The sequence below is a fragment of the Cupriavidus sp. GW822-FHT06G04 genome (assembly GCF_058799075.1).
Genome location: NZ_JBXALD010000002.1, coordinates 582287 through 638668, shown reverse-complemented (window position 1 = coordinate 638668; position 56382 = coordinate 582287). Strand labels below are relative to the sequence as shown.

Genomic DNA, 56382 nt, shown 5'->3' with positions numbered 1-56382 from the left:
TGACGGCATCCTGGCCCAGCATCGCGTCGACCACGAACAGCGTTTCGGCCGGTTTCAGTTCGGCGTGCAGCGCGGCGATCTCCTGCATCATCGCCTCGTCGATACCAAGGCGGCCGGCGGTATCGACGATCAGCACGTCGTGGTAATGCTTGCGCGCCCAGTCCAGCGCCGCGCGGGCGATCTCGACCGGCTTCTGGTCGGGCTGCGACGGGAAGAAGTCCGCGCCGACCTGTTCGGACACGGTCTTGAGCTGGGCGATTGCGGCGGGACGGTACACGTCGCAAGACACCGTCAGCACTTTCTTCTTCTTGTTCTCCTTGAGCCACTTGGCAAGCTTGCCCGACGTGGTGGTCTTGCCGGCGCCCTGCAGGCCGGCCATCAGGATGATGGCGGGCGGCTGCACGTTCAGGTTCAGCTCGTTGAGCTTGGGATCGGTCAGCGCCTCGTCGCCGCCGATCACGGCGGTCAGCTCGCGCTGCACCACGCCGACCAGCGCCTGGCCCGGCGTCAGGCTCGATACCACTTCCTCGCCAAGGGCCTTTTCCTTGACGCGGGAAACGAAGTCGCGCACGACCGGCAGCGCCACGTCGGCTTCGAGCATGGCAAGGCGCACTTCGCGCAGCATCTCGGCAGTGTTGGCCTCGGTCAGTCGGGCCTCGCCGCGCATGGTCTTGACGACCCGCGCCAGGCGTTGAGTGAGGTTATCCAGCATGGCAGGAAGGGGGAGGAAAATCGGCTTGTGTGCGGGACGCAGCGGGCCGTGCAGGAGCGTTGTGGCGGGAATCCATCGCCGAAACCGCCCGTGATGGCACTAAGGTAAACTGCGCAAATGGCCATTGTACTGTATGCCTTGACGGCACTTCTCTACTGCGGCCTGGCCTTTCACGGCTGGGCGACGCGCAACCCGCGGCTGGCGGCTGCCGGCGGGGCTCCGGCTGGCCATCCGGGGCGTCCTGGCGCCAGCGCCACGGCCGTGCTGATGCCGCCTGCCGCGCCGGCCGGCGGCCGCGCCGACGGCCAACCGGCGTGGTGGCATGCACTGGTGATGGCCGCGCTGGTCAGCCACGGCATGCTGCTGCACGAAACCATCTTCCCGGCGGACCGGATGATATTCGGCTTCGCCTTCGCGCTGTCGGCGATGCTCTGGCTGGGCGTCGGCATCTACTGGATCGAGAGCTTTTTCTTTTCGCTGGCCGGTCTGGGACTGATCGTATTTCCTGTAGCGATGCTGACCAGCCTGATTCCGCTGGCCTTTCCGGGCTCGCAGATTCTCGGATACGCTGCGCGGCCGCTGTTCAAGCTGCACTTCGTGATTGCCAACGTGGCCTACGGGCTGTTCACGCTGGCGGCGTTCCACGCGTTCCTGATGCTGCTGGCGGAGCGCCGCCTGCACGGCTTCACCCGCCCCGTGTCGGGCGGCGAACGCGCGCCCGGGCAATGGCTGGGCCGCTGGCTCGATCTGCTGCCGCCGTTGCTGACGCTGGAAAAATTGCTGTTCCGGCTGATCAGCGCCGGCTTCGTGCTGCTGACGCTGACGATCGCCTCGGGCTTCCTGTTTTCGGAACAATTATTCGCGCGCGCTTTCCGCGTTGATCACAAGACCGTGTTCGCCGTCATCTCGTGGCTGATGTTCGGCGGCATCCTGATCGGCCGGCATTTCCGCGGCTGGCGCGGGCGCACGGCGCTGCGCTGGGTGATCGCATCGTTCGGCATATTGTTGCTGGCCTACGTCGGCAGCCGCTTTGTGATCGAAGTGGTGCTGCACCGGATTACCTGACTTCCGGCCGGCGCGCCCCGGCCAACGCCTTTTCGGTACTTTCGATCCCATGGCAAGAATCTTCCTCCTGCTGGCCATCGTGCTGGGCATCATCTGGTGGCTGCGCGATCGCTCCAGCCCGCGCGACGCCGCCAACCCGCCATCGCGCGCAGCCGGCCAGCCGCGCGGCGCCAGCCCCGCCGATACGGATATCGAGCCGATGGTGCAATGCGCGCAATGCGGCGTACATCTACCGCGAACCGACGCCATTGCCTGGCACGGCGCGCACTATTGCCGACGCAGCCACCTGCCTGATTCCCCGGGCGAGGGCAGCGCATGACGCGCCGGGCCTCGGCCTGGTCGACCCTGAGCGGCTGGCGCGCGCTGGGCGATCTGTGGCGCCAGCCCGAGCCGCCCGACTTTCACTGGCGCCTGCTGCGCTATTTCTGCTGGACCCGCCTGGCCGTGGCGCTGCTGCTGCTGGGCTATGCGTGGCTGCCGCTGGAACGCGCCGCCGCGGGCGCGGCCATCGGCGTGGGCGCCAATGCGCGCACGGCAGCCGCCATTCCCGTCGTGCTGCCCTATCTCTGCATCGGCCTGGCGACGTTGCTCGGCACGATGTGGCGCCGCCGTTTCCACCTCCGCGTGCGTGCGCAGGTTCTCGTCGATCTGGCGCTGCTGGCTGCCATCTATATCGTGCTCGGCCGCAATGCCAGCCATGCCGAAGGGCTGGCGATGATCTTCCTGCTGCCGGCACTCGAAGCCGGCGCACTGACCAGCCTGCTGTTCGCGCTGTTCGCCGCGGCCGTGTCGGCGATGCTGGTGATGGTCCATCCCTTCTTGCAGACCATGCTCGCGCGCCAGGCCGATGCCAATCTGCTTGGCTCGGGACTGTTCGGGCTGGTCTTCATGATTGCCGCGCTGGTGATGTACATGCTGGCCAACCGGCAGATCGCCCAGGAACAACTGGCGCTGGCGCGTGAGCAGGAGCTGCGCCTGCAGCAACTGGTCAACCGGCTGATGGTCAACGACATGCAGGACGGCGTGATGCTGGTGCGCGCCAACGGCGTGGTGGTGGCCGCCAATCCCGCGGCCTTTGTGCTGCTGGGCGTGCAGCCGCATGAGCGGATCCAGCAGGGACAGGTGCGCATGGGCGAGCGCGACAACGTGCTGTTCGACCTGCGGCGCATGCCGCGTCTGCAGCCGCTGATGGAAATGCTGCGCGACTGGATCCAGCGCAAGGACGATGTGCCGCGCATCCTGCAACTGCTGCCGATTTCGTCGCGCCCCACGCCGTCGCGCAATCCGCTGTTACACACGCGCCTGCGCCTGCGTTTCGTCCTGCCGGGGCTGGCGGGGCTGCGCTCCACGCTGGCCGGCGCGGGTTCGTCGCCGACCGGCCCGGACACTGTCGGCTGGAACGACATGTCGCCCGAGGGCGCGGCGCGGCTGCGCCTGGCCATCGCGCAGAGCGAGGCGATGGCCTGGAGCCCCGAAGACGAGACGCTGCTGCGCAGCGAGATGCGCGACACGGTGCTGGTCCATATCGAAAGCTGGGAGCGCATCGCCGAGCAGGTTCAGCAGGAAAAGCTCGCTGCAATGGGCCGGTTGGTGGCCAGCGTGGCCCACCAGATCCGCAATCCGCTGGCCGCGATCAGCCAGGCCAACGAGCTGCTGGCCGATTCCGGCGGCGGCGAAGGCAATATCGACGCGCGCCTGCTGCGCATCATCAGCGACAACGTACGCCGGCTTGACCAGGTGATTTCCGATGTCCTGCAGTTGTCGCGCCGTCCCAAGGTGGGTCACAGCGCAATCGACCTCGGCCAGGCGCTGCCTGAGATCGTCGACCGCTGGCGACTGGAAATGCGCGCGCGCGCCGGCGCCCGTGCCGAAGTCAACGCCAATGCGATCCGCGTGGTGGTGGACCTGCAGCGCCCCGTGATCTTCGATACGCCGCAACTGCAGCAGGTGCTGGGCAATCTGCTCGACAACGCGTGGCGCTATTGCAGCCGCCTGCCCGGATCGATCCGCATGCTCGCGCACGCGCTGGACCAGCACCACGCCGAACTGATCGTCTGGAACGACGGCGCGGAAGTCACGCGCGAGCAGCAGCGCAGCCTGTTCGAGCCGTTTTTCACCAGCAATCCGCAAGGCACGGGTCTGGGCCTGTTCATGGCGCGCGAGCTGTGCGGCGCCAACGATGCGCAGGTGCGCTACGGCACGATCGCGCTCGAAGCGTTGCTCGATCGCACCGGCATGCTGGTCGGCGGGGCTCGCGATACACTGCCGACCAAGGCCTTCGTTCTGACCATGCGCATCGAGACGTCCGACGTCGTCGCCGCCTGATCCACGCCGCATTCCCACCGAACCCCCGTCCCCATGCCAGCCAGACCGCCCGCCCCCGATCCGATTCTCGTCATTGACGACGAGGCCGACCTGCGCGAACTGCTGGACATTTCGCTGCGCCGCATGGGGCATGACGTGGTGATGGCGGGCTCGCTGGCCGAGGCGCGCGTGCGCCTGGCCGAGCGCCGCTACAGCCTGGTGCTGACCGATATGCGGCTCGGCGACGGGCTTGGCATCGAGATCGTGCGACAGTTGTCGGCCTCGCCCGAACGCACGCCGGTCGCGGTCATCACGGCCTACGGTAGCGCCGACAACGCCGTCGATGCGCTCAAGGCCGGCGCGTTCGACTACATCGCCAAGCCGGTGTCGCTCGACCAACTGCGCACGCTGATTCTCAATGCGCTCGGCCGCCATCCGCGCGCCGCGGCCGACGACGCGCCGGCTGGCGAAGTGGCTGACGCCGGCGATCGCGCCGCCGGGCTGCTGCCGGGGCTGTCGGCGGCGATCCAGGACGTGCGCCGCTCGCTGTCGCGGCTGGCGCGCAGCATGGCGCCCGTGGTGATCAGCGGCGAATCGGGCAGCGGCAAGGAGCGCGCTGCGCGTGCGATCCACGCCATCAGCGCGCGCTCGGCGCATCCGTTCATCGCCGTGAACTGCGGCGCCATCCCCGAGACGCTGATGGAGGCCGAGTTCTTCGGCCACGTGAAGGGCGCCTTTACCGGCGCCGATGCCGAGCGCGGCGGTTTTTTCCAGGCCGCCCATGGCGGCACGCTGCTGCTCGATGAAGTGGCCGACCTGCCGCTGGCCATGCAGGTCAAGCTGCTGCGCGCGCTGCAGGAGCGTCGCGTGCGCAAGATCGGCGCGAGCCGCGAAGACAGCGTCGATGTGCGCGTGATGTGCGCGAGCCACAAGGACCTGGCCGCGATGGTGGCGGCTGGATCGTTCCGGCAGGACTTGTACTACCGTCTCAACGTGCTGGAACTGCGCATGCCGACGCTGCGCGAACGCGCCGAGGACGTGCCGGTGCTGGCGCGCGCCATCCTCGAACATCTGGCCGTGCGCTATGGCGATGCGCATCCCAAGCGCCTGTCGCGCGCCGCGCTGGCGCGCCTGGCGGCCTATCCGTTCCCGGGCAACGTGCGCGAGCTGGAAAACCTGCTGGAGCGCGCGTACGCATTTGCCGAGACCGAGGAAATCGAAGTGGCCGACCTGGGTCCGCTCGAAGCCGGCATGGAACGCGCTAGCCTGCTGCAGGCGGGTCATGTGGCCGCACCGCCGATGTCATCAGCATCGTCCGCATCGTATGTGGCGCCCGGCGGCGCGGGCCTGCCGTCGGCCGCCGCCTACCAGCCATGGGGCGTCGGTGGCGTATGGCCGGCGGCCTCGCCCGCGGCCGCGCAAGCGGAACCGGAGCCCATGCCTGTCGCCGAGGAGGCCGCGCCGGCGCCCGCCAGCGATGCGCTTGCCACGGCTTTGGCCGATCTCGCTTTTCCGATCGATCTGCCCGCGCGCCTGGAGTCCGTCGAGCGCGAGCTGATCCTGCGCGCGCTGCGCCAGACCGGCTTTAACCGCACGGCGGCCGCGCCGCTCTTGGGCCTGAATTTCCGCCAGTTGCGCTATCGCATCCAGCAACTGGAAATCCGCGACGAACGCGAAGGCCGGGACGGGCGCGACGACAGCGAGTCGATGGCCGAAGGCGAGGGCCGCGATGCCTGAGCGCGCCGCCGTCCACCGCTTCACCCCCGATGCGCAGGGCTGGGTGCCAGCCGCCCGGCGCGTCCCGTCGCCCAATTTCGACGCGCGTCCGGACGGCGCGCCGACCGATGTGGTGGTGATCCACAACATCAGCCTGCCGCCGGGCCAGTTCGGCACCGGCGACATCGAGGCGTTCTTCCAGAACCGGCTCGACGTGTCGCGCCATCCGTTCTTTGAGACGATCCGCGACGTGCGTGTGTCCGCTCATTTCCTGATCACGCGCGAAGGCGAGCTGGTGCAGTTCGTCGCGTGCACGCAGCGCGCCTGGCATGCCGGGCAGTCCGAATACTGTGGCCGCCCGCGCTGCAACGACTTTTCGATCGGCATCGAGATCGAGGGCGCCGACGACCAGCCGTTCACGCTCGCCCAGTACGACACCGCCGCGAGCCTGGTGGCCGCGTTGCGCCTGACCTATCCGATTGCCGGGATCGCTGGACACAGCGACATCGCCCCGGGGCGCAAGACCGATCCCGGTCCGCATTTCGACTGGGGCCGATTTGCAACACTGGCCCAGTTGCCGGCCAACCTTTTGCCCTATCGTCGACAGGGTTAAAAGTGTGCAGGCGGATCGGTCATCGGCCTGCCACAAGGTTGTGCATCGACGTTCACCTGCCTCATTCCGGCGCAATGCCGGGTACAATCGCGCCCCCGCCAGTGTCCGCTCGGCCCCATTTCGGGTCACCTATCAGCGACAAATTCTCATTAATAAATTTTCGTGAATTTGTGCGGCACCGAACGTCTTGCCGCCAGCCCTTGAGGCAGCGCGCTTTGCGGGAATGTGGCGCTGCCGCACGGCGCTTCCGGATGTGGCTGCTGCGCTTGTCAAGACTGGTCTTCCAGACTCTTTTCACTATACTTAGGCCTGTTTTTGATTGAGACCACTATATCTAGTGGTTTAACCGGGGGATCGGCCCCCGATGTGGTGCAGGCGCCGCAGCAGCAGGCGGTGGCGTCGGCACACAGGGTCATGGGGCCGACGCAGCACCAAAAGTCCCTAGCAAAGTGATCGCACGTGCAGTTTAGGTTCTCCGTTGGCACGGCCAGCGTCGAGTGTCTTCTGAAGCGCATTTTGCTAGGGACTTTGTCATCTTCACTACAAGACTTCATACAAGGGTTAAAACAGGAGTTACCTCATGCAAACGGCCCAGAACGAACAACAATCCACCGGTGTGACTGGCGTTGTCGGCGCAGCAGCCGGCACTTCGCAGCAGACCCCCGCCGCTGCAGGCGTTTCGTACCAGGATTACAAGCTGATCCGCCGCAATGGCGCAGTGGTGGCATTCGAGCCGAACAAGATCAGCGTGGCGATGACCAAGGCGTTCCTGGCGATCAATGGCGGCCAGGGCGCCGCATCCGCGCGCGTGCGCGAAATCGTCGAGCAACTGACCCAGAACGTGGTGCGCGCGCTGGTGCGCAGCCGCCCGAATGGCGGCACGTTCCATATCGAGGACGTCCAGGACCATGTGGAACTGGCGCTGATGCGCTCGGGCGAGCATGAGGTGGCCCGCGCCTATGTGCTGTATCGCGAAAAGCGCACGCAGGAACGCGCGCAGGCCAACGCACAGGCCGTGGCGCGTGTGCAGGAAAGCGGCGTGTCGGTCAACGTGACCGACGACGGCGTGACCCGTCCGCTGGACCTGACCGCGCTGCACGCGCTGATCGACAACGCCTGCAGCGGCCTGGGCGACGCCGTGAGCGCCGAACCAATCCTGAAGGAAACGCTGAAGAACCTTTACGACGGCGTGCCGATGACGCAGGTCTACGATTCGGCCATCCTGGCCGCGCGTACGCTGATCGAAAAGGACCCGGCCTACAGCCAGGTCACGGCCCGCATCCTGCTGCACACGATCCGCAAGGAAATCCTGGGCACGGAAGTCACGCAAGCCGAAATGGCGTCGAAGTACGCCGAGTACTTCCCGAAGTTCATCGCGCGCGGCATCGAGGCCGAACTGCTGGACGAAAAGCTCGCCACCTTCGACCTGGCCCGCCTGGGCGCCGCGCTCGATGCGTCGCGCGATTTCCAGTTCAACTACCTGGGCCTGCAGACGCTGTACGACCGTTACTTCCTGCACGTCGATGAAGTGCGCATCGAAATGCCGCAGGCGTTCTTCATGCGCGTGGCCATGGGCCTGGCGCTGGAAGAGAAGGACCGCGAAGCCCGCGCCATCGAGTTCTACCAACTGCTGTCGTCGTTCGACTTCATGTCGTCCACGCCGACGCTGTTCAACTCGGGCACGCGCCGTTCGCAACTGTCGTCGTGCTACCTGACCACCGTGTCGGACGACCTCGAAGGCATCTACGAGGCGCTCAAGGAAAACGCGCTGCTGTCCAAGTTCGCCGGCGGCCTGGGCAACGACTGGACCAACGTGCGCGCGCTCGGTTCGCACATCAAGGGCACCAATGGCAAGTCGCAAGGCGTGGTGCCGTTCCTGAAGGTGGTCAACGACACGGCCGTGGCTGTGAACCAGGGCGGCAAGCGCAAGGGCGCCGTCTGCGCCTACCTGGAAACGTGGCACCTGGATATCGAAGAATTCCTGGAACTGCGCAAGAACACGGGCGACGACCGCCGCCGCACGCACGACATGAACACGGCCAACTGGATTCCGGACCTGTTCATGAAGCGCGTGATGGAAAACGGCGAATGGACGCTGTTCTCGCCGTCCACCTGCCCGGACCTGCACGACAAGGTCGGCAAGGAATTCGAGAAGGCCTACGTGGCCTACGAGACCAAGGCCGCCAATGGCGAGCTGAAGCTGTTCAAGAAAGTGCCGGCGATGCAGCTGTGGCGCAAGATGCTGGGCATGCTGTTCGAAACCGGCCATCCGTGGATCACGTTCAAGGATCCGTGCAACATCCGCAGCCCGCAGCAGCACATCGGCGTGGTGCATAGCTCGAACCTGTGCACGGAAATCACGTTGAACACCAACGACAGCGAAATCGCCGTGTGCAACCTCGGTTCGGTGAACCTGGTGGCGCACCTGAAGCAGCAGGCCGACGGCACGCACGTGCTCGATCACGCCAAGCTGCAGAAGACCATCCGCACCGCGATGCGCATGCTCGATAACGTCATCGACATCAACTACTACGCGGTGGACAAGGCGCGCAATTCCAATCTGCGTCACCGTCCGGTCGGCATGGGCATCATGGGCTTCCAGGACTGCCTGCACGTACTGCGCACGCCGTACGCCAGCGATGCGGCCGTCAAGTTTGCCGATACGTCGATGGAAGCGGTCTGCTACTACGCCTACCAGGCGTCGACCGAACTGGCCGAAGAGCGCGGCCGCTACAGCACGTACGAAGGCTCGCTGTGGGATCGCGGCATCCTGCCGCAGGATTCGCTCAAGCTGCTGGCCGAGGAACGCGGCGGCTACCTCGACGTCGATATGTCTTCGACGATGGACTGGGACAGCCTGCGCGCCCGCATCAAGCAACACGGCATGCGCAACTCGAACTGCATCGCGATCGCTCCGACCGCGACCATTTCGAACATCATCGGCGTGTCCGCGTGCATCGAGCCGACGTTCCAGAACCTGTACGTGAAGTCGAACCTGTCGGGCGAATTCACGGTGGTGAACGACTACCTGGTGCGCGATCTGAAGGCGCGCGGCCTGTGGGACGAAGTGATGGTGGCCGACCTGAAGTATTTCGACGGTTCGCTGGCCCGCATCGACCGCATCCCGCAAGACCTGCGCGAGGTCTACGCCACCGCGTTCGAAGTGGAACCGACCTGGCTGGTGGAAGCGGCAAGCCGCCGCCAGAAGTGGATCGACCAGGCCCAGTCGCTCAATATCTACATGGCTGGTGCATCGGGCAAGAAGCTGGACGACACCTACAAGCTGGCCTGGCTGCGCGGTCTGAAGACCACCTACTACCTGCGCACGATGGCCGCGACGCACGTGGAAAAGTCCACCGTGTCGCGCGGATCGCTGAACGCGGTGTCTTCGGGTTCCGACGGCCAGTCGTCCATCGACGCCGCCGCCGCATCGGCCCCGGCCATGCCGGAAGCCGAAGGCGCGGTGTGCACGATGCGTCCGGGCGATCCCGGCTTCGAAGAGTGCGAAGCCTGCCAGTAAGCGGCCTCCACGAAACATCTGAAACAACCCTCGGTCTGCACCGGCTTGCGCCCAGCGCGCAAGCCGGGCAGGGGAGAGGGCCGGCGCATCGCTGACTGTGTTGCGCGACGCCGGCCACAGCCGCCCCTGAACGAATCATCGGAGAACACAACATGCTGAGCTGGGACGACGACGTTCAAGCCACGCCGCAAGCTGCGCCGCAGCCTGCCCTGCAACCCGCCGTACCGGCCGCCACGGTCGACCAGCAAGGCGTACTGCCGCCGGCCGCCACGGCGCCGGGCATCCTGGGCAACAACCCGAACGCCGCCGCCGCGCAAAGCACGCGCCGCGTGAACGCCGCCGACAAGCGCGTGATCAACGGTGCCACCGACGTGAACCAGCTGGTGCCGTTCAAGTACAAGTGGGCGTGGGAAAAGTATCTGGCCGGCTGCGCCAACCACTGGATGCCGCAGGAAATCAACATGTCGCGCGACATCGCCCTGTGGAAGGACCCGAATGGTCTGACCGAGGACGAACGCCGCATCATCAAGCGCAATCTGGGGTTCTTCGTGACGGCCGATTCGCTGGCCGCCAACAATATCGTGCTGGGCACGTACCGCCAGATCACCGCGCCGGAATGCCGCCAGTACCTGCTGCGCCAGGCTTTCGAAGAGGCCATCCACACGCACGCCTACCAGTACATCGTCGAGTCGCTGGGCCTGAACGAGGCCGAGATCTTCAACGCGTACCACGAGGTGCAGTCGATCCGCGACAAGGATGAATTCCTGATCCCGTTCATCGACACGCTGACCGATCCGTCGTTCAAGACCGGCACGCCCGAAAACGACCAGAAGCTGCTCAAGAGCCTGATCGTGTTCGCCTGCATCATGGAAGGTCTGTTCTTCTACGTGGGCTTCACGCAGATCCTGGCCATGGGCCGCCAGAACAAGATGACCGGCGCCGCCGAGCAGTATCAGTACATCCTGCGCGACGAATCGCTGCACTGCAATTTCGGCATCGACCTGATCAACCAGATCAAGCTCGAAAACCCGCACCTGTGGACGCCGGAATTCAAGGCGGAGATCACCGAGCTGTTCAAGAAGGCCGTGGATCTGGAATATCGCTACGCCGAGGACACCATGCCGCGCGGCGTGCTGGGCCTGAACGCGCCGATGTTCAAGGGCTATCTGCGTTTCATCTGCAACCGCCGCTGCCAGCAGATCGGTCTGGATCAGCTTTTCCCGAACGAGGAAAACCCGTTCCCGTGGATGAGCGAAATGATCGACCTGAAGAAGGAACGCAATTTCTTCGAAACCCGCGTGATCGAATATCAGACCGGCGGCGCGCTGTCGTGGGATTGATGGCGCCTGCCGTGCGCGGCGCGCTTCGTTGCGCCTCGACGGCTTGAAGGGTCGGCTGCTGTCGAGCAGCCAGAACGGGTGAAAGGCGGACATCGGGCAAGGGCCCGGTGTCCGTTTTTCTTTGGGGCGATGCCGATGCGCATGCCGACCCGGCGCGCGCGTCGCGCCGATCCGCCGTGTCAGTCGGCTCCCATCAGTCGGCTGCGATCAATCGGCCGTCGCGCCCGAGCGCTTGACCACTGTCGACCATTTGCGGATTTCGCTGTCGACGAATTTGCCGGTTTCGGCCGGCGTCATCGGCATGGGCTCGGATCCGCGGTCGGTGATGAACTTGTGCAGCTCCGGCGATTGCAGTGCCTTCACGGTTTCTGCGTTGAGCTGGCTGACGATGGCGGGCGGCGTGCCCGCCGGCGCCATCATCACCGCCCAGCCGAGCGCCTCGAAGCCGGGCACGCCTTCCTCGCGCACGGTCGGCACCGCCTGCAACTGCGGCACGCGCCTGGCCGTGGTCACCGCCAGCGGCACGGCCTTGTTGGTCTGGATCAGCGGCATCGCGGCCGTGACCGAATCCACCATCAGCGGAATCTGGTTGCCGAGAAAATCCGCCTGGGCCGGGCCGCTGCCCTTGTACGGGATATGGACGATAAAGGTGCCGGTCTGCGCCTTGAGCATTTCTGCAGACAAGTGCTGCGTGCCGCCAATCCCGGCGCTGGCGTAGCTGTACTTGCCCGGCGCGGCCTTGGCCTTGGCGATCAGGTCCCGCAGCGATCTGAAGCCCGATTGCGGCGTCGCCAGGAACACCAGCGGCACCGAGAACACGCCGGAAACCGGCGCGAAATCCTGCCGCGGATCGTAATTGAGCTTCTTGTAGAGCGTCTGGTTGATGGCCATCGCGCTGCCAGCCATCACGATCGTGTAGCCGTCGGGCGCGGCCTTTGCCGCGACTTCCATGCCGATATTGCCGCCCGCGCCGGCCCGATTCTCCACGATCACCGACTGGCCCAGTTGCTTGCCCAGCTTCTCGGCCAGCGCACGCGCAAAGATGTCGGTGGCTTGCCCCGGCGGAAAGGGCACGATCAGTTTGATCGGCCGTTCCGGCCAGGCGGCATGGGCGGTGCCGGCGGCGGCCAGCAGCAATGCGGCCAGCGGCAGGCCAAGGTGGGGGCGCAACGACTTCAAGGAGGTCTCCTTCAACGGGTTGTGGAATACAGCTGACGCCTTGTCCATGGCGTCTTTCGGCCAGATTCTACGCCTCATGCATTTTCAGAATCGGCTCAAAGACGCGCGCCCGGCGACTGCCTACGATCGACGGCAGACATCACCAAGGAGAGCGTCACGATGCAAGCCGTTGTATTGCACCAGCTTGGCCAGGCTCCGCGCTTTGGGGCATTTCGCGACCCCGATCTGCGCGCCGGCGAGATCCTCGTATGCGCCAGCGCCGCCGTGGTCCGTCCGTCCGACCTTGCCATCGCGCGCGGCTGCCACGCGCACATGCCGCGCGAACTGCCATACATCTGCGGCCGTGACGGCGTGGGGTGGCTGGCGGACGTCCCGCACACCGGCCGGCAGAATGTCCGGCAGGGCGGCCAGCGCGTCTACTTCCGGGCCGCGCGCAGTCCGTTCGGATCGATGGCCGAGTACGTGCCCGCGGAATGGGTAGTGCCCGTGCCGGACGGCGTCGATTCGGCCATGGCGGCGGCGCTGGTCGGCCCGGCGATGACGGCCTGGCTGCCGCTGGCCATGCGCGCCGACCTGTATCCCGGAGAAACCGTGCTGGTGCTGGGTGCCTCGGGGCTGGTCGGGCGGCTGGCCGTTCAGGCGGCGCGGCTGCAAGGCGCGGGACGGGTGATTGCAGCCGGGCATCGCATCGACATGCTGACCGCACTCGGCGCCGATGCGCTGATCGACCTCGCCCAGCCGCCCAGCGTGTTGCAGCACACCTTTGCCACCTACGCCGACGACGGAATCGACGTGGTGGTCGATCTGGTCTGGGGCAAGACGCTGGAGCTATTGCTATCGGCGCTGATCCAGACCGATGGCATTCCGATGTACGGCAACGATCGCGGCGTCCGGATCGTGTCGGTGGTAGACCGCTCGGCTGGCAGCCTGATCATGGCGCCCACGGCATTGCGCGATTCGCGCGTGACACTGATCGGCTGCGGACCGGCCAATCATCCCCCGGCCGAAGACCTGATGCTGCTGGTCGAAGAAATTCTCGGCTGCATGCGCGACGGCGAGCTTGCCGTCGACACCGAGCAAATGGCGATGGCCGACGTGGAGAGTGCGTGGGGACTGGCGCAGGCACCCGAGCGGCGGGTGGTCCTGACGCTGGGGGCGCCGTGATCGCGGACCGCCCACGCCCGCGTGCCTCCGGTGGCGGGGCGTCCGGGGCGGGGCGGCTGGCCGGATCAGGCGGCCTTGCGTACGTCGGCTGGCGCCGATGCCGATTCGGCCTTGCGCTCGCCGCCCAGGGCTTCCGTCAGGTCGCTCAGCAGGCCAGCCAGTTCGCCGGCCATCAGCGCAAAGTCGGCGTCGAAGCGCTCGTCCTCGTCGTGAAGCGTGGCGTCCGCCTGCTCCTTGATCACGTCGAGCGGGTTCACGCGCTTGACCGCCAGGGCGTCGGTGAGCACGAACGAAACGCGGTCGTTCCAAGTCATCGCCAGACGCGTGCAGCGCTTGCCGGCGGCAATGTGGCGGCGCAGGTCTTCGGGATCGAGCGGGTGGCGCACATAGCGCACCGTCGCCTTGCTTTCGCTGCTGGACTGCAGTTCGATTTCCTGGTCGACCGTAAAACCGGCCGGCGCGGTATCGGTGGCAAGCCACTCGGTCATCGCCGCCACGGGCGACAGGTTGACTTGCAGGCCTACGACCGGCAGCGGATCGATGGCCTTGAACAGCATGCCGCGCACTTCGTCGGCCTTTGCCGTGCCTGCCGCGTCGATGGCAAGCCAGCCATTGGTCGGGTCGATCCAGACCCGCGTGTCGCGGCGAATGCTGAAGGCGCGCGGCAGCAGTTCCTCGGTGATCTGCTCCTTGAGTTCCTTCAACTGCTTGCGGCCCGGCTTGAATCCCTGCTGCTCTTCCAGCTCGGCGGCGCGGGCCTTGGTGACCTGGTTGACCACTGTGGCGGGCAGCAGCTTCTTCTCGGTGCGCAGCACCAGCAGCATCTGGCGATTGACGCAATGCACCAGACGATCGTTGTCACGCGGCGATGCCCAGCCCTGCGTTTGCATTTCGAGGCTGGTGCCGGGATAGAACGCGTGCTTGGCCAGGCAGGCCTCGACGTCGTCGGCGCTTAACGTCCACGGGGCGGAGAAACGATGAATCTGGAGATTCTTGAACCACATGAGAATTCGGCCTCGCGTACGGATTGGAAAATTGTGAGAGGGACGAATTCTAACGGGTCAACGTGCGCGGCTACCGCGACGAAAAAAAATGCCCATGGCGCGGGAACAGGAAATTCCGCGCCATGGGCACTGCATGAGATGCGCCGCCGATGCCGCCGCGGCGCAGGGTCTTCAGATATCGAGCTTCGAGATCTTGGTGCCTTCCAGGCTCAGGCCCGCCATCAGCCCGGCGTTGGTCATCGCAAAGCCGATGATCGGTTGCTGCGCCGTGTTGGTGTCGATCTGCCCGTTTGCGCCGATGGTCGCCAGCGCTACCGTCGCGTCGGCGCCCACTTGCCAGCCGCTGCTGCGCACGAACTTGTCGTAGGCTTCCTGCGTCATGAACATCAGGACGAAAGCCTTGGACTGTGCGCCGATCTGCCAGCCCACCGACCCGGAGATCGCACGGTAATAGCCGCGATCCGCGCCGCCGGAGCGCAACACGCCGTCGCCGTATTCGCCACCGACGATAAAGCCGGCGGAGAGCAGTTTCGGGAAGATCAGGATGCCCTTGGCCTTGGCACCCAGGTCTCGCGCGCCCTTGGCAGTGGCATACAGTCGGTTCAGCGTGTCGGTGGCGCCGGTGTCGATTTCGCGGCGCTTGGATGCGGCATCGCCGGAGTCTTTCGGCCCGGTCACGCTACAGCCGGCGAGCGACATGGCGCCCAGGGAAAGGCCCGTCAGGCCGACAAGACCAGCACTACCAGCGGACAGGAAGGTTCGTCGTTTCATTGTTTCCTCCAGGAGGGTGTCATGTGTTGCAACCGCCTCTACAGCATAGGCGCGCAGAGCACATCCGCCAATGCGAAGTTGTCTGACACGGACCGGGCGAGTCTCTGACATGGCATCGTCATACTTTCTTGCAAATCCGCCCTACCATTGCCGGAACCCGCTTAAAACGTCTGTGTCTGTGCAGCATGCAAAAAATATCCGCGCCCCCCGCCATTTCCGCCGGCCACGCCGATTTCCAAAACGCCCTGAGCAATATTGCTGCGCCGCAGCGCCAATCCCAACGCCGCGCCGGCCTGGGTGTTGCCGCGCTTTCGCTGGCCACGCTGATGCTGGCCGCCTGCTCAAGTGCGCCGAGCGTGGAGACTCCCGAAGCCAAGCAGGAAGTGGCGCAAATGAACGCCGGCTGGCAAGCCGAGCGCGCGAAGTACATGGACTGCGTGCAACAAAAGGCAGACGACGGCGCCCGGGGCAAGGGTACACCCAAGGACGTGGCAGCCGGCGCCATCGATGCGTGCAAGGACCAGCTCAAGGTCATGCACGACGCCTTCCATTCCTATCTGTCAGCGCAGATGAGCACGGCCCATGGCCAGACCAGTGCGCGGCAGGCGGCCGACCGCGTTACCACCGATACCAGGGAAAAAGCGCGCACTTACCTCACGCGCTACGTCGAAGTCGAACGATACAAGGCCGGCCAGCGTTGAGTGTCGCCGCGCGCCGGCGCCAAGCCCGCCGCGTCGCGCGCCTGGGTCGCAAGCCAGGAGATGCCGCTGCGTTCAGAGTGCCGCTGCTCAGAGCATTGCCAGCGGTTGGGCGTGCCGGGGCGGCGGAAAGATCTTGTCCAGTTCGGCCATTTGTTCGGGCGTCAGGTCGATCGTCAGCGCGTCAAAATTCTCGCGCAGGCGATCTCGGTGGCTGGTCTTCGGGATCGCGATGACGTCATCGAAAGAGAGCAGCCAGGCCAGTGCGGCCTGAGCCGCCGTCATGTCGTGCGCAGCGGCAAAGCGCTGCAGGCCGTTGTTGCGCAGGAGCCGCGCCTGTTCGATCGGCGAATAGGCCATGATCGGGACGTTGCGTTCACGCAACCATGGCAGCAGATCGAACTCGATGCCGCGGCGGCCGAGGTTGTATAGCAACTGGTTCACGGCCACGCCGTCGCCGCCGGGCGCGTCCCAGAATTCCTCCATGTCGGCCCGATCGAGATTGCTGACGCCGAAATGACGGATCTTGCCCGCCTGTTGCAGCGCGAGAAACGCCTCGATGGTCTCCTCGAACGGCACGTCGCCGCGCCAGTGCAGCAGGTACATGTCCAGATGATCGGTGCCGAGCCTGCGCAGACTGCGCTCGCATGCGGCAACGGCGCCCTTGCGGCTGGCGTTGTGCGGATACACCTTGCTGACCAGAAATGCGTCGTCGCGGCGTCCGGCGATGGCCTCACCGATAAGCGATTCGGACAACCCTTCGCCGTACATTTCGGCGGTATCGATCAACCGCAAGCCCATCTCCAGACCCAATTGCAGCGTGGCCAATTCTTCGGCGCGCGTGCCAGCGCGGTCCCCTATGTTCCAGGTGCCCATGCCCAGCGCGGGAACTTGCTCGCCGCCGGGCAGCGTGACGTACTTCATGCGATGTCTCCGGAAGGAATTGCAGCCCTTCACACTAGTGAACATCGCGAAGCAGTACAAGCCCGCTACCCGCACGACACTTTTAACCGCGCTGAACAACCGGACGCGGATTAGCGATGCTGGTGGCGGAATTCCTGCGATTTGCCGCCATAACCATAGGCCGCCGCACGCGCATCGATCACGTGGATGTAAGACACTTCGTTGACATCGCCGATCACTTCCGACAATGCCTCAAACGCCTGCTGAAGAAACGCGGCTTTTTCTGCCTTGGTGTTCGTCTCGTCGGTGACGCTGATATCCAGTTGAAACGCGTTGCGCCCCGTGCGGTGCTCGGACAGCGGCTTCCCGCCGATAAACCATTGCTCGCGCGGAATGAACGTAATCGTGGTGGCGATCACCGGCGCGTCCTTGCCCAGCACACGCTGGGTCAGATCGCCCACCGCGGCGACGGCGCGATGCATCAGTTCGGTATCGGGATGGCCGGAAATTTGCAGGGTGACGTGGGGCATGACAGGCTCCTTGATCTGTTTCGATTTGCAGCGTCTTGGTGCTGCGGTGATGTCATGGTAGGCCGCGTCTTGATATCGGAAAAGCGGGAATATACGATATGATCCATCGGTGAATCCGATGGAAAAAACGATGCGCACATTCGAAACCGACCAGCTCAAAACGTTCGTGGCGGTGGCGGACAGCGGAAGCCTGTCGGCCGCGGCGCCGCGCTTGTTCCTGTCCCAGTCGTCAGTCAGCGAACAACTCCGCAAGCTGGAAGAGCGTGCCGGCGTGCCGTTGCTCACGCGTGGGAAGAAGGGCGCAGCGCTGACGCCTGCCGGGGCGCGGTTGCTCGACTATGCGCGGCGCATCCTGTCGTTGAACGCGCTGGCCATGGCCGAACTGCGCGGGCAATCGCTCGATGGCGAACTGCGTCTCGCGGTGACCGACTATTTCCGTCCCGGCGAAATTGCTGGCATGCTGCGACGCCTGCGCGACAGATATCCATATTTGAAACTCCATGTGACGGTCATGAAGAGCGCCGCCATCGAAGCGGCTGCGGACATGGATGCATTCGACATCGGGTTGAGCATGCGGCTGATCGGTATGCGCGGTGGCGACAAGGCGACGACCGCGCGCCGCGGTGTCGTGCTGCGGCGGGAAGCGCTGGCGTGGGTGGCCGCGCCGGAGCTGGCCGATGCGCCGCAAGATGTCCTGCCGCTGGTGCTGTTGCCGGACACCTGTTCGATGCATCAGTTTGTGGTGCAACTGCTGATGCGCCGCAAACGCGAATTCGAGATCGCGCATTCGGCGTCGGGCGTGGCGGGTTTGCATCTGGCGCTGGCCGCCGGGCTTGGCGTGTCGTGCCTGAATGCGTCGGCAATCGGCCCGGGCGTGACGCCGATCGATGCGGCAGCCGTCGCGCGCTGGAAGTTGCCTGCGTTGCCGTCGGCCGAGTTCTATCTATTAGGCGCGCGAGCTGGCGAGAGCGATTTCATCGGCCAGGCCCGCCAGGCGCTGACGGAGCAATTTGGCTGAGGCTGCGCCGGCCAACCTGCTGTCGACCGGCGATGGCGCCTGCGGAGCTCGGCTCAGGTCTCGCTCCACTGGCGCAGCAGGTTGTGATAGCAGCCAATCAGACTGCGGCGGGCGCGCTCGTCGGCGTTGGTCTGGTTTAGCGTCTGGATGGCGTTGTCCATGTCGAACAGCAGCGCGCGCTGGCCGTCATCGCGAATCAGGCTCTGGATCCAGAAAAAACTGGCCAGGCGCGTGCCGCGCGTGATCGGCGTCACCTGATGCAGACTGGTGGCGGGATAAACGATCATGTCGCCGGCGGCCAGCTTCACCGCGTGCACGCCGTAGGTGTCTTCCACCTGCAATTCGCCGCCGTCGTAACTGGCCGGGTCTGACAGGAACAACGTTGCCGAGACATCGGTGCGCAGCTTGCGGCCATTGTGCGGATGAATGCGTACGCCTCCATCGACATGCGCGCCGAACGTCATGCCGGCGCCATAGCGGTTGAACATCGGCGGATAGACGATGTTCGGCAGCGTTGCACTAATAAATAGTGGATGCCGTTCCAGCGCGGCAAGGATCAGGTGCTGGCATTGCGCCGCAACCTCGGACCGCTCGTCGATCTGCTGATTGAACTTGACCGGCGCGCCGGAGTAGCCAGCCGAAACGCGGCCGTCCACCCAGGCATCGCCAGCGTGCTCGAGCTGTTGCACCACGGTCGCCAGTTGCGCGGCGTCGAGAACTTTCGGAATACGAACCAGCATGCGGGAATCCGGTTGGGACCGCCGGCGAACGCGACCTGCGCGAGCAGCGCGGCGCCGGGGCCTTACATGCGATAAGCGAACGACAGCATGGCGGTGCGGCCCGTACCGGGCACCGAACGGCCGCCGTCCGACTGAATCAGCGCATCGTAATACTTCTTGTCGAAGATGTTGAACAGATTCAGGCGCACATCGTACTTTGGCTGATGGTAGGCAATCATGCCGTCCCAGCGCACAAATCCTCCCACCTGCACCGTATTGGTATTGTTGGCATAGCGTTGTGACATATAGAACGCGCCGCCGCCAATTTCCCAGTCCGGCATGACGCGGTAGCTGGTCCAGGCCGTGGCGGTGTGCTTCGGCGTATTGGTCGGTACCTTGTCTTGCGTGTTTGCCGCAATGCCGTTTTTGATCACGGCGTCGAGATACGTGTAGCCGGCAAACACCTGCCACTTTGGCGTGATGCGGCCGGTCACGCCGGCGCGGAAGCCATCCACCTGGATCTTGCCGGTCAGCGCGTAGGTGGTGGCGTCGATCTGGCTGCGCGCATTGTCCTTGGTGATGCGGAAGACCGCCGATGTCAGCGACAGGTTGCCATCCATCACATCCCACTTGCCGCCAGCCTCGTACGACTTGTTCTTTTCGGGATCCAGCGATTGCTGTCCCACCGTGCCCACCAGCTGTTCGAGCGACGGATTGAAAGATGTGCCGTACGAGATGTAGTAAGACTGCTGCTCGGACGGCTGCCAGATGCCACCCAGCCGCACGCTCGTGAAGTTGACCGACTGATTGGCGTTGGCCAGCGCGGTGTTGCCGGCGGTATTGCCCGCGTTGATCGAGTTGCTGATGCTGGCGATGTACTTGTCGTAACGCAGCCCCGCCACTGCCTTCCACTGTTTCGTAAATTCGATCGAGTCGTTGGCGTACACCGCCACCGTATTGGCCGATCCGCCCTGGAGATTTCCAGTGCTGGTAGCCACGCTGCCCGGCGAGTCGCGATAGACCGGATCCACCACTGGCGTGCAGGCGACGTAGCCGGCTGTGGTGCCCGTCGGATTCAGCGGCGTGGTGCCGCAACTGCCGTTGCGGTAGTAGTTCTGGTTGTTGTAGCCGTCATGGCCAAACTCCAGGCCCGTCAACAGCGTGTGCTTGATCGGACCGGTGTCGAATTTCGCGGTCAACTCGGTCTGGTTGAAGATCGAATAGTCGCGAATGTTGCGATCGTGACTCTGCTGGCGCACATAGAGCTGCGACAGCGGCAGATTGGTGGTGGTCAATGCTGTGAATGCGCCCGCCGCATTGATCGTGCCCACGGCGTTCGGAGCCGTCTCGCGCGCATCGGTTTCCACATAGTTGAACGCGGTGACGTTTCGCAGGCGCAGGTTGGGCGAGAACTTGTGATCGACCCCGGCCGACAGCGACGCAATGTTCTGGCGTGTACGGTCATTGTTGAACCCATAGTAGGTGTTGCGATCGACATTGACCGGGTGCCCGTTGATCGCTGGCAGGCCATAGTCGGGCATGTCTTCGTTGTGCTGGAGCAACGCCGACAACGTGATTTCGGTCGAGGTGCCGATGCCATAGCGCCACGACGGCGCGATGCCGAAATCCTGCACCGTCATTTCGTCGCGCGTGCTCGGCTTGCCGTCCTGCGCCATGGCCGAGATGCGGAATGCAGAGGTATCGCCAGTCGGCGTGTTGACATCCGCGGTGGCGCGCACCAGACCGTTGGTCGTAACCGAACCTGTCACCTCCGTGGCGGCCTTCAACTGCGGCTTCTTGCTGACCTGATTGATCACGCCGCCCGTGGAGCCCCGGCCGAACAGCATCGACGAGGGGCCCATCAGCACTTCCACCTGATCGAGCGCAAAGGTGTCGCGATAGTACTGGCCGCGATCGCGAAAGCCATCGAGATAGATGTCGGTGCGCGCCGAAAAGCCGTTCAGGTTGATGTTGTTGCCGATCTGGCCGCCTTCCGCGCCGCCGATGGTGATGCCCGGCACGTTGCGCAGCGCATCGGCCAGCGAACTGACGCCTTGCGATTCCATCAGCGCGCGATTGACGATCGTGACCGATTGCGGCACGTCGCGCAGGTCGGCAGGCAATTTCGACAACTGGCTGCCTGACGGGTTGAAATCGTCGCGCGACGCCGCGCCCTGGACGGTGATCTCGCGCAGCGTCACCGGCGCGGTTTCGCCTTTCGGCGTGGCTGCCTGGGCCGCCGCTACGGGCGTCTGTGATGCGGGCGCGGGCGCCGCTTGGGCGAATGCCGAGGGCGCTGCAAACAACGCGACGAGCGCAGCGGCAACAGGGGTCAGTCCGGGGGTGCGACGATTCATTCTCGAGTCCAGTTCGCCCCGTGTGGCCGGGCCCTTACCGGCTCGATATCCGGGGCATATATGCGGGCGATTCGGGAATATAAATACGAACGATTCTCGTTGCAATTGCGTTGTTTGGCGTTCACAGACAACACATCTGGATGTCGAATGACTTATTCAAAATACATATGAGGGCCGAATTCTGCGCGATCTGATATTTCTTATGGCGTATTCGACGCATTAGGCGGTTTGCGCAAAAGAAACGGCCCGCATGTCGCGGGCCGTCGGGCAATACATTCGGATAACAGACTTTATTTTTATTTGCTCACGGATCGGTTACTCGGCGGTCATGTGGGCGTTCTTGGCAATACGTCCGAGCCGTTCGCGTTCGCTCTTGATGAACGCAACAAAGCTCTCCACGGAACCACCCGCCGGCTCGATGCCGTTCTGGATCAGGCGCTCACGAATTTCCGCATTCTGCATGCCCGCAGTCAGCTCGGCATTCATGCGCTTGATGATCGCGGGGTCGGTGCCCTTCGGCGCGAAAATGCCGGCCCAATGGCCGATGCGCACTTCCGGCAAACCTTGCTCGGCGGTGGTTGGGATATTCGGCGCCGCGGGCATGTGCTTGTCCCACGTCGCGCCCAGCGCCTTGAGCTTGCCTGCCTTGATTTGCGGCAGCACGACGATCGACGCTTCCGACGTGGCAGCCACCTGGCCGCCGATCACCGCGGTGATGCTCTCCGAACCGCTCTTGTACGGCACCACGGTCAGGTCCGCACCTTTCTCCTTGAGCATCTCTTCAACGAAGTGGGGCGTGCTGCCGCTGCCTGCGGTGGCAAACGGCACGCCGCCTTGCTTCTTCGAATACTCGATCAGTTCCTTGACGTTGTTCACCGGCAGCGAAGGCGATGCCACGATCACCGAAGGGCTGACCGCGATCAGCCCCACCGGCACCAGGTCGTCGGGCTGGTACGGCATCTTGGTGCGAATCAGGCCGTTGGTCACGGTACCCACGGCGCCCACCAGAAACGTGTACCCATCGGGCTTGCTCTTGGCCACGTAATCCGCACCGACGATGCCGCCCGCGCCGGGACGATTTTCGATGACCACAGGCTGGCCGATGCGCTTGCTGACGGCGTCGGCGCCAGCACGCGCCACGAGGTCGTTGGCGCCGCCCGCGGTGAACGGCACGACGAACTTGATGACATGGTTTGGCCACGCATCGGCCGCGTGGGCCGTGGTGACAAACAGCGGGGCGGCGGCCAGTGCGAGGGCCAGCTTGCGGCGGCGAACGGATGTGCGCATGAGTCAGTCTCCGGTAGTTGTTGTGAGGCTCGGGATGCCGATCTTACCGAAGGAACCTGTCAGTTGCCTTAAGCGCCGCCGATGGCTGTCGCCGCTTCGCTTGCAAGACGCGTGGTGGCAAGCGATCGGCAACATCTTCGTGGGTCACTGCTGACGCACCCAGGTCTGCGTCCGACCGATCAGGCTGATGCCGATGAAGCCGCGCACGTTGAGCTTCTTGCCGTCGTCGGCAAGCGACATCTTGCATTTGTAAAGCTTGCCGCTTTCGGGATCGAGGATCTCGCCGCCGCTCCACTCGTTGTCTCCGGTCTTGCGCAAGCCGGTCAGCAGCGTCATGCCGATGATGGGCTGGTCCTTGCGCGAGTCGGTGCACTTGTCGCACACCTTCGGCGGCCCCTCAGACGGCACGAGGCTCTTCACGAGCTTGCCGCTGTACACGCCGTCCTTCTCCGCAATCTCGATCACGCCGCGCGGCTTGCCGGTGGCGTCGTCGATGGTGTGCCAGGTGCCGGCGGGGGTCGATTGCGCCAACGCCACGGCACTGGCGGTCATCATCGTTACGAAGGTGGCGGCGAGGGCGGTCGCCCGGACGAAGGCGCGGGGGGCGGTCATGCGCATGGAAATCTCCAGTTCGGTTTCGCGACGGCACAATGCCGGTCGCGGAGTGCTCTTGCCGGATGGTACGGCGATGGCCGTCTTGCAAGTCGTACACGTAAGTCGTGCAGGATATCCGCACACGACCGACGATGGTGGGCGACGATCGCCGCGCGCATCGCCGCCCGGCCGGCAGCAGCACCGCGCCGCCAATCTACTGTGGGCCATCCCGCGCCGCAATCTCCAACATCCGTTTGCGTACGCACCAAAGCACGCCGGGGCGCTGGCCGGAATCGACCGCTGGCTGCGGTGCGGCGGGATTCTGTTGCGCAACAAAACGCGGGCGGATGTCATACCCGAGACATTCCTCTAGCGAGCCGCGCATTGGCGCACTGGCGCAACAGCGGCCGCGTCGGAGCCGCCAATCAGGAGCGCGTGCACAGCGCGCGCCGATGTCGGTAGGAACCCGGATACGCGCCGACTCGTTGCCGATACGCGAGCAATGTGCGCGTCCGAGATGCGCGCCAGAATGCGCACGCGCACGACGCGTGCCGACGAACATCGACGGCTATGGCACGTCGGCGAACCCGGACGCGAAAGCATCGCGCCGATGTGGGGCGATGTCTGACCTCGCAGCCGACATTCTTGCGTAGCGCGGGCGGGCACGGCATGCGATTCGATCTCGCCACCGCGCGCGTCATGCTCCGGGCGCGACGCACGGCGCGGCACGAACCACGCGCATCCTGGCACGCACGATTGGGTCCGATTCGAACGCGCGACGACCATCGTCATCGATGCGATTCACATCGTTTCGAGTTGGTGAACGCGTCGGATGACCATCGCGAAGCACGATCGACTTGGCAAACCGTTGCATCGACGCATCACTCTTTCGTCGTACTCGCGCAACTGTCCGATCGATGCGCGCGAGGTCCGACACACGCATCGCGCGATGGTCGCGCACGCGTTGCGATGCGACGACGACGCGCTCCTCGCACGTGGTGCAGCTGCAGTGTCTGCAATCGCGTGCGACGAATGTTTGCAGCGGTGCGACGCGCTGCGACGAAGCCTCGGTGCGCTCGCGCAAAGCCAATGTTCATGCGGGTTTCGAGACGATCGTCAGGTTTGCGCGGACGCTTCGAAAGCCGTTGCGCAATAGCGATGGAGAGGTTGAACGCGCTGCGCGAGCGTGACCGAAAATCAGTCGATGCGCGACGCGATACGGTCCATCGCGACCCGCCAAATTCGATCGCGATGGAACTTCGTTGGCGAGACGAAAGTCGAGATCAACATGTGTGTCGATGGTGTTGGCATCGAGGTGTCTGCGCGGAGTAGATCGATTCGTTCTTGCGCGCAAGTTTTTTTGCACTTTTTTCTTAACATCATCGAACAAACGAATTATGATTCGCCTTGACAAGAGTCTCACTTCATTGCATCGACACCAACGATGCGTGGCGTCGCCAGCAAGCAAGACGTCGCGATGATTGCGATGCGTTGATGCAAGTGAATGCGGGTAGCCGAGGAGCACTAGAACTTTGACGCAGACCGAGCCGATCCGGCTTCTTACAACGCGTGCAGTCTCCTGTAGCCCTGTCTCGGGATGGGCGAACTACCCCTTGATGATTGCTGTCTGCAGCGCGCGAGGCCATGCCCGCGCTGCAGGCCTGCTGACCGATATCTCCTCTTTCCTGGCCGCGCGCCGACACAACGGCCGGCGCGGGCCAATCGAATATTTCAGGGCACCGCCTGCCCCGGAAATCCGCCTGCACGCTGGCTTCGAAGCTGGCGCGCGGATTTCGGGCCGCGGTGAAAGTACCGCGCTGTGCGACGTCATCCACGGCGGTTTCCCTGTCACCGAATTCATTAGCGTGCGGTCTGAGTTGAGTCGTGCGCCGATGAATCGCTCGCTCGATTGGGGTTCGCGGCAAACGCGCCTCGGGTCGGTCGGGTCGTCCATTTAGGTCATTCGATATTTCACGCTAGTGAAGGAGTTATCCATGGCAACTGCTGCAAAGAAAAAGCCGGCGGCTAAGAAGGCCGCCAAGCCGGCCGCCAAGAAGGCTGCTGTGAAGAAGGTCGCCGCCAAGAAGGCTGCCCCGGCCGCCAAGAAGGCTGCTGCCAAGAAGGTCGCAACGAAGAAGGTAGCTGCCAAGAAGGTCGCCGCCAAGAAGCCGGCCGCCAAGAAGGTAGCCGCGAAGAAGGTTGCAACCAAGAAGGTCGCCGCCAAGAAGGCCGTCGCCAAGAAGGCGGCACCGGCCAAGAAGGCTGCAGTGAAGAAGGTTGCTGCCAAGAAGGTCGCAACCAAGAAGGTCGCCGCCAAGAAGGCAGCACCGGCCAAGAAGGCCGCAGCCAAGAAAGTAGCCGCCAAGAAGCCGGCTGCCAAGAAGGCCGCTGCCAAGAAGCCTGCCGCGAAGAAGGCCGCCAAGCCTGCCGCTGCGAAGAAGCCGGCTGCGAAGAAGGCTGCCAAGCCTGCTGCTGCGCCTGCCGTTGCGCCTGCCGCTGCTGCAAAGACCGCGCTGAACCCGGCTGCGGCCTGGCCGTTCCCGACGGGCAACCGTCCGTAATTGACTCGCCTCGTGCGAGCGATGACAACTGGGAAATGCCTGGGCACGCATCGCGTGCCGCACTGACCGGATACCTCGTATCCGGTCCGCAAGACAGCGAGTCTTGCCAACCCGCCGATGGCCACCGTGCCCGGCGGGTTTTTTATTGGTCAGTCAGCATTGGATGCTTTCGGCATCGGCATCGGCATCGGCATCGGCATCGGCATCGGCATCGGCATCGGCATCGGCATCGGCATCGGCATCGGCAGCGCGTGGGCGCGTGCTCTGGCGAAGCGGCTGGGCGATGGCGGAAGGCTCAGGCGGCCGAGGGTAGGCGAAAGAAAGCAGGCAGAAGAAGGGAGCGTGCAGCAAGGTATCGGCGCAAGGGCAACGGCAGGAGGGCGCAGGCCGATTGGCAAGGGCACAAAGCAGAACGCCGCGGCCCAGGGGCTCGCGGCGTTCTTCATGACAGCTTTGTCATGTCGCGATCAGTGTGTGACGCGCGTCGTCCCGCCCGAGGACAGCAGACGCACCCGGTCGCCAGGGCGGAACACCTCGTCGGCTTCCTGCGTGATAGCCCGCATGTCGCCGTCTTCCAGGCGCACGGTGATTTCCAGGCCGCGTCGCTGCGTCAGACGGTTTTCAGCCGCGCTGCCGGCGATGCCGCCGAGCACGGCGCCCAGCAGCCCGGCTGCGACCGATCCACCGCCGCTGCCGATGGTGCTGCCGGCCGCCACGCCGCCGATGGCACCACCTGCGATGGTCCCGGCGCCGGTCGAGCCGCCCTGGATCATCACTTCACGTACACCCTCCACCACGCCAAAGCGCACCACCTGCTCGCGCTGTGCCTGTCCCGGCGAATAGACGCTGTTTGAATTGGAGTAGTTGGCGCAGCCGGTCACCAGGGCCGCGGTAGCCAGCACCGCTGCGCCGCTAAGTCGAAGGATCTGATTCATGGCAACTCCCGTCTGAATGCCGCGCGGTTCATCGAATTTCGGTGCGCGCGGTGCACCGTTTTATCTTAGGCGTATCGGTATCCGAAAGCGGACTCGAAACGATTGCCGATTTCGTCGCGCGAGACCCAGTGATTCTGCGGGCCTTGCTGGGCGATCTTGAGCGCGCCCATCAACGAAGCGAGTCGGCCAGTGGTTTCCCAGTCCAGTCCGTTTTCGATGCCGTAGAGCAGGCCGCCGCGGAAGGCGTCGCCGCAACCGGTGGGATCGACCACGCGTTCGGCCTGCACCGCAGGAATCGCAAACTGCTGGCCATCCGCGAAGATGCTGGCGCCGCGCTCGCCGTGCGTGACGATGAAGGCGCGGACCTTGGCGGCAACCTCGGCGCTGGTCCACGCGGTGCGCGACAGCATGACCTGCGCTTCGTAGTCATTGACCGTCACGTAACTGGCGAGTTCAACGAACTGGCGCAGGTCCTCGCCGTTGAACAGCGGCATCGCCTGGCCAAGATCGAAGATGAACGGAATGCCGGCTTCGGCAAACTGCTGTGCATGGTGCAGCATGCCTTCGCGGCTGTCCGGCGCGACGATGCCAAGCGCCGGACGCTTGCCCGCGCCGAGCGCATCCTGCACGCTGTTCAGTTGCGATTGGCCCATCGCGCCCGGGTGGAATGCGGTGATCTGGTTGTTGTCCAGATCAGTGGTGATCATGGCCTGCGCGGTGAACGTGTCCGGCAGCGTGCGGATGTGGTCGGTGCCGATGCCGAGGTCGCGCAGATATTGCAGATACGGTCCCGCGTCCTGACCGACGGTGGCCATTACAACCGGATCGCCGCCCAGCATCTTGAGGGTGTAGGCAATATTGCCGGCGCAGCCGCCGTATTCGCGCCGCATGCCGGGAACCAGGAACGACACGTTCAGCATGTGGATCTGGTCCGGCAGGATGTGTTCACGGAAGCGCCCGTCGAAGGTCATGATGGTGTCGTAAGCGACGGAGCCGCAGATCAGGCTGGACATTGATTCTCCATGTGGCCCGGCGTTGGGCCATTTGCATAAACGGTAAAGAATTCCGCCCGTGCGTGACGGGCGGATTCGCATCAACGACTGTGTGCTACCGCACAGATTACTTGAGCGCGGCCAGGGCAGCGTCGTAGTTCGGTTCCTGCTTGATTTCCGGAACCAGTTCGCTGTACTTCACGGTGTCGTTCTCGTCGACCACCACCACGGCGCGTGCGCAAACGCCCGCCAGCGGGCCGCTCTTGATATCGACGCCGTAGGCGTTCTTGAACTCGGCACCGCGCATCGTTGACAGCGTGACCACGTTGGTCAGCCCTTCAGCCGTGCAGAAGCGGCCCATGGCGAACGGCAGGTCGGCCGAGATCGTCAGCACGACGGTGTTGGCCAGGCTGCTGGCGGCTTCGTTGAACTTGCGCGCGGATGCCTGGCACACCGGCGTGTCCAGGCTCGGCACGATGTTCAGGACCTTGCGCTTGCCCGCGAAATCGGCCAGCGACACGTCCTTCAGGTCCTTGCCGACCAGCGTGAAGGCCGGGGCCTTGTCGCCAGCCTGGGGAAACTTGCCGCCAACTTCGATGGCGTTGCCGCCGAGGGTCACATTGCTCATGGTCTCTCCTGTCAGGAAAAGTAAATACGGCACCCCGGCCCGGTGCATTGCCGGCCGGCGTGGCGGGGGCGTTGGAATTCAGGGGTAGAAGATCAGCACGCGGTAGTTCGCTACCGTCTGCTGCGTCCGGAATCGTACCCGAACCGGTAGCTCGCTGCCCGCGCGCAGCCCGGTGGCGGCGAATCCACGCTGCACCGGCTCGAGATATTCGGAAGGCTGCAGCACGCGGCGCAGCAGCAACTGGTCCTGCAGGTCGGTCATCACCAGCTCGATCGCGGGCAGCGCAGTGGTGGCGCGTCCCTGGTTGCGCAGCGTGACGGCGAGCTGATAGACGTCGCTGGCTTCGTCCTGCTTTTGCAACTGCGAGGTGTCGATACGCAGCGATTCCAGGTCGCGCCATGGCGGCACTTCGCAGCCGAACGGCGCGCACGCGGCTTCAAGTACCGGACGCAGCACCGGCAGGCTGCCAGCGACCTGGCTGCGCGCCAGAAACACGCCTTGCACGATGACGCCAAGGCCAAGCACGACGGCTGCGATACGCATCCATGTGCGCTTGCTGACCGGCGAGGGCGTGGATTTCCGCTCCGTGCGCGGTGCGGCGCGCCCGCGGGAATGGCGCAGGAAGTCCGGGGCGAACACGGGGCCCGTAGCGGCCGTGGCCGACGTGTCGCGGCGCAGCCAGTGTCGCATCGCGGATTCGCGCGCCCCGGGATCGCGCGCGTCGTCGCGCGGCAATTCATCCGCATCGTCAGACACCTGTTCGAGCCCCATCTTGGCCTGCGCAGCCCACGCTTCGGCTTCGGGATCGGCGGGATCCGCGGCCCGCAGAAATCCGCTCGCGCTGCGCACGGGCTCCGGGGCAGGAAATGGATGGGCCGAAGGCGCCGCATCGGCGGGATCGGCGGCGCGTGCAGCTGGCTCGATATCGCCGATGCCGTTGCCAGCGCCGTGATGGTCGACATTGCCGACATCGTCGACCGGGTTGCCATCGCCGACGGCGCCGGCCGCGTCGCCTGCCGTTGGCGTGTGGCCATGCGGCGGCACAGGTGCATCCGTGTCGCGCGCCATGTCGGATTCGCTCGCCGGCTCTGCATCCAGTGCCGGGAAGCCGGCGCCTTGGCCGGAGGGCTGCGCGGTCTGCAACGGCGGCCAAATCGGCTTTGCGCTATAAGCGCCGGCGGGCGGCAAACCGGAGGGCGTGGCGGGCGCAAATGCGGCGGCGGGATCCAGCGACGAGTGACCGGTCGGGCGCGCCGGCTCGTCATCGAACGCGGAGTGGTCGAGTGTCGGCCACGGCGCGGAGGACGTCGATGCGGATGGCGCGGCATCGGCTGCCGCGGGCGGCGGAACGGCCTCGGGCGCTTCGTCTGCGTCGGCTGCGTCGCCGATATTGGCCGCATGCGCGTCGGACGAGACCGAATCCTGGTCGTCCGCCTCGGCGGCGGCTGGTGCTGCGGTATCGCGTGGCTCGACAGCCGGCGTGGAATATTCCGTCGATGTCGTGTCGGAGGCCGACGGCTGCGGGGCGTCGATGTCGCGCGCAGGAATCGCATGCGCGGCACCGACGTCGACGGCCATGCCGTTGAACCCGCTCGGAGGCGTGGCGGTGGGCGGGCGCGGCGTTTCAATCGGCGCGGTTTCGTCGGCGCGGCCGTGGTCGCGCGCGTGTTCCGTACTCGTGGTTTCGGTGTGCGATGGCGCCGCGTCGTCAGCCGTCGGCGCCCGTGCCGCGGCTGCGATCTCGTCCGCATCCGACATCAGCGTGGTCGGAGAGTCGAGCGCGGGCACTTCGTAACCCGGATCGAACCCCGGATCGAACGGCGCTTCGCCTTCCCTTGCGCGCGCCATCGCCTGTGCCTGCTCGGCATGCGCCAGCGCGGCGGCGATGCTGACAGAGGCGGATGCAGGGCGGGCCGGCGGCGCGACAGGCGCACCGGACGCAGAACTGGCAGCAAATTGCGCGGCCGGCGCGGCCGGTACGGGCGATGCAGCCGGTGTAGGCGATGCAGCGGGTGCGGGCCGCGCGGGGACTTCGATCAGATGTTCGCGCGCGTCAAAGACGGTGTCGCATTGTCCGCAACGGACCAATCCCTGGCGCAGCCGCAACTGATCCGCGACAAGCCGGAACGCGGTGCGGCAGGCCGGGCAGCGCGTGACGAGCTTGGCAGCGGCCATGGTGAGCAATCAGGAGCGAGCGGCGGAGTTGCCGGGTAAATCGTCGGATGCGGCGCGCGTGCCGTGCAGGCAGACCCAGCCTTCCTCGCTGCGCCAGACGGACATTTCGAGCCACGGCGCATATGCCGCCGCCACTTCGTCGGCCTGCCGTTCAAGCACCCCGGAAAGGATCAGGCGGCCACCCGGACGCACGCGCGCCGACAGCATCGCCGCCATGAGCTTGAGCGGATTGGAAAGGATGTTGGCCACAACCAGGTCATAACTGGCGTCGGACACTGCTTCAGGCAACGCGAAGGTGGCCTGCACGCGATTGCGCTCGGCGTTGTAGCGCGAGGCTTCGACCGCGTTCGGGTCGATGTCGATGCCAACGGTATCGCCGGCGCCGAGCTTCTTCGCCACGATAGCCAGGATGCCCGACCCGCAGCCGTAATCAAGCACGGTTTCGCCCGCGCGCAGGTTCTGTTCGAGCCACTGCATGCACAGGCGCGTGGTCGGGTGGCTGCCGGTGCCGAAGGCCAGGCCCGGATCGAGTTCCAGAATCACGGCGGCCGGGTCGGGCGCGTCGTGCCACGAAGGCACGACCCAGATCTTCTCGCCGATGCGGATCGGCTCGAACTGGGACTGCGTCAGCCGCACCCAATCCTGATCTGCCACGTCGCGCAACGTGTACGACGGCGCCTCGACGCCGAGCGCATTCGCCGCAGCCAGCACCACCAGCGCGGGGTCGGTTTCCTCGTCGAACAGGGCCACCACGCGCGAGCGGTTCCACGCGAGCTTGGTGGGCTCCAGTCCTGGCTCTCCAAAGAGCGGTTGCTCGTCAGGCGTATCGGCGTCGGCGTCTTCCACCGATACCGACAGCGCGCCGAGGTCGAACAATGCATCGGACCAGGCTTCGGCCTGATCCTGCGCAATTTCGATCACACATTCCTGGAAAGCCACGAGGATCCTTTATGACTGCATGCCGGCCAGGATGGCCGCGCCTCAGGCCTTTTCGCCGTGGGCGTTGGCCTTCTGGGCCAAGCGGTGTTCAAGATAGTGAATGCTGGTGCCGCCTTCCACGAAGTTGGCGTCGAGCATCAGATCGCGGTGCAGCGGCACGTTGGTCAGGATGCCGTCGACCACCATTTCCGACAGCGCAATGCGCATCCGGGCAATCGCCTGGTCGCGCGTGGCGCCGTACGTGATGATCTTGCCGATCATCGAATCGTAGTTGGGCGGCACGAAGTAGCCATCATACGCGTGCGAGTCGACGCGCACCCCGGGGCCGCCGGGCATGTGCCAGGCAGTGATGCGGCCCGGCGAAGGCGTGAACTTGAACGGATCTTCGGCATTGATGCGGCATTCGATGGCGTGGCCGCGCAGTTCCACGTCCTTCTGGCGGAAGCGCAGCTTCTCGCCGTAGGCGATGCGGATCTGTTCCTGCACGATATCGATGCCCGTGATCATCTCGGTGACCGGGTGCTCCACCTGCACGCGCGTGTTCATCTCGATGAAGTAGAACTCGTTGTTTTCGTACAGGAATTCGAACGTGCCGGCGCCACGGTAGCCGATCTTCTTGCACGCCTCTGCGCAGCGGTCGCCGATGCGCTCGATCAGGCGGCGCGGAATGTGCGGCGCGGGCGCTTCCTCGATCACCTTCTGGTGACGACGTTGCATCGAGCAATCGCGCTCGCCCAGCCAGATGGCTTGCCTGTGCTGGTCGGCCAGGATCTGGATTTCCACATGGCGCGGGTTCTCGAGGAACTTCTCCATGTAGACCTCGGGATTGCCGAAGGCGCGGCCCGCTTCCTCGCGCGTCATGTTGACGGCGTTGATCAGCGCGGCCTCGGTGTGCACCACGCGCATGCCGCGTCCGCCGCCGCCGCCGGCCGCCTTGATGATCACCGGATAGCCCACACGGCGCGCGGTGGCCAGGATTTCCTTCGGATCGTCCGGCAGGGCGCCTTCCGAGCCCGGCACGCACGGCACACCGGACTTGATCATGGCCTGCTTGGCGGACACCTTGTCACCCATCAGGCGGATGCTGTCCGAGGTCGGGCCGATGAAGACGAAGCCGGATTTTTCGACACGTTCGGCGAAATCGGCGTTTTCCGACAGGAAGCCGTAGCCGGGGTGGATTGCCTGCGCGTCGGTGACTTCCGCCGCCGAGATGATGGCCGGCATGTTCAGGTATGACAGTGGCGACGGAGCCGGTCCGATGCAGACGGCTTCATCGGCCAGCTTTACGTACTTGGCTTCCTTGTCGGCTTCCGAGTACACCACTACGGTCTTGATGCCCAGCTCGCGGCAGGCGCGCTGGATGCGAAGGGCGATTTCGCCGCGGTTCGCGATCAGAATTTTTTCAAACATGGTCTCTCTCTGCGAGAACAGGGGCGGGCCCGCGCGCGCCAGCTGGCGCGGCCGGACCAACGCATGCGGCGTGGCCCATCGGGCCGATGCGCCGCGTCAGCCGGTCACGCCGGCTTAGCCGATCACGAACAGCGGTTGGCCGTATTCCACGGCCTGACCGTTTTCGACGAGGATTTCCTTGATCACACCGGCCTTGTCGCACTCGATCTCGTTGAGCAGCTTCATGGCTTCGATGATGCAGACGGTCTGGCCTTCCTTGACGGTGTCGCCGACGTTGACGAACGGCGCGGCGCCCGGCGACGGGGCGCGATAGAACGTGCCAACCATCGGCGAGGTCACGATATGGCCGGCCGGCAACTGCGGCGCGGCTTCGGCGGCGGCAGGAGCCGGTGCGGCGGCGGCCGGCGCGCCCGCGACGGGCATGGCTTGCATCTGCGGCATGGCCATCGGGGCGGCCACGACCTGCGGGGGTTGCTTGACGATCCTCACCTTGCCGTCGCCCTCGGTCACTTCGAGTTCCGAAATGCCGGATTCGGCCACCAGGTCGATCAGCGTCTTCAGCTTGCGCAGGTCCATCTTCTTATCCTCCAGAATCGGGTTGTCCGGTCACTTCCTTGTTGGGAAGGGACGGCGGCGGTCAGTCATTGATTGGTTCTGCCACACGTTGTGCGGCAAAGCCCCGTTGTCTCGATCTCTATATGAATGGCTCAGGCGCCAGCTGCCGGGGCGTCCTGCTCCTGTGCCAGCACGTATTCCAGCGCCAGCAGGTATCCCTGCCATCCCAGTCCGCAGATCACGCCAATCGCCTGGTCGGAGAAATAGGAGTGATGACGGAACGGCTCGCGGCGATGCACGTTGGACAAATGCACTTCGACAAAAGGAATGGCCACACCCGCCAGCGCATCGCGCAGCGCCACGCTGGTATGCGTGTACGCGGCGGGATTGATGACGATGAAGTCCACGCCTTCCGTGCGCGCCGCGTGAATGCGATCCACCAGCGCGCCCTCGTGATTGGACTGGAACGTGTCCAGCCCGATGCCCGCAAGGGCGGCGCGTTTCGCCAGCGCTTCGTCGATATCGGCAAGCGTCGTGTGCCCGTAGGTCTGGGGCTCTCGCGTACCCAGCAGGTTCAGGTTCGGACCATGCAGAACCAGCACTTTGCGGTAGCGGGCGGAGCGGCTGACGGTAGGGGTGGATGACACGGCGGCTCGACCATTTCAACGAAATTGCGCGGAGATTACCGTAGCTTAGAGGGATTTGTCTAGCACGCGATACAAGGTCTTATGTCGGGAAATCGGCATATTCGGCTAGATCTGTGATGAGTCAGGCGCAAAACCCCAAAACACCGCAGTATGTCTGCAAGTTCGCAACGAAATCGTGGCTTTTGTACGCGAGTTGGGTGCAGATATGCGTCGTTTGTGACCGCCGAGAAGGGGTGCCCTATGCGCCCGGCAATTCCTTGCGCAATTCGTCGGCATGCACCCGACCCATCTTGCGGAATTTCACCGCACCATCAGGAGAAATGACCACCGTGTAGGGCAGGCCACCCTGCGCGTTGCCAAAGCTCTTGGACAGTTCGGTGCCGGCAAAACCGGCGACCGCCAGCGGATACTGCACCGGGGTTTTCTTGAGAAATTCCTGGATATTGCTGGCGGAATCGATGCCGATGCCGACAAACTCAACATTGCGTGGCGCGTACTCGGCGTGCAGCGCCGTCAGTTCCGGCATCTCTTCCACGCAGGGGCCGCACCACGGCGCCCAGAAATTGACGACCAGAGTCTTGCCGCGAAATTTCGACAGATCGAGCTCCGATCCCGCCGGATCGGGCATTTTTGCCTGAAAAAGCGCTTCGACGGCGTGCTCGGACGCCTGTTTGGGCTTGAGGACGAAATTGGCGGCTACAACGCCCGCCGCCGCAGCGACGATCGCGATGAGAATCCACAGCATGACGGAAGAACGGCGCGTCGGGATGGAGCGGGGTGCGGATGCAGTCATATTCGAAGTCGATGGTGACAGTTCTATATAGATAGGCCGGCTCACTGCGCCGCGTTGGTCTCGTCGACCAGGGCGCGGACCGCCTTGAGGTCCGCGCGCGCCGGGCGGCCGGTGGCGTCTGCCCTGGCGGCGCCGCGTTCGTCGTCGGCATCATACAGCGCGACGTGGATGCCCACCGGCGCCCCCAACGTGCTGCGCACCTCGCCGGCAAGCTGCCGCGCCTCGCGCGATGCGGGCCATTGGCCGCGCCACAGAAAGCTCAGTGTCTCGACGTCGGCGCGCCCGGCAAAGTGGCGGCTTTCGCTCGTGTCGAAATCGACGCCGGCATTCAGGAAATGCAGCGCAACGTCCTTGGGACTATCGCAGAAACACTGAAGATAGACGTCGGAATGCTCGGACGCGGTGCCGTTCAATACGGCACCGACCAGATACGGACGGTAGGCCGCCAGATCGTCCATGGCCAGCAAGGCCAACTGGCGCAGCAACGCCAGGATGCGCGGCTGGTGCTCGCTCTGGAACAGCGCCTGGTAGGCGCGCACCTCGTCTTCGATCATGTCGTTGTCGGGCAGCCACTCGCCGGCCACGCGGATGTCGCCCAGCACCTGGCGGGCGGCCTTGCGCTTGGCCGTGGCGTAGTCGGCGCCATCTTCGGCGATCATGCGGGCGGCGGCCTGGGCAATCTCTTCGCGCAGGCGGGTGGGGTCGGAAGGCATACGTCGGGACATGGCCCGATGATACCCGCATGCCTGGTTTGCGCGCCGTGCGGCGCGGCGACGCAGCCCGCGGAGGGGCCAGGGGCGCGGCGTGCACGGGACATGCGGGTACAATCGGAGCCTTATTTCGCGCCGCGCCCGCCGCGGCCTCAAGTCTCCCCCCGAAGCTCCCATGCATATTCATATCCTCGGTATCTGCGGTACGTTCATGGGCGGCCTTGCGGTTCTGGCCCGTCAGGCCGGCCACCGCGTGACCGGCTGCGATGCCAATGTCTATCCGCCGATGAGCACGCAGCTCGAAGCGCAAGGTATCGACCTGATCGAAGGCTTCGACCCCGCTCAGCTGGCGCTCGAACCGGATCTGTTCGTAATCGGCAATGTCGTGTCGCGCGGCAATCCGCTGATGGAAGCGATCCTGAACCGCAACCTGCCGTACGTGTCCGGCCCGCAATGGCTGGGCGAGCATGTGCTGAACGGCAAGTGGACACTCGCCGTTGCGGGCACCCATGGCAAGACCACCACTACCTCGATGCTGACGTGGATTCTCGAGGACGCCGGCTACAACCCTGGCTTCCTGGTGGGCGGGGTGCCACAGAATTTTGGTATTTCCGCGCGGCTGACCGAATCGGACTTCTTTGTCATTGAGGCCGATGAGTACGATACGGCGTTTTTCGACAAGCGCAGCAAGTTTGTCCACTATCGTCCGCGTACCGCGATCCTGAACAACCTCGAATTCGATCACGCCGACATCTTCCCGGATCTGGCCGCGATCGAGACCCAATTCCATCATCTGGTGCGAACCGTGCCGGGGCAGGGGCGTCTTGTCGTCAACGGCATGGAGCCGGCCTTGGCCCGCGTGCTGGAGCGCGGCTGCTGGAGCGAAGCCGAGCAGTTCGGCGTGGGCGACTGGCGCGAAGGCGATGCCCGCACGCCGGCGCCGGAAGGCAAGGACGCGTTCGACGTGTACTTCCAGGAGGCCGTCCAGGGCACCGTGGTGTGGGACCTGCAGGGCACACACAACCGCATGAACGCGCTGGCCGCGATTGCCGCCGCGCGCCATGTCGGCGTGCCGCCGGCCCAGGCGATCGAATCGCTGGCGCGTTTCGCCAACGTCAAGCGACGCATGGAAGTGCGCGGCGTGGCCAACGGCGTGACCGTGTATGACGATTTTGCGCACCATCCGACCGCCATCCAGACCACGCTCGACGGCCTGCGCCGCCGCGTCGGCAATGCGCGCATTCTGGCGGTGCTCGAACCGCGTTCGAACACCATGAAGCTTGGCGTGATGGCCGCCCAGTTGCCGGCCAGCCTGGAGGGCGCCGATCTGGTGTTCGGCTACGGCGCGCCGGCGGGCAAGGACGCGCTGGGCTGGAACCTTGGCGAAGCGCTGGCGCCGCTGGGCGACAAGGCCACGGCATTCCAGGATCTCGATGCGCTGGTGCACGCCGTGACCGCCGCCGCCAGACCGGGCGATCACGTCCTGGTGATGAGCAACGGCGGCTTCGGCGGCGTGCATCAGAAATTGCTGGACGCGATCGGCGGCAAGCCATAACGGGCGGGAACAGACATGCTGCTGTACCTGCACGGTTTCCGCTCCTCGCCGCAGTCGATGAAATCCCGGCTCGTGCAGGAGCGCATGCGTCGCTGGGGCCTCGAAAAGTACTTCGCCTGCCCGATGCTCAATGTGTCGCCTTCGGCGGCGATTGCCCAGGCCGAAGCGGCCATTCGCGGCGCAAAGGCCGGCGGGGAGACCGATATCGCCATCGTCGGCTCGTCGCTGGGCGGCTTCTATGCGCGTTGGCTGGCCGAACGCCATGGCTGCCGCGCGGTATTGCTCAATCCAGCGATCCACCCCTGGACCGACCTTGAGAAATATCTCGGCGAGCAGCCGCTGTATCACGGTGGCGGATCGGTGGTGGTCAAGCCCGAACATCTGCAGGAACTGCTCGACCTGCGCGTGGATACCATCACGCGCCCGGAACGCTATTACCTGCTGGCGGCAACCGGCGACGAAGTGCTCGACTATCGCGAGATGGTCGACGCCTACCCCGGCGCACGCATCCGCATCATCGAAGGCAGCGATCACGGCATCTCGGAATTCGACGACTACGTCGACGACGTACTGGCTTTTTGCGGCTACACACCGGGCGGGCGGCTTCCGTCATGAGCGAGCGGATGGCCGGATTGCCGGGACTGCAGCGCCTGCGGGCGGCGTGGCATGCGCATCTGCCGTTCGACGCGGCGATTCCACTGAACCAGCGACGTTGGGCGACCGGTGAGGGATCGCTTACGGCGCGACTGATGTCGGCTTCGTCGCGCTTCCGCGTCGAACGGCTGGCCCAGGCGCCGCAAGTGCCGTTCGCCGACGAGTGGCAGGCGTTGGGCCTGGATCGGCCGCTACCGGCCATCACACGTGAAGTGCTGCTGATTTGCGACGATGTGCCGGCAGTTTTTGCGCACACCATCGTCGATGCGTTTCGCGCGCGGCGCGACTGGCCCTTCCTGCGCGGCCTCGGCAACCGGCCGCTCGGCGGCGCGTTGTTCGTGGATCCGCGCGTGCGACGCGATCCGTTCCAGTTTGCGCGGCTCTCGCCACACCACCCGTTGCGTCAGGCGCTGCAACGGGTGCTGCCGACGCTGGCGTCGGTGCCGATGCTGCCCGCGCGGCGTTCGGTATTCCGGCGCGGCGGCGGCGCCATGCTCGTGACAGAGGTCTTTCTTCCCGACCTGCTGGAACGGGTTGCGCCAGCCAACACCGGCGCGGGCGGCACCAGACTGCCCCGCCGTATCGACACCCACAACACACTGCCAAGGCAGGAACTGAGACAAGCATCATGAAATTGGAAGGACGGGTTGCCATCATCACCGGCGCTGCAGCCGGTATTGGATTTGCCACAGCGCAACGTTTTGCCGCGGAAGGCGCAAAACTGGTCCTGTGCGATGTGAACGAGGCGCGCGTGCGCGAAGCCGCCGACCGCCTGGCCGCCAGTGGGGCGAGCGTGGATGCACACAAGGTCGACGTGACGCGCCGCGAGGAAGTCGACGCGATGGTGGCCGCCACGCTGGCGCGCCATGCCCGGATCGACATCCTGGTCAACAACGCCGGCATCACCAAGGATGCACGCCTGGTCAAGATGACCGAGGCGCAGTTCGACGCCGTGGTCGACGTGAACCTCAAGGGCGTTTTCAACTGCGCGCAGGCTGTGGCCACGATCATGGCCGAGCAGGGCGGCGGCGTGATCCTGAACGCGTCGAGCGTGGTGGGGCTGTATGGCAATTTCGGCCAGACCAACTACGCGGCCACCAAGTTCGGCGTGATCGGCTTCACCAAGACCTGGGCGCGCGAGCTGGGTCCGAAGGGCGTGCGCGTGAACGCGGTGTGCCCGGGATTCGTCAACACGGAAATCCTGCAGACCGTGCCGGAGAAAGTGCTCGACGGCATGAAGGAACATTGCTGGATGCGGCGCCTGGCCGAACCGTCGGAAATCGCCGCGATCTACGCCTTCCTGGCCAGCGACGACGCCAGCTACGTCAACGGCATCGCGATCGAGGCCAGCGGCGGCATGTCGCTCTGATCCGTCCGGGCGTCGGCGGACGCCCGGCGTGGTGCGGTATCATCCACGGTCGAATATCCGTCCGGGGCATGCCGCCTGCGCGTGCGCTACTGCGCACCGCCCAGGCGCTGCCCCGGCACTTCTGAAAGTACCGATCCATGCAGTTGCTGTTCGAAGAAGGCGGCGAAATTCGCGCCGGCACCGTCCTTTCCCAACAGGGCGAGGCTTACCAGGTGGAGTTGCCCGCGGGCAAGCGCACCAAGGTCAAGTCCAAGGACGTGCTGCTGCAGTTTGCCCAGCCGTCGGCAATCGAAATGGTGCGGCAAACCGGCGACCTGACCGCCGAGATCGATCTCGACTTCCTTTGGGAGTGCGCGCCGCCCGATGAATTCGGTTTTGCCGAACTGGCGGCCGAATACTATGGCGCGGATGCGGGCGCGGTGCAGCAGGCGGCGCTCGCCATGGCGCTGCATGGCAATCCGGTCTACTTCCGCCGCAAGGGCCGCGGGCGCTATCTGCGCGCGCCCGAGGACCAGCTCAAGGCCGCGCTGGCCGCGGTGGAGCGCAAGAAGCAGCAGTTGCAACTGCAGGGCGAGTACGAAGCGCAACTGAAGGCGCACAAGCTGCCCGAGGCATTCCGCGGCAAGGTCCTGCAATTGCTGTTCAAGCCAGACAAGAACAGCCTCGAATACAAGGCGATGGATGCCGCCTGCACGGCGCTGGGCATGACGCCGATGCGACTGATGGTGGCCGTGGGCGGCGTGGAAAGCCCGCGCGCGCTGCACGAGGCCAAGTTTCTGGCTGACTGCTTTCCCAAGGGCACCGGCTTTGCCGATGTCGACGTGCCCGAGCCGTCCGCCGACCTGCCGGTGGCCGACGTGCAGGCGTTTTCGATCGACGATGTCACGACGACCGAAATCGACGATGCGCTGTCCGTGACGCGCACCGCCGACGGCAAGCTGCGCGTTGGCATCCATATTGCCGCGCCGGGGCTTGGCATCCGCCGCGGCGACGCGCTCGACGCCATCGCGCGCCAGCGGCTGTCCACGGTGTATTTCCCAGGCGACAAGATCACGATGCTGCCCGACAGCGTGGTGGATCGCTACACGCTGCAGGAAGGGCGCACCTGCCCGGCGCTGTCGCTGTACGTGACGATCGACCCGAATGGGCCGGATGGCGTGGCCGTACTTGGCAGCGAAACCCGGGCCGAACTGGTGCCGATCGCCGCCAACCTGCGCCACAACCTGCTCGAGGATGTGGTGACCGAAGCCGCGCTGGCCGCTGGCACGGGCGACTACCCGTTCCGCGACGAACTGACCGAGCTGTATCGGCTGGCCAATCATCTGCACGACGAGCGCCAGAAGGCGCGCCTGGCAAGCGGATTGCGACCGGAAAGCCATAACCGCGCGGACTTCAATTTCTATATCGACCTGCTGGATGGCGGCGGCGAGCGCGTGCGCATCGAGCAACGCCGCCGCGGATCGCCTCTGGACAAGATCGTGGCCGAGCTGATGATCCTGGCCAACAGCACCTGGGGCAAGCTGCTGGCCGACCACGGCGTGCCGGGCATCTATCGCACACAAAAGGCATGGGGCATGCATCGCACGCGCATGCAGACCTATCCGGCGCCGCACGAGGGCCTGGGCGTGGCGCAGTATGCGTGGAGCACCTCGCCGCTGCGCCGCTACGTCGATCTGGTCAATCAATGGCAGATCCTGGCGGTGGCCCAGCACGGCGTCACGGCCAAGCTGGTTGCGCCGTTCAAGCCCAAGGACGCCGACCTGCTGGCCGCCGTGGCCGACTTCGAAGGCACCTATGCGGCCTATGCGGACCACCAGTCCACCATGGAACGCTACTGGTGCCTGCGCTGGATCAAGCAGGAAAACCGCAACAAGCTCATGGCCACGGTGCTCAAGGACGGCGCGGTGCGTTTTGCGGAGATTCCGCTGGTGACGCGTGTGCCGGAACTGGCGCAAGCTTCGCGCGGCACGCAGGTGTTGCTGGAGCTGGGCGCCACCGACGAGATTTCGCTCGAAGTGTCGTGCCGGGTGCTCGAAATCTTTGCCGGTGAAGGCGAATTGCCGGAAGAAGAACTCGAGGGCGACGCCGGCGACGAGGAAATGGCCGAAGTTTCCGCTGAGGCGGCCGCCGAAGCCGCGGCCGAGGATGTGGCGGAGCAAGCCGCCGAAGACGGGGCCGAAGGAGCGCCGCAAGCGCCATCCGCGGACGCCGTGGCGCCGTCCGGCGACGACGCGCCGGCCGATGCGTCGGCGCCGCGCGACACCGGGCCGGGCACCGCGCCCTGAAGCTTCGCCCAGGCTTCGGTAAACGGGGCGGCTCACTTACAATCGAACCCTGTTCCGGCCATCCCTCGCCCGAGGGGGCCGGTTTTCGATCGAGTTTCCACGCCGACTTCCCTGGCCCGTCCATTCCATCGTGAACGCCGTACTTTCTGCTCCGCGCCACCCCCGTGACTGGTGGCAATCCAGCAGTACGCTGGCCAAGGCTTTGGTCCTGTCCGTGGTCGTTCACGCGGTGCTGCTGATGGTGCGGATTGCCGCGCCTGAAGTGTTCGAGATCAAGCGGTCCGATCCGCAACTCGATGTGGTGCTGGTGAACTCGAAGTCGGCTGAAAAGCCGCGCAATCCCACGGTGCTGGCGCAAGCCAATCTCGACGGCGGCGGCGACCACGACGCCCAGCGCGCCACCACGCCGCTGCCCGCGCAGACCGAGTCCAAGGATGGCGACCTGATTAAGCTGACACAGCGTCGCCTCGAACAGCTCGAAGAAGAGCAGCGCCGCCTGATGACGCAGTCGCGCGAGGCCGCGCAGTCGGTGCGCAGCCAGCCGCTCAAGCCGGGCGAGCAGCGCGCCGACGCGCCCACGCGCGGCCAGGACGAGCGCACTTCCACCGACGAGATGGCGCGGCTCGAAGCCGAGATCGGCCGGAACCTCGAACACTACGCCAAGCGTCCCAAGCGAATGCAACTGACGGCGACCAGCGCACAGGGCGTCGATTACGCGCAGTACTACGATCGCCTGCGCCGCAAGATCGAAGCGCGCGGCACCAGCGATTTCCCGCAGAAGAATGGCAAGCCGATCTACGGCCAGTTGATCCTGGTGATCAACGTGAATCGCCAGGGCAAGCTCGGTTACAACCGCGACGGCTACAACATCGAGAGCATCGACGTGGCAAAGAGTTCGGGTGACCCGGCGCTGGATCGCCAGGCCGTTGCCATCGTCCGCGCCGCCGCACCATTCGGCGTGTTCACGCCGGAGATGCAGTCCCGGCAGGACATCCTCGAAGTCATTTCCACTTTCAATTTCACCCGCAGCGGACTCGACGTCCGCCTGCAAGGCCGCTGATGACCGCAGAAAAGAATTCCACGCCCGACACCACCATCGATCGCTACGTGGTGGTGGGCAATCCCGTGTCGCACAGCCGCTCGCCGGCCATCCACGCGGCGTTTTCGCGCCAGACCGGCGAGGCTCTCCAGTACGAGCGCCTGGAAGCGCCGCTCGACGCGTTCGCCGATACCGTGCGCCGTTTTCTGGCCGAGGGCGGCCATGGCTTCAATGTGACCACGCCGTTCAAGCTGGAAGCCTACGATCTGGCCGATCGGCTGACGCCGCGCGCCGAAGCGGCGGGCGCGGTCAATACGATGTGGATCGAGGATGGCCTGATCCACGGCGACAACACCGACGGCATCGGCCTGGTGCGCGATATCCAGGACAACCTCGACGTGCTGCTCGAAGGTAGGCGCATCCTGTTGCTGGGCGCGGGCGGCGCGGCGATGGGCGCGATGCTGCCGTTGATCGAATGTCGCCCGGCGCGCATCGTTGTAGCCAACCGCACCGCGCAAAAGGCCAGCGACATGGTCGAGCAGTTTGTCGAGGCGGCGGACCAGTACAACGTCGAGCTGTGGGCGGGCGGACTGGACGCGCTCGGTGCGCTATCCGACGACGAAGGCTGCGACGTCATCATCAATGCATCGGCCAGCAGCCTGCAGGGCGAACTTCCCCCTGTGCCGGACCATCTGCTGGGCGAGGGCGTGCTGGCGTACGACATGATGTACGGCGCGAAACCCACCGTGTTCCTGGCCTACGCGGCGAAGTGCGGCGCAACGACGTCCGACGGCCTGGGCATGCTGGTCGAACAGGCCGCCGAGGCGTTCTACAACTGGCGGGGCGTGCGACCGAACACGACGCCGGTGCTGGCCGAGCTGCGCGCGGCGCTGCAGGCCGAAGCGGCGCGCTGAGCGGCAGACCGCCTTGGCCCGTCAGCGCTCAGCGGCCGCCCGGGTGCCGGCCAGATCCTCGGGTGCAGCCAATCCGCTGCGCTGGATCGGCTATTTCGGCGAATGCCTGATCGTTGGCGTGCTGGCGATGCAGGTCTATTTCTTCCTGCAGATTGCAGCCTGGCAGTATCTGAATCCGTCTTCCACCTCGTTCCTGCGCGCCGAGCGCTGGCGGCTGTGCGGCTTCAATTTCTGGAGCTGTACGGTCGACCACAAGTGGGTGAGCTACGACGAGATGTCGCGCAATATCAAGCGCGCGGTCATTGCCAGCGAGGATGCCGATTTCGTCAATCACCCCGGCTACGAACTCGACGCGATGCTCGATGCCTGGGAGCGCAACAAGCAGCGCGGGCGCATCGTGCGCGGCGGGTCGACCATCACTCAGCAACTGGCCAAGAACCTGTTTCTTGCCTCGGAGCAATACTACGTGCGCAAGGGCCAGGAACTGGCCATCACATGGATGCTGGAATTCTGGCTCGACAAGCAGCGGATCTTCGAGATCTACCTGAATTCGGTGGAATGGGGAGAAGGCGTGTTTGGCGTCGAAGCCGCCGCGCAGCACTATTTCCACACGTCGGCCTCAAAGCTCACCGTTGGGCAGGCCGCGCGGCTGGCGGCGGCGCTGCCGGCGCCGAAGTGCTTCGACAAGAAGCAGTACTGCGCCAACGTCCACGTCAACTTCCGGGCCAAGGCGTCGATCATCGCGCGGCGGATGGGCGCGGCGACGCTGCCCGACTGATTGCGCTCGCCCTGCCTGGGCGATCCCCTGTCCCGTGGTATGCGTAACAGTCGGGACGGGTTTGCCGGCGTGCCGCCGGCGCGCGCCGCTAGCTGAGCCAGCCCTTCCTCTTGAAATACACCAGCGGGATCGCCGCCGAGACGGCCATCAGCGCGATGGCCCACGGGTAGCCGATAGCCCAGTCCAGTTCCGGCATCAGCTTGAAGTTCATGCCGTAGATGCTGGCGATCAGCGTAGGCGGCATCAGCGCCACCGACACCACCGAGAACAGCTTGATGATCTTGTTCTGGTTGATGTTGATAAAGCCGACCGTGGCGTCCATCAGGAAGTTGATCTTGTCGAACAGGAACGCGGTGTGGTTCTCGATCGAATCGATATCGCGCAAGATCTGCCGGGCTTCGTCCTGCTGTTCGGCGGACAGTAACTGGCTGCGCATCAGGAATGACACCGCGCGGCGCGTGTCCATGACGTTGCGACGGATGCGCCCGTTCAAGTCTTCCTCGCGCGCGATGGTTTCCAGCACGTCGGCCGCGGCGGCATCGGTCACGTTTTCGGCCAGCACCCGGCGGCTCGCTTCTTCCAGACGCTCGTAGATTTCCTCGATCGAATCGGCCGAGTATTCGGCGTCGGTCGCGTACAGATCCATCAGCACGTCCTTGGCGTTGCGCACCGATCCCGGACGCATCCGCGCGCGCAGCCGCACCAGGCGGAACACCGGCAGGTCTTCGTCGTGAATCGAAAACAGGACGTCGCGCGTGAGCACGAACGCCACGCGCACGTTGCGCGAGGCCTCGTCTTCGGCCAGCAGAAAATCCGTGCGGATGTGGATGTTCTCGTCTTCGCCTTCGAAATAACGCGCCGATGCTTCGAGGTCGCCAAGGTCCTCCAGCTCGGGCAGTACCACGTTGTACGCTTCCTTGATCCACGCGAGCTCCTCGTCATCGGGGCTTACCACGTCGATCCAGATGGGCTTGTGCTGCAGCAGCTCGTTGCGCTCGTCGACCTGCTCCTGGGCAAGCCGACCTTTCTGCAGGACGAACAGATTGATCATCCCTTGGATTCCTTGTTACTGATTGCGCGTTGTCGATGCATCGGAGACAGGCGCAGGCAAGGCTCGCCAGCGGTGCGACCATGAGGCGGCCGGCAAGCGTGATCGCGCTGCGTACGGACGGCGCAAGTGCGCATCCGTTGCAAGACGATGACGTTTGCCTGTTGCCGATATCTGGCTGGCAAGCCGGGAGAGGGAAGATCCGAAGCGCGACACGGAGGCCGGACGGCCGCCGCAAGGGGAAACGGAAAGACACTCACCCGCAGTTGTCTGCGGGCAAGCACGGCGACGTGCGGGGCGATGGCCCCACGCGGATCGACGTTACGCAGCCCGCAGTGACATGGCATCCGACGATGTCGCGAATCTTTCGCGGCAACTCGAACACCCGATGCTACTGCCCACGTAATTTCTCCGGGATTCTGATGGCCGCGAGTGTAATCCAACGCGGGGGGGCTTGTTAAGCGAAATCTCTGCGCCGCTGTTGCTCACAGGCGCCGGCGCAGCAGCGGCGCCAGCATGACCGACGACAGCGCCGCGAACATCAGCACGATGGCTGCGTAATCCTGCCAATGCGGCGTTTCGCCAAGCAGCCACATGCCCGAAAACACGCCCACAACGGGGATGAACATGATCGACAGGCTCGACACCACCGGCGGCAGGCTGCGCGCCAGCGCGAACCACACGAGATGGCAGTACGCGAACACCACCACGGCGTTATAGGCGATCGCGCCCCATTCGACAGCGGTGGGCATGCGCCAGCCGGTTTCGAACAGCAGCGTGCCGAGCGCCAGAAACGGCAGCGTGATGGCCAGCATCCAGAACGTCAGCGCGCCAATCGAAACGTCGACCTGCGTACGCTTCATCAGTTGTGTGCCGAAGCCCCAGCCCGCCGCCGCCACCAGCATCAGCAGGGTGCCCGCCGGGCTGCCCGTCAGCGCGGCGATCTCGCCCGACAGCAGCAGTACGGTGCCGGTCAGCGCGCAGCCGATGCCGATCCATGCCGACAGCGCGATGCGCTCGCGAAAGATGACAAGGCCCCAGACCACGGCCCAGATCGGCATCGTGTAGCCAAGGATGGCGGCGCGGCCCGATGACAGCATCTTGACCGCGCAGATGGCGAACAGATGCCAGATCACCATGTTCGGAATCGCCAGCTTCACCACCGTCGGCCAAGCCTCGCGCGGCACGTGCAGGGAGTCGCCGCGCAGCTTCAGCGCCAGGCCCAGCGCCACCAGCCCGCCGGCCATGCAGAGCAGCCGGAAGCCCATCGCGGGAAAATGCGCGACGCCGATTTTCATGATCGGCCAGTTCAGGCCCCAGGCGACGGTCAGGATGACAAGCAGGATGAGACCGCGGCGGTCGAGTGTCATGGGACGGGCGACGTGGATGTCGCTCTTTTAAGCGGAAGCTGCAAACAATATCACGCCAACAGGTAGAATTGCCGCCAACGCCATATGCTGTACTGCAGGAATGTGCCTTCGCAGTCAGCCAACCAGCCGGCGTGCGCCCGCGTTATGCTGTCCATACACTCGTCGACAGCCGGGCCCCCGGCTCCCATCCGATACCGAGCATCCCATGACCTTCACCGAGCAGCTGTCCGCCGCGTGGCAGCGTAACGATTCCCTGCTATGCGTCGGGCTCGATCCGGACCCGGCCAAGCTGCCGTTGTCCATGACCGGCACGGGCGGCGCGATTTTCTCGTTCTGCCGCGAAATCGTCGACGCCACGGCCGATCTGGTCTGCGCGTTCAAGCCGCAGATCGCCTATTTCCATTCGCAGCGCGCCGAGGATCAGCTAGAGCAACTGATCGAATATATCCACGACGCCCATCCCGGGATTCCCGTGATCCTGGACGCCAAGCGCGGCGATATCGGTTCCACCGCCGAACACTACGCCATCGAGGCGTTCGACCGGTACAAGGCCGACGCCGTCACCGTCAGTCCGTACATGGGTTTCGATTCGATGTCGCCGTATCTGGCGCATCCGGGCAAGGGCGTGATCGTGTTGTGCCGCACCTCGAATCCGGGCGGCTCGGACGTCCAGTTCCTGCAGGTCGACGGCAAGCCGTTGTACCAGGTGGTGGCCGAAGCGGCGCGTGAGCGCTGGAATACCAATGGCCAGATGGGCCTGGTGGTCGGCGCGACTTTCCCCAACGAGATCGCCAAGGTGCGCCAGATCGTCGGCGATATGCCGCTGCTGATTCCTGGCATCGGTGCGCAGGGCGGCGACATCGAGGCCACCGTGCGGGCCGGGCGCACCGCCGACGGCACCGGCATGATGATCAATTCGTCGCGCGCGATCCTGTACGCGAGCCGCGAAAAGGACTTCGCCACTGCGGCGCGCAATGTGGCGCTGCAAACGCGCGAGACGATCAACCGCTATCGCCACGGCTGAGCGGCCTTCAGGCGCTGCCGGCAACGGTCCGCGAGGACGGCCTGGCCGAATGGCCGGGCGAGCCTGTGGTCCGCTGAAGCGGACCAGGCCTACTCCTCGTTGCGGATCAGCTCGATCAGTCCGCGCATCGCGTGTTCGGCCGCCTGGCGGCGGATCTGCGCGCGGTCGCCCTTGAAGCGCTGGGTCTCGGTGCGGGTGGTGATGCGGTTGCTCCAGCCAAAGCAGACCGTGCCGACCGGTTTTTCCAGCGTTCCGCCATTCGGTCCGGCAATGCCGGTAATCGACAGCGCCACCTGGGCGCGGCTGTTCAGCAGCGCGCCTTCCGCCATGGCATGCGCCACTTCCTCACTGACCGCGCCGTGATCGCGTATCAGCTTGGCCGGTACGCCGATCATGGTCGTTTTGGCTTCGTTCGAATAGGTGACGAAGCCGCGCTCGAACCATCCCGACGATCCGGACACATCGGTGATCGCCGCGGCAACCAGTCCGCCGGTGCACGATTCCGCGGTGGCGAGCATGAGCGAGCGCTCCGCGAGCACGGTTCCGGCCTGGATGGCAAGCTGGTCAAGCAGGCGGCTGACGGACATGGCGGCGTTTTCCTGAGTCTTGGGTGCGTGTTGGGCGTTCGGTCCGCTGTGCGCTTAGATCGAGCGCCACAGCGCGAAGACGAGCAGCGTGTAGAACGCCGCAAAGATATCGTCGAACATCACGCCGAAGGCGCCCGTGACGCCGGGCCCCTTGAGCGTGCGGTCGTAATAGCGGATCGGCGCGGGTTTGACGATATCGAAGAAGCGGAACCACAGGAAGGCGGCGAGCTGGCCCCAGAAGCCGGTCGGCATGACAAACACCAGCACCAGCCAGAAGGCGACGATCTCATCCCACACCATGCCGCCGTGGTCGTCCACACCCATGTCGCGCGCGGTACGGCGACAGGCCCAGATGCCGGCCACGAACGCCGCGGCAATGATCCACAGCCAGGTGGTTGGCTCGATCCACATCGAGATCACGATGAACGACAGCCATCCATACAGCGTGCCGACGGTGCCGGGACTGACGGGCGAAAGCCCGGAGCCGAAGCCCAGTGCGACGAGGCGTGCGGGATGCCCGAACATGAAACGGGCGGTTGGCCGCGTGACCTTGACGGTCTGGCCGGCTTCCAGCGTGACGGGATTGACGGGGTCGCGCGGTGCGGCCCCGGGAGGGTAGGCGGACATCAAGGACTTGGCTCTGTCTATGTAGTTATGTCTGGCGCGCAAAGTGCGGCTCTCCCTGTTGCGCGCATGGCGGCATCATGACACGGGTAGGGCGCCGCGTGTCACGTTGCCGCGAAATGGTCGAACGACGTGCCGGTGAAGGTGACCGGGCTGCCGCTGGCATCGACCAGCCGCAGTCCGGCTTCCGCCGTGATCGCGCCGACACGAGTCAGCGGCAGGTCCAGATGCCGGCTGATGGCGGCGATCGTTTCGCGCGCGCCAGCCGGCGCGGAGAAACACAGCTCGTAATCGTCGCCGCCGGCCAGCACGCACTGGCGCTGAAGATCGAGCGGCTGCGCTGACAGCACCGCGGAACGGGGCAGGGCGTCCACATCGACGATGGCGCCGACCGACGAGCGTGCGAGGATGTGTCCCAGATCCCCGACCAGTCCGTCGGACACATCGAGCGCCGCATGGGCCACGCCGCGCAAGGCCAGTCCCAATGCCACGCGCGGCGTCGGGGAATCCATGCGCGGCCGGATCAGCGTGAAATCGGGCTCGGGCAGCAGCCATTCGCCGCGGCAGTCGCCAAGCGCCAGGCGCGCGTCGCCGAGCGTGCCCGACACCCACAGGTCGTCGCCGGGCCGGGCCGCGTCGCGACGCAAGGCCTGACGCGGCGGTACGTCGCCGAACACGGTAATCGACAGCGTCAACGGGCCTTTGGTGGTATCTCCGCCGATCAGCTCGCATCCGTGGTCGTCGGCCAGCGCCAGCAGACCGGCGGCAAACGGTTCGAGCCACGTCGGGTCGGCTTCCGGCAGCGCCAGCGCCAGCGTGAAGGCGCGCGGTTCGGCGCCCATCGCAGCCAGGTCCGACAGGTTGACCGCCAACGCCTTGTGCCCCAGCGCCCGTGGCGCAACGTCCGGGAAGAAATGGCGCCCGCTCACCAGCATGTCGGTGCTGATGGCCAACTGGTGACCGGGACGCGCGTCGATCAGCGCGCAGTCGTCGCCCACGCCGAGGGCGGCCTTGCGGACCGGGCGCGTGAAAAATCGGCGAATCAGGTCGAATTCGGAAAGCGATGCGGGCGAGGGATCTGGCATTGGGCGTTGAGTAACCCGGGAGGCAAGCGCTGATGAAGGCCAGCGCGGATTCAGTGGACATACCGGCTGGTCAAGCCCATCGGCATGCGGCATATTGTACCGAAACGCAAAGGTGCCCCGCGCAAAACGCTTATTGTGAAATAGTATTTCACAATATAAAATGCGCAATTCCAAAGCGCCTACAAGCGGAGACAGCGGGTTCGTGGAGCCGGCCCGTACTCGTCGCAAAGCGTTATTCAGTGCGGCTCCACCGATCGGAAGATGCGCAGATGACAAGCCCTCAGCAGTCCCCGTCCCAAGACGATCTGAAACAACAGCAGCGTGAGGCGCTGCGCAAGGCCGCACTCGAATATCACGAGTTTCCGACCCCCGGCAAGATTTCCGTCACTCCCACCAAGCCGCTGTCCAACCAGCGCGATCTGGCGCTTGCCTATTCGCCGGGCGTGGCCGCCGCGTGCGAGGAAATCGTTGCCGACCAGGCCAATTCGTTCCGCTACACCGCGCGCGGCAACCTGGTTGGCGTGATCACCAACGGCACGGCCGTGCTGGGACTGGGCGACATCGGCGCCGCGGCGTCCAAGCCGGTGATGGAAGGCAAGGCCGGCCTGTTCAAGAAATTTGCCGGTATCGACGTCTTCGACATCGAAATCGACGAGAAAGACCCGGAAAAGCTGGTTGAAATCATCGCGTCGCTGGAACCCACCTTCGGCGGCATCAACCTGGAAGACATCAAGGCGCCGGAATGCTTCTACGTGGAGCGCAAGCTGCGCGAGCGCATGAAGATCCCCGTCTTCCACGATGACCAGCACGGCACCGCGATCGTTGTCGGCGCCGCCGTGATCAATGGCCTGAAAGTGGTTGGCAAGGACATCTCCAAGGTCAAGCTGGTGGCCTCGGGCGCTGGCGCCGCCGCGCTGGCCTGCCTGGACCTGCTGGTCGACATGGGCCTGCCGATCGAAAACATCTGGGTGACCGACCTGGCCGGCGTGGTCTACGAGGGCCGTACCGAGCTGATGGACCCGGAAAAGGCGCGCTTCTCGCAAAAGACCGACAAGCGCAAGCTGGCCGAAGTCATCGACAACGCCGACATCTTCCTGGGCCTGTCCGCCGCCGGCGTGCTCAAGCCTGAGATGGTGCAGAAGATGGCCGACAAGCCGCTGGTGCTGGCGCTGGCCAATCCCAACCCGGAAATCATGCCGGAACTGGTCAAGGAAATCCGCCCGGATGCCGTGATGGCGACCGGTCGTACCGACTACCCGAACCAGGTCAACAACGTCCTCTGCTTCCCGTTCATTTTCCGTGGCGCACTCGATTGCGGCGCCACCACGATCACGCGTGAAATGGAAATCGCCGCCGCCAATGCGGTAGCGGAACTGGCGCGCCAGGAACAGAGCGATATCGTGGCGTCGGCCTACGGCATCCAGGACCTGTCTTTCGGACCGGAATACCTGATCCCGAAGCCGTTCGATCCGCGCCTGATCGTCAAGATCGCGCCGGCCGTGGCAGAGGCCGCCGCGAAGTCGGGCGTGGCTTCGCGTCCGATCGAGGACATGGACGCCTATCGCCTGCAACTGCAGCAGTTCGTCTACCACTCGGGCACGCTGATGAAGCCGATCTACGCGGCTGCGCGCAAGGTGGAGATGGAAAAGAAGCGTATCGTCTTCGCCGAAGGCGAGGAAGAGCGCGTGTTGCGCGCGGTACAGGTGATCGTCGACGAAAAGCTGGCCAACCCGATCCTGATCGGCCGTCCGGCTGTGCTCTCGCACCGCATCGAGCGCTTCGGCCTGCGCCTGCGCATGGGCGTCGATTTCACGGTGGTCAATCCCGAGCACGACGAGCGTTTCCGCGACTATTCGGATGCCTACTACCGCATGATGGCTCGCGAAGGCATCACGCAGCAGTACGCCAAGCTGGAAATGCGCCGCCGCACCACGCTGATCGGCGCGATGCTGCTCAAGAAGGGCGAGGCGGACGGCATGATCTGCGGCACGGTCAGCACGACCGCGGCCCATCTGCGCTACATCGATCAGGTGCTGGGCGGCACCAACAAGGTCTATGCGGCGATGAACGGCCTGGTGTTGCCGGGTCGCCAGATCTTCCTGGTCGATACGCACGTCAATGTCGATCCGACTGCCGATGAACTGGCCGAGATCACGATCATGGCCGCCGAGGAACTGAAGCGTTTCGGCATCGAGCCCAAGGTTGGCCTGCTGTCGCATTCGAACTTCGGCACTTCCGAGGCGCCGTCGGCGCGCAAGATGCGCGACACGCTGAAGATCCTGCGCGAGCGCGCGCCTGACCTCGAAGTCGACGGCGAAATGCATGGCGACAGCGCGCTCGATGAAAAGCTGCGCGATTCGCTGGTGCCCGATGGCGCGCTCAAGGGCGAAGCCAACCTGCTGGTGTGCCCGAACATCGACGCGGCCAATATCTCGTACAACCTGCTCAAGGTGGCGGCGGGCAACAACGTCGCGATCGGCCCGATCCTGCTCGGCGTGAAGGCGCCGGTGCACATTCTGACGCCGTCCGCGACGGTGCGCCGTATCGTCAACATGACCGCTTTGGTCGTGGTGGACGCCGCGGCCAAGTGTTGAGTGCAGGGATTCGGACGCCTCTTTAGGTTTTCCGGGACAAGTGCCGTAAAAGCCGGGTTCGCCCGGCTTTTTTCATACCCGCGTCAGCGTGGCGCATGCGAGGTTAGTATGCGCACACATATCAATAACATATTGAAACAATTGAGAAAATCGCGCTGGCAAAAGTGCGGGGATTGATTAATGGTGGACATGCGCGTAACCTTACGCCCTTGAATGCAGACGCTCGCATCGCGGGAGTCTGAGCCCGCAGAGGGTTGCGAGCACAGTCGCCAACGGGCCGGAATGGCTTGCCAATTACTTCTTAGCCAGTCTTTTTCGATAACGTGGGTCCCCGGTATTTCCCGAGCCAGCCGCAGCGGCAGTCAATTTGGCAGTCCCTGAGCCTGGCGCGAAGCCTGGGCCATGTGTTCGCGGGCGCCGCATTGTCGCTGGCGCTGGCGATGACGCCGCAGGGCGCGATCGCGCGGCAGTCCGCTGCGCAATCGGATGTACAGGGGGTGGTGGGAACCATCGCCGCCCAGCAGTTGCCAAACGAGGCGCGGCAAACACTGGATCTGATCCAGTCCGGTGGGCCGTTCCCGTATGACAAGGATGGTTCGCGGTTTGGCAATTACGAGCGAAGCCTGCCGCAGCAGCCCCGCGGGTTTTACCGCGAATACACCGTCAAGAACAGCAAAAGCCGGAATCGGGGAGCCAAGCGTATTGTTTGCGGTGGTGATCAACGCGCCGCCAACGACTGCTATTACACGGAAGACCACTACAACAGTTTCAAACGGATAACCAAATGATGACTGACATTTTCGGATTGGGCGACGCCCTTGCCGCCCGCGAGGAGCGCGGCGCCGGAGATGGCTGGCAAAGGGCCCACCATCAGGCCCAGAACCTTTACGACAACGTGCTGATGATGCCACGCCAGGATCTGACGCAACGACTTCCGCCTGCTTGCGCGCCTGCCATGGCCACGTGGGCTGATGACGGCACCAACGAGGGAGCCATGAATCTGTTCAAGTCGGTGCGCCCTAATATTGTCCAGTCGATCCGCGCGTTCCGCGTGCCCGAACTGGCGCAGGCTGCCGCCGTGCTGAACCAGCATTTCCTGTATGCCAACTGCGCCGATTGCGCCAGCAAGGCGGAAATCCTGGAGCGCATCGCCACGGAATTCACGTTCCCGAAGCATTTCGGAAAGAATTTCGATGCGCTGTCCGACTGCCTGACCGACATGATTCACAAGGCCGGCCCGCAGCCCGGTTTCGTGATCGTGCTGGAAGGCTTGCCGATCGCGCAGAAGTTCGACAAGGAAGCGCGCGAGGTGCTGCTGGACGTGTTCCGCGATGCCGCGGAATTCTGGGCCGAGCGCAAGGTGCAGTTCCGCGTGTTCTACTCGTTCGCCTGACGGTTCGAGTCCAACCGCAAACAAAAAGCCCGCTGGTTTTGCAGCGGGCTTTTTGCTTTCCGGGCCATTGGCGTTATGCCGCGGGGGGAAGATGTCCGTCAGGCGTGAGCCGGTCGATCAGCTCGGGCAGCCCCTCGCTCAAACTGGCGGCGACATCGTCCGATGACATGCCAGTGGTTTCCGCCAGCGATTGCAGCGCGCCGGTGTTGCCGAGCGCGCTGGACAGATCGGTTGCGCTGATCGCCTGATTGGCGCCGGTGCCGATCCAGGAATCGACCTGCTGCCCCAAGCCGGCTTGCGCCAGCACGTCGCGCAGCGCGCCGATGCCGCCGGCCGCCGCGCCGACTGCCTGGGCCGAGCCAGCGGCTTCGCCGTGGCCACCCAGCAGGCCGCCCAGCAGCGAGCCAAGGTCGAGACCGCCCGGCGCGGGGGCGCTGCCGCCGCCCAGCATGCCACCGAGCATGCCGCCCAGTCCGCCGAGTCCTCCCAGACCGCCGAGCCCGCTTTCGCCGGCTTCGGTCGGGGCCACGCTGCCATCGGCGCCCTGGCTCTTGTGTCGCATGGCCAGCATCGCAAGCAGCCCAAGCGCCATCATCAGCTTCGGATTCATGCCGGTGGATTGGCCTTCGGATGGCTGGCCGCCCATCTGGCCCAGCACACCGCCCAGTACGCTATCGAGTAGTCCCATCACAGGCTCCTTTAAAATCCGCCAAGAATGGCGTTCAGCGTCGCCAGGCAAGCCAGCCCGGCGGTTTCGGTACGCAGGATGCGCGGCCCAAGTGACACGCCGATAAAGCCGGCCGAACGCGCGGCCTGTTCTTCGTCGGGCGAAAGCCCGCCCTCGGGCCCGATCAACAGTGTCACGCCCGCGTCGCGCCACGCGTCACCGTGCGTGCGCGCCAGATCTGGCAGCGACCCCGTCGCGCGCGGCGACAGCAGCAGCTTCGCGCCGGGCGAGGAAGCGGCACCAGCCAGCCACGCCTCAACCGTAGCCACCGGCGTGAGCGTCGGCAAGCGATTGCGACCGCATTGCTCGCACGCCGCCTGAATAAGCGCCTGCCAGTGCGCCTGGCGCTTCTCCGCGCGTTCGCCTGAGAGCCGTACCACAGATCGGCTCGCCTGCAACGGCTGGATTGCCGACACGCCCAGCTCGACGGCTTTCTCGATCAGCCAATCCATCTTGTCGCCGCCGGCAAGCCCCTGCGCCAACGTAACGCCTATCGGCGATTCCGCCTCGCGCGTGTCATGTGCGACGATGCGTGCGCTGGCGTGGCGTTTGCCGATATCGGCAAGCGTTGCTTCGAAACTGCCGCCAGCCCCGTTGAACAACGTGATCGCATCCCCTGGCGACAGACGCAGCACGTGGATGTGGCGAACAACGGCTTCCGGTAAATCGAGTACCGCATCGGCGGCCAACGCCGCATCGACAAAAAATCTTGGCATCAGGGGGCGTTTCTGGTTTCCGGTGACTGGGCAAGCGGCGAGCCAAAGCCCCAGCGGTAACCGTCGGGATCTTCGACCATGCAATACCGGTCGCCCCAGAACTGATCCGCGGGCGGCATCACGCTGAGTGCACCCGCGCCAATCGCCTGCGCGTAGATGGCGTCGACATCATTGCAGTACACGTAAAACGTTTGCGGAGCTTCCACGCCGAGCGAACGCGGCGTGCGGGCCGTGCTGCCCCAGGCGCCTTCGGGCGCGAACATGACAACGAGCTGGCCCTGGTAATGCATTTCCGCGTGGGTGGGCACGCCGTTTTCGTCGACAACGTGCCCGATCGTGAAGCCGAACGCGCGGGTATAAAAATCAATGGCTGAGCGACCGCTGGCGACCGTCAGGTAAGGCGTCAGCCAGGGCGTGTTGGGCGGTCTGGACATGATGGTCTCCCGGATGGACGGATGAGCCCGGCGTCCGTGGCCGGGCGCGGGGCGTCCGTGCATGTTACGCGGGACGGCCAGCGCTGTCGAAGATCGCCTGAAGATGAAGCGGATGCGTGAACAGCGCGGCGTGACATTCGGGACGATAGGCGCGCAGCGCCGTGTCGAGCTTCCACTGATGCAGGCGCGCCGCGATGCGTGGCGCTGGGAAGGCGGCGATGTCGAGCGCGTCGCTGGCCAGCGCGATGGCCCATAGCGCGCCATAGGCCGGCACGTAGGTGGTCAGTGGCGTCACATGCTGAAACGTCTGGCGCACGCGCGCGAGCAATCGTCGCACGGCATCGGGC

The 56382-nt window shown here is 64.9% G+C and carries 55 protein-coding genes (2 of these 55 only partly in view); 24 read left to right on the top strand and 31 right to left on the bottom strand.

All coding sequences use genetic code 11. The features are described 5' to 3' along the window. Positions 1–712: the 5' portion of a signal recognition particle protein gene (ffh, locus tag AC1RKI_RS06965; RefSeq protein ID WP_061955342.1), read on the bottom strand. 680 nt of this gene lie to the left of the window's left edge; only the first 712 of its 1392 coding nucleotides appear in the window; the start codon lies at positions 710–712; the stop codon falls past the left edge of the window. A 117-nt stretch (positions 713–829) separates the two neighbouring features. Between ffh and AC1RKI_RS06960 the strand changes: the two genes are divergently transcribed. From AC1RKI_RS06960 to AC1RKI_RS06930, 7 genes are all read left to right on the top strand, one after another. Beyond that, on the top strand, positions 830–1777 hold the full coding sequence (locus AC1RKI_RS06960) for a cytochrome C assembly family protein (protein WP_150979525.1): 948 nt from the start codon (positions 830–832) through the stop codon (positions 1775–1777). A gap of 49 nt (positions 1778–1826) precedes the next feature. Continuing rightward, positions 1827–2096, top strand: a complete 270-nt coding sequence (locus tag AC1RKI_RS06955; protein WP_244786134.1) for a PP0621 family protein — start codon at positions 1827–1829, stop codon at positions 2094–2096. Next, positions 2093–4102 carry a PAS domain-containing sensor histidine kinase gene (locus AC1RKI_RS06950; protein WP_227458917.1) on the top strand — a complete coding sequence of 670 codons (2010 nt, stop codon included), beginning with the start codon at positions 2093–2095 and terminating at the stop codon, positions 4100–4102. Before AC1RKI_RS06955 ends, AC1RKI_RS06950 begins: the two co-directional genes overlap by 4 nt. Before the next feature lie 33 nt (positions 4103–4135). Beyond that, on the top strand, positions 4136–5818 hold the full coding sequence (locus AC1RKI_RS06945) for a sigma-54-dependent transcriptional regulator (RefSeq protein WP_492794391.1): 1683 nt from the start codon (positions 4136–4138) through the stop codon (positions 5816–5818). Beyond that, entirely contained in the window at positions 5811–6410 is a 600-nt protein-coding gene (ampD, locus tag AC1RKI_RS06940; RefSeq protein ID WP_061955352.1) for a 1,6-anhydro-N-acetylmuramyl-L-alanine amidase AmpD, read from the top strand. Before AC1RKI_RS06945 ends, ampD begins: the two co-directional genes overlap by 8 nt. A 580-nt stretch (positions 6411–6990) precedes the next feature. Beyond that, entirely contained in the window at positions 6991–9930 is a 2940-nt protein-coding gene (locus AC1RKI_RS06935) for a ribonucleoside-diphosphate reductase subunit alpha (protein ID WP_341248117.1), read from the top strand. 152 nt (positions 9931–10082) lie between these two features. Further along, positions 10083–11270 (top strand): ribonucleotide-diphosphate reductase subunit beta, encoded by a 1188-nt coding sequence (locus tag AC1RKI_RS06930; protein WP_061955356.1) that lies wholly within the window; start codon positions 10083–10085, stop codon positions 11268–11270. Between the two features lie 207 nt (positions 11271–11477). On the opposite strand, the gene AC1RKI_RS06925 is transcribed toward AC1RKI_RS06930, so the two are convergent. Next, complete coding sequence (locus tag AC1RKI_RS06925; protein ID WP_407648841.1) at positions 11478–12497, bottom strand: tripartite tricarboxylate transporter substrate binding protein; 1020 nt, start codon at positions 12495–12497, stop codon at positions 11478–11480. Positions 12498–12608: 111 nt separating this feature from the next. On the opposite strand from AC1RKI_RS06925, the gene AC1RKI_RS06920 reads away from it, so the two are divergent. Next, entirely contained in the window at positions 12609–13613 is a 1005-nt protein-coding gene (locus AC1RKI_RS06920) for a quinone oxidoreductase family protein (protein WP_227458921.1), read from the top strand. Between the two features lie 65 nt (positions 13614–13678). On the opposite strand, the gene AC1RKI_RS06915 is transcribed toward AC1RKI_RS06920, so the two are convergent. After that, positions 13679–14617, bottom strand: coding sequence for a recombination-associated protein RdgC (locus AC1RKI_RS06915; RefSeq protein ID WP_061955360.1), 939 nt, complete (start codon positions 14615–14617; stop codon positions 13679–13681). 171 nt (positions 14618–14788) lie between these two features. Further along, entirely contained in the window at positions 14789–15388 is a 600-nt protein-coding gene (locus AC1RKI_RS06910; RefSeq protein ID WP_244786123.1) for a BPSL1445 family SYLF domain-containing lipoprotein, read from the bottom strand. Positions 15389–15573: 185 nt separating this feature from the next. On the opposite strand from AC1RKI_RS06910, the gene AC1RKI_RS06905 reads away from it, so the two are divergent. Then, positions 15574–16089: a hypothetical protein gene (locus AC1RKI_RS06905; RefSeq protein ID WP_341248119.1), complete on the top strand. Its 516-nt coding sequence runs from the start codon at positions 15574–15576 to the stop codon at positions 16087–16089. 87 nt (positions 16090–16176) lie between these two features. On the opposite strand, the gene AC1RKI_RS06900 is transcribed toward AC1RKI_RS06905, so the two are convergent. Together AC1RKI_RS06900 and AC1RKI_RS06895 are read right to left on the bottom strand one after the other, a co-directional pair. Beyond that, on the bottom strand, positions 16177–17010 hold the full coding sequence (locus AC1RKI_RS06900; protein ID WP_492794395.1) for an aldo/keto reductase: 834 nt from the start codon (positions 17008–17010) through the stop codon (positions 16177–16179). Between the two features lie 110 nt (positions 17011–17120). Further along, complete coding sequence (locus AC1RKI_RS06895) at positions 17121–17519, bottom strand: tautomerase family protein (RefSeq protein WP_150979670.1); 399 nt, start codon at positions 17517–17519, stop codon at positions 17121–17123. Positions 17520–17649: 130 nt separating this feature from the next. Here AC1RKI_RS06895 and AC1RKI_RS06890 point away from each other — a divergent pair, with 130 nt between their 5' ends. Then, entirely contained in the window at positions 17650–18537 is an 888-nt protein-coding gene (locus AC1RKI_RS06890) for a LysR family transcriptional regulator (protein WP_492794397.1), read from the top strand. A gap of 53 nt (positions 18538–18590) precedes the next feature. Here the strand turns inward: AC1RKI_RS06890 and AC1RKI_RS06885 are convergent, their stop codons facing one another. The 5 genes from AC1RKI_RS06885 to AC1RKI_RS06865 form a co-directional block, all read right to left on the bottom strand. Continuing rightward, positions 18591–19277 carry a Fe2+-dependent dioxygenase gene (locus AC1RKI_RS06885; protein ID WP_061955367.1) on the bottom strand — a complete coding sequence of 229 codons (687 nt, stop codon included), beginning with the start codon at positions 19275–19277 and terminating at the stop codon, positions 18591–18593. A 62-nt stretch (positions 19278–19339) separates the two neighbouring features. Next, positions 19340–21613, bottom strand: a complete 2274-nt coding sequence (locus tag AC1RKI_RS06880) for a TonB-dependent receptor (RefSeq protein WP_490714429.1) — start codon at positions 21611–21613, stop codon at positions 19340–19342. Between the two features lie 315 nt (positions 21614–21928). Further along, positions 21929–22900 carry a Bug family tripartite tricarboxylate transporter substrate binding protein gene (locus AC1RKI_RS06875; protein ID WP_061955371.1) on the bottom strand — a complete coding sequence of 324 codons (972 nt, stop codon included), beginning with the start codon at positions 22898–22900 and terminating at the stop codon, positions 21929–21931. Between the two features lie 144 nt (positions 22901–23044). Beyond that, the gene (locus AC1RKI_RS06870) at positions 23045–23518 is read right to left on the bottom strand and encodes a DUF2147 domain-containing protein (RefSeq protein ID WP_061955373.1); all 474 of its coding nucleotides are present in this window, start codon (positions 23516–23518) and stop codon (positions 23045–23047) included. Positions 23519–24191: 673 nt separating this feature from the next. Then, positions 24192–24578 (bottom strand): hypothetical protein, encoded by a 387-nt coding sequence (locus AC1RKI_RS06865; protein ID WP_227458927.1) that lies wholly within the window; start codon positions 24576–24578, stop codon positions 24192–24194. Between the two features lie 448 nt (positions 24579–25026). On the opposite strand from AC1RKI_RS06865, the gene AC1RKI_RS06860 reads away from it, so the two are divergent. Then, entirely contained in the window at positions 25027–25452 is a 426-nt protein-coding gene (locus tag AC1RKI_RS06860) for a hypothetical protein (protein ID WP_223505845.1), read from the top strand. Between the two features lie 36 nt (positions 25453–25488). Further along, entirely contained in the window at positions 25489–26055 is a 567-nt protein-coding gene (locus tag AC1RKI_RS06855) for a histone H1-like DNA-binding protein (RefSeq protein ID WP_061955379.1), read from the top strand. Positions 26056–26208: 153 nt separating this feature from the next. Here the strand turns inward: AC1RKI_RS06855 and AC1RKI_RS06850 are convergent, their stop codons facing one another. The 11 genes from AC1RKI_RS06850 to AC1RKI_RS06800 form a co-directional block, all read right to left on the bottom strand. After that, positions 26209–26406 carry a hypothetical protein gene (locus AC1RKI_RS06850; protein ID WP_492794400.1) on the bottom strand — a complete coding sequence of 66 codons (198 nt, stop codon included), beginning with the start codon at positions 26404–26406 and terminating at the stop codon, positions 26209–26211. A 116-nt stretch (positions 26407–26522) separates the two neighbouring features. Further along, complete coding sequence (locus tag AC1RKI_RS06845; RefSeq protein ID WP_061955382.1) at positions 26523–26990, bottom strand: outer membrane lipoprotein; 468 nt, start codon at positions 26988–26990, stop codon at positions 26523–26525. Between the two features lie 65 nt (positions 26991–27055). Continuing rightward, positions 27056–28003, bottom strand: a complete 948-nt coding sequence (locus tag AC1RKI_RS06840) for a carbohydrate kinase family protein (protein WP_061955384.1) — start codon at positions 28001–28003, stop codon at positions 27056–27058. Positions 28004–28109: 106 nt separating this feature from the next. Then, a complete protein-coding gene (gene tpx / locus AC1RKI_RS06835; protein WP_061955386.1) occupies positions 28110–28610 on the bottom strand; it encodes a thiol peroxidase in 501 nt (166 codons plus the stop codon). Between the two features lie 78 nt (positions 28611–28688). Beyond that, positions 28689–30785, bottom strand: coding sequence for a DUF3426 domain-containing protein (locus tag AC1RKI_RS06830; RefSeq protein ID WP_492794402.1), 2097 nt, complete (start codon positions 30783–30785; stop codon positions 28689–28691). A 9-nt stretch (positions 30786–30794) separates the two neighbouring features. Next, positions 30795–31724: a 50S ribosomal protein L11 methyltransferase gene (gene prmA, locus AC1RKI_RS06825; protein ID WP_061955387.1), complete on the bottom strand. Its 930-nt coding sequence runs from the start codon at positions 31722–31724 to the stop codon at positions 30795–30797. Positions 31725–31766: 42 nt separating this feature from the next. Beyond that, positions 31767–33134 (bottom strand): acetyl-CoA carboxylase biotin carboxylase subunit, encoded by a 1368-nt coding sequence (accC, locus tag AC1RKI_RS06820; RefSeq protein ID WP_061955541.1) that lies wholly within the window; start codon positions 33132–33134, stop codon positions 31767–31769. Positions 33135–33248: 114 nt separating this feature from the next. Further along, positions 33249–33710 (bottom strand): acetyl-CoA carboxylase biotin carboxyl carrier protein, encoded by a 462-nt coding sequence (gene accB, locus AC1RKI_RS06815; protein ID WP_061955389.1) that lies wholly within the window; start codon positions 33708–33710, stop codon positions 33249–33251. A gap of 131 nt (positions 33711–33841) precedes the next feature. Then, positions 33842–34336, bottom strand: a complete 495-nt coding sequence (gene aroQ / locus AC1RKI_RS06810; RefSeq protein ID WP_061955391.1) for a type II 3-dehydroquinate dehydratase — start codon at positions 34334–34336, stop codon at positions 33842–33844. Positions 34337–34574: 238 nt separating this feature from the next. Continuing rightward, positions 34575–35129, bottom strand: coding sequence for a TlpA family protein disulfide reductase (locus tag AC1RKI_RS06805; RefSeq protein WP_227458931.1), 555 nt, complete (start codon positions 35127–35129; stop codon positions 34575–34577). A gap of 41 nt (positions 35130–35170) precedes the next feature. Beyond that, positions 35171–35854, bottom strand: a complete 684-nt coding sequence (locus AC1RKI_RS06800; RefSeq protein WP_061955395.1) for a hypothetical protein — start codon at positions 35852–35854, stop codon at positions 35171–35173. Between the two features lie 160 nt (positions 35855–36014). Here AC1RKI_RS06800 and mpl point away from each other — a divergent pair, with 160 nt between their 5' ends. The 8 genes from mpl (at position 36015) to mtgA (ending at position 44433) form a co-directional block, all read left to right on the top strand. Next, positions 36015–37394, top strand: coding sequence for a UDP-N-acetylmuramate:L-alanyl-gamma-D-glutamyl-meso-diaminopimelate ligase (gene mpl, locus AC1RKI_RS06795; RefSeq protein WP_492794406.1), 1380 nt, complete (start codon positions 36015–36017; stop codon positions 37392–37394). Positions 37395–37409: 15 nt separating this feature from the next. Next, the gene (locus AC1RKI_RS06790) at positions 37410–38009 is read left to right on the top strand and encodes a YqiA/YcfP family alpha/beta fold hydrolase (RefSeq protein ID WP_150979543.1); all 600 of its coding nucleotides are present in this window, start codon (positions 37410–37412) and stop codon (positions 38007–38009) included. Between the two features lie 26 nt (positions 38010–38035). Next, complete coding sequence (locus AC1RKI_RS06785; protein ID WP_084003919.1) at positions 38036–38680, top strand: chorismate--pyruvate lyase family protein; 645 nt, start codon at positions 38036–38038, stop codon at positions 38678–38680. After that, the gene (gene fabG, locus AC1RKI_RS06780; protein WP_061955401.1) at positions 38677–39417 is read left to right on the top strand and encodes a 3-oxoacyl-ACP reductase FabG; all 741 of its coding nucleotides are present in this window, start codon (positions 38677–38679) and stop codon (positions 39415–39417) included. Before AC1RKI_RS06785 ends, fabG begins: the two co-directional genes overlap by 4 nt. A gap of 137 nt (positions 39418–39554) precedes the next feature. Next, the gene (locus tag AC1RKI_RS06775; RefSeq protein WP_492794409.1) at positions 39555–41702 is read left to right on the top strand and encodes a ribonuclease catalytic domain-containing protein; all 2148 of its coding nucleotides are present in this window, start codon (positions 39555–39557) and stop codon (positions 41700–41702) included. A gap of 130 nt (positions 41703–41832) precedes the next feature. Further along, positions 41833–42762, top strand: a complete 930-nt coding sequence (locus tag AC1RKI_RS06770; protein ID WP_492794411.1) for an energy transducer TonB — start codon at positions 41833–41835, stop codon at positions 42760–42762. Continuing rightward, on the top strand, positions 42762–43655 hold the full coding sequence (gene aroE, locus AC1RKI_RS06765; protein WP_227458935.1) for a shikimate dehydrogenase: 894 nt from the start codon (positions 42762–42764) through the stop codon (positions 43653–43655). The genes AC1RKI_RS06770 and aroE overlap by 1 nt, the downstream gene beginning before the upstream one ends. Positions 43656–43731: 76 nt before the next feature. Then, positions 43732–44433 (top strand): monofunctional biosynthetic peptidoglycan transglycosylase, encoded by a 702-nt coding sequence (gene mtgA / locus AC1RKI_RS06760; protein ID WP_150979671.1) that lies wholly within the window; start codon positions 43732–43734, stop codon positions 44431–44433. An 88-nt stretch (positions 44434–44521) separates the two neighbouring features. Here the strand turns inward: mtgA and corA are convergent, their stop codons facing one another. Together corA and AC1RKI_RS06750 are read right to left on the bottom strand one after the other, a co-directional pair. Continuing rightward, entirely contained in the window at positions 44522–45484 is a 963-nt protein-coding gene (gene corA, locus AC1RKI_RS06755) for a magnesium/cobalt transporter CorA (RefSeq protein ID WP_061955410.1), read from the bottom strand. A gap of 482 nt (positions 45485–45966) precedes the next feature. Then, positions 45967–46851, bottom strand: coding sequence for a DMT family transporter (locus AC1RKI_RS06750; RefSeq protein ID WP_061955412.1), 885 nt, complete (start codon positions 46849–46851; stop codon positions 45967–45969). Between the two features lie 205 nt (positions 46852–47056). Between AC1RKI_RS06750 and pyrF the strand changes: the two genes are divergently transcribed. After that, positions 47057–47875 carry an orotidine-5'-phosphate decarboxylase gene (pyrF, locus tag AC1RKI_RS06745; protein ID WP_061955414.1) on the top strand — a complete coding sequence of 273 codons (819 nt, stop codon included), beginning with the start codon at positions 47057–47059 and terminating at the stop codon, positions 47873–47875. An 89-nt stretch (positions 47876–47964) separates the two neighbouring features. On the opposite strand, the gene AC1RKI_RS06740 is transcribed toward pyrF, so the two are convergent. The 3 genes from AC1RKI_RS06740 to thiL all read right to left on the bottom strand — a co-directional run bounded on the left by AC1RKI_RS06740 (position 47965) and on the right by thiL (position 50171). Continuing rightward, on the bottom strand, positions 47965–48462 hold the full coding sequence (locus tag AC1RKI_RS06740) for a CinA family protein (protein WP_492794414.1): 498 nt from the start codon (positions 48460–48462) through the stop codon (positions 47965–47967). A gap of 54 nt (positions 48463–48516) precedes the next feature. Then, the gene (locus tag AC1RKI_RS06735) at positions 48517–49089 is read right to left on the bottom strand and encodes a phosphatidylglycerophosphatase A family protein (protein ID WP_061955418.1); all 573 of its coding nucleotides are present in this window, start codon (positions 49087–49089) and stop codon (positions 48517–48519) included. Positions 49090–49190: 101 nt separating this feature from the next. Beyond that, positions 49191–50171, bottom strand: a complete 981-nt coding sequence (thiL, locus tag AC1RKI_RS06730; protein WP_492794416.1) for a thiamine-phosphate kinase — start codon at positions 50169–50171, stop codon at positions 49191–49193. 269 nt (positions 50172–50440) lie between these two features. On the opposite strand from thiL, the gene AC1RKI_RS06725 reads away from it, so the two are divergent. The 3 genes from AC1RKI_RS06725 to AC1RKI_RS06715 all read left to right on the top strand — a co-directional run bounded on the left by AC1RKI_RS06725 (position 50441) and on the right by AC1RKI_RS06715 (position 54158). Further along, positions 50441–52765, top strand: a complete 2325-nt coding sequence (locus AC1RKI_RS06725) for an NADP-dependent malic enzyme (protein ID WP_061955422.1) — start codon at positions 50441–50443, stop codon at positions 52763–52765. A 440-nt stretch (positions 52766–53205) separates the two neighbouring features. Next, positions 53206–53553, top strand: a complete 348-nt coding sequence (locus AC1RKI_RS06720; protein WP_061955548.1) for a guanyl-specific ribonuclease — start codon at positions 53206–53208, stop codon at positions 53551–53553. Beyond that, positions 53550–54158 (top strand): barstar family protein, encoded by a 609-nt coding sequence (locus AC1RKI_RS06715; protein WP_061955424.1) that lies wholly within the window; start codon positions 53550–53552, stop codon positions 54156–54158. Before AC1RKI_RS06720 ends, AC1RKI_RS06715 begins: the two co-directional genes overlap by 4 nt. Positions 54159–54231: 73 nt before the next feature. Here AC1RKI_RS06715 and AC1RKI_RS06710 read toward each other — a convergent pair whose 3' ends face one another. From AC1RKI_RS06710 to AC1RKI_RS06695, 4 genes are all read right to left on the bottom strand, one after another. Further along, on the bottom strand, positions 54232–54846 hold the full coding sequence (locus tag AC1RKI_RS06710; RefSeq protein WP_061955426.1) for a YidB family protein: 615 nt from the start codon (positions 54844–54846) through the stop codon (positions 54232–54234). Between the two features lie 11 nt (positions 54847–54857). After that, positions 54858–55601: a 16S rRNA (uracil(1498)-N(3))-methyltransferase gene (locus AC1RKI_RS06705; protein WP_492794419.1), complete on the bottom strand. Its 744-nt coding sequence runs from the start codon at positions 55599–55601 to the stop codon at positions 54858–54860. Then, positions 55601–56035 (bottom strand): VOC family protein, encoded by a 435-nt coding sequence (locus tag AC1RKI_RS06700; protein ID WP_244786095.1) that lies wholly within the window; start codon positions 56033–56035, stop codon positions 55601–55603. The genes AC1RKI_RS06705 and AC1RKI_RS06700 overlap by 1 nt, the downstream gene beginning before the upstream one ends. A gap of 64 nt (positions 56036–56099) precedes the next feature. Beyond that, on the bottom strand, positions 56100–56382 hold the end of the coding sequence (locus AC1RKI_RS06695; RefSeq protein ID WP_492794421.1) for a spermine/spermidine synthase domain-containing protein. 692 nt of this gene lie beyond the right edge of the window; the window shows 283 of its 975 coding nt (coding positions 693–975); its start codon lies beyond the right edge, outside the window — the gene reads right to left on this strand; its stop codon occupies positions 56100–56102.

Coding starts and splice junctions, on each gene's coding strand:
- AC1RKI_RS06960 (WP_150979525.1), top strand. CDS start 830: ATGGCCATTGTACTGTATGCCTTGACGGCACTTCTCTACTGCGGCCTG.
- AC1RKI_RS06955 (WP_244786134.1), top strand. CDS start 1,827: ATGGCAAGAATCTTCCTCCTGCTGGCCATCGTGCTGGGCATCATCTGG.
- AC1RKI_RS06950 (WP_227458917.1), top strand. CDS start 2,093: ATGACGCGCCGGGCCTCGGCCTGGTCGACCCTGAGCGGCTGGCGCGCG.
- AC1RKI_RS06945 (WP_492794391.1), top strand. CDS start 4,136: ATGCCAGCCAGACCGCCCGCCCCCGATCCGATTCTCGTCATTGACGAC.
- ampD (WP_061955352.1), top strand. CDS start 5,811: ATGCCTGAGCGCGCCGCCGTCCACCGCTTCACCCCCGATGCGCAGGGC.
- AC1RKI_RS06935 (WP_341248117.1), top strand. CDS start 6,991: ATGCAAACGGCCCAGAACGAACAACAATCCACCGGTGTGACTGGCGTT.
- AC1RKI_RS06930 (WP_061955356.1), top strand. CDS start 10,083: ATGCTGAGCTGGGACGACGACGTTCAAGCCACGCCGCAAGCTGCGCCG.
- AC1RKI_RS06925 (WP_407648841.1), bottom strand. CDS start 12,497: ATGGACAAGGCGTCAGCTGTATTCCACAACCCGTTGAAGGAGACCTCC.
- AC1RKI_RS06920 (WP_227458921.1), top strand. CDS start 12,609: ATGCAAGCCGTTGTATTGCACCAGCTTGGCCAGGCTCCGCGCTTTGGG.
- AC1RKI_RS06915 (WP_061955360.1), bottom strand. CDS start 14,617: ATGTGGTTCAAGAATCTCCAGATTCATCGTTTCTCCGCCCCGTGGACG.
- AC1RKI_RS06910 (WP_244786123.1), bottom strand. CDS start 15,388: ATGAAACGACGAACCTTCCTGTCCGCTGGTAGTGCTGGTCTTGTCGGC.
- AC1RKI_RS06905 (WP_341248119.1), top strand. CDS start 15,574: ATGCAAAAAATATCCGCGCCCCCCGCCATTTCCGCCGGCCACGCCGAT.
- AC1RKI_RS06900 (WP_492794395.1), bottom strand. CDS start 17,010: ATGAAGTACGTCACGCTGCCCGGCGGCGAGCAAGTTCCCGCGCTGGGC.
- AC1RKI_RS06895 (WP_150979670.1), bottom strand. CDS start 17,519: ATGCCCCACGTCACCCTGCAAATTTCCGGCCATCCCGATACCGAACTG.
- AC1RKI_RS06890 (WP_492794397.1), top strand. CDS start 17,650: ATGCGCACATTCGAAACCGACCAGCTCAAAACGTTCGTGGCGGTGGCG.
- AC1RKI_RS06885 (WP_061955367.1), bottom strand. CDS start 19,277: ATGCTGGTTCGTATTCCGAAAGTTCTCGACGCCGCGCAACTGGCGACC.
- AC1RKI_RS06880 (WP_490714429.1), bottom strand. CDS start 21,613: ATGAATCGTCGCACCCCCGGACTGACCCCTGTTGCCGCTGCGCTCGTC.
- AC1RKI_RS06875 (WP_061955371.1), bottom strand. CDS start 22,900: ATGCGCACATCCGTTCGCCGCCGCAAGCTGGCCCTCGCACTGGCCGCC.
- AC1RKI_RS06870 (WP_061955373.1), bottom strand. CDS start 23,518: ATGCGCATGACCGCCCCCCGCGCCTTCGTCCGGGCGACCGCCCTCGCC.
- AC1RKI_RS06855 (WP_061955379.1), top strand. CDS start 25,489: ATGGCAACTGCTGCAAAGAAAAAGCCGGCGGCTAAGAAGGCCGCCAAG.
- AC1RKI_RS06845 (WP_061955382.1), bottom strand. CDS start 26,990: ATGAATCAGATCCTTCGACTTAGCGGCGCAGCGGTGCTGGCTACCGCG.
- AC1RKI_RS06840 (WP_061955384.1), bottom strand. CDS start 28,003: ATGTCCAGCCTGATCTGCGGCTCCGTCGCTTACGACACCATCATGACC.
- tpx (WP_061955386.1), bottom strand. CDS start 28,610: ATGAGCAATGTGACCCTCGGCGGCAACGCCATCGAAGTTGGCGGCAAG.
- AC1RKI_RS06830 (WP_492794402.1), bottom strand. CDS start 30,785: ATGGCCGCTGCCAAGCTCGTCACGCGCTGCCCGGCCTGCCGCACCGCG.
- accC (WP_061955541.1), bottom strand. CDS start 33,134: ATGTTTGAAAAAATTCTGATCGCGAACCGCGGCGAAATCGCCCTTCGC.
- accB (WP_061955389.1), bottom strand. CDS start 33,710: ATGGACCTGCGCAAGCTGAAGACGCTGATCGACCTGGTGGCCGAATCC.
- AC1RKI_RS06805 (WP_227458931.1), bottom strand. CDS start 35,129: ATGACTGCATCCGCACCCCGCTCCATCCCGACGCGCCGTTCTTCCGTC.
- AC1RKI_RS06800 (WP_061955395.1), bottom strand. CDS start 35,854: ATGTCCCGACGTATGCCTTCCGACCCCACCCGCCTGCGCGAAGAGATT.
- mpl (WP_492794406.1), top strand. CDS start 36,015: ATGCATATTCATATCCTCGGTATCTGCGGTACGTTCATGGGCGGCCTT.
- AC1RKI_RS06790 (WP_150979543.1), top strand. CDS start 37,410: ATGCTGCTGTACCTGCACGGTTTCCGCTCCTCGCCGCAGTCGATGAAA.
- fabG (WP_061955401.1), top strand. CDS start 38,677: ATGAAATTGGAAGGACGGGTTGCCATCATCACCGGCGCTGCAGCCGGT.
- AC1RKI_RS06775 (WP_492794409.1), top strand. CDS start 39,555: ATGCAGTTGCTGTTCGAAGAAGGCGGCGAAATTCGCGCCGGCACCGTC.
- aroE (WP_227458935.1), top strand. CDS start 42,762: ATGACCGCAGAAAAGAATTCCACGCCCGACACCACCATCGATCGCTAC.
- corA (WP_061955410.1), bottom strand. CDS start 45,484: ATGATCAATCTGTTCGTCCTGCAGAAAGGTCGGCTTGCCCAGGAGCAG.
- AC1RKI_RS06750 (WP_061955412.1), bottom strand. CDS start 46,851: ATGACACTCGACCGCCGCGGTCTCATCCTGCTTGTCATCCTGACCGTC.
- pyrF (WP_061955414.1), top strand. CDS start 47,057: ATGACCTTCACCGAGCAGCTGTCCGCCGCGTGGCAGCGTAACGATTCC.
- AC1RKI_RS06740 (WP_492794414.1), bottom strand. CDS start 48,462: ATGTCCGTCAGCCGCCTGCTTGACCAGCTTGCCATCCAGGCCGGAACC.
- AC1RKI_RS06735 (WP_061955418.1), bottom strand. CDS start 49,089: ATGTCCGCCTACCCTCCCGGGGCCGCACCGCGCGACCCCGTCAATCCC.
- thiL (WP_492794416.1), bottom strand. CDS start 50,171: ATGCCAGATCCCTCGCCCGCATCGCTTTCCGAATTCGACCTGATTCGC.
- AC1RKI_RS06725 (WP_061955422.1), top strand. CDS start 50,441: ATGACAAGCCCTCAGCAGTCCCCGTCCCAAGACGATCTGAAACAACAG.
- AC1RKI_RS06720 (WP_061955548.1), top strand. CDS start 53,206: ATGACGCCGCAGGGCGCGATCGCGCGGCAGTCCGCTGCGCAATCGGAT.
- AC1RKI_RS06715 (WP_061955424.1), top strand. CDS start 53,550: ATGATGACTGACATTTTCGGATTGGGCGACGCCCTTGCCGCCCGCGAG.
- AC1RKI_RS06710 (WP_061955426.1), bottom strand. CDS start 54,846: ATGGGACTACTCGATAGCGTACTGGGCGGTGTGCTGGGCCAGATGGGC.
- AC1RKI_RS06705 (WP_492794419.1), bottom strand. CDS start 55,601: ATGCCAAGATTTTTTGTCGATGCGGCGTTGGCCGCCGATGCGGTACTC.
- AC1RKI_RS06700 (WP_244786095.1), bottom strand. CDS start 56,035: ATGTCCAGACCGCCCAACACGCCCTGGCTGACGCCTTACCTGACGGTC.